The organism is Geobacillus sp. Y412MC52 (assembly GCF_000174795.2).
In the GTDB taxonomy this organism is placed as follows: domain Bacteria; phylum Bacillota; class Bacilli; order Bacillales; family Anoxybacillaceae; genus Geobacillus; species Geobacillus thermoleovorans.
Map to the genome: position 1 here is coordinate 157,501 of NC_014915.1, position 57,671 is coordinate 215,171.

At 52.7% G+C, this 57,671-nt stretch carries 46 protein-coding genes, 7 tRNA genes, 2 rRNA genes and 1 riboswitch (1 of these 56 running past the window's edge); of the genes, 45 read left to right on the top strand and 10 right to left on the bottom strand.

Translation table 11 applies throughout. The features are described 5' to 3' along the window. The 20 genes from GYMC52_RS00905 to GYMC52_RS01005 form a co-directional block, all read left to right on the top strand. A 23S ribosomal RNA gene (locus GYMC52_RS00905) occupies window positions 1–2,326 on the top strand (it extends 603 nt beyond the left edge of the window). A 238-nt stretch (window positions 2,327–2,564) separates the two neighbouring features. Then, window positions 2,565–2,681, top strand: a 5S ribosomal RNA gene (gene rrf, locus GYMC52_RS00915). Window positions 2,682–2,837: 156 nt separating this feature from the next. Next, window positions 2,838–2,912: transfer RNA gene (locus GYMC52_RS00920), tRNA-Asn, on the top strand. Window positions 2,913–2,919: 7 nt separating this feature from the next. Next, window positions 2,920–2,995 (top strand) — tRNA-Thr (locus tag GYMC52_RS00925). Window positions 2,996–3,005: 10 nt separating this feature from the next. Then, window positions 3,006–3,077, top strand: a tRNA-Glu gene (locus tag GYMC52_RS00930). 114 nt (window positions 3,078–3,191) lie between these two features. Continuing rightward, a tRNA-Gln gene (locus GYMC52_RS00935) sits at window positions 3,192–3,266 on the top strand. A gap of 563 nt (window positions 3,267–3,829) precedes the next feature. After that, window positions 3,830–3,905, top strand: a tRNA-Lys gene (locus tag GYMC52_RS00940). Between the two features lie 4 nt (window positions 3,906–3,909). Further along, a tRNA-Gly gene (locus GYMC52_RS00945) sits at window positions 3,910–3,981 on the top strand. Between the two features lie 6 nt (window positions 3,982–3,987). Continuing rightward, window positions 3,988–4,060 (top strand) — tRNA-Ala (locus GYMC52_RS00950). A 148-nt stretch (window positions 4,061–4,208) separates the two neighbouring features. After that, window positions 4,209–5,108: an arginase gene (gene rocF, locus GYMC52_RS00955; RefSeq protein ID WP_012820505.1), complete on the top strand. Its 900-nt coding sequence runs from the start codon at window positions 4,209–4,211 to the stop codon at window positions 5,106–5,108. A 200-nt stretch (window positions 5,109–5,308) separates the two neighbouring features. Next, window positions 5,309–5,872: an RNA polymerase sigma factor SigW gene (gene sigW / locus GYMC52_RS00960; RefSeq protein WP_011229662.1), complete on the top strand. Its 564-nt coding sequence runs from the start codon at window positions 5,309–5,311 to the stop codon at window positions 5,870–5,872. Window positions 5,873–5,886: 14 nt separating this feature from the next. Beyond that, entirely contained in the window at window positions 5,887–6,498 is a 612-nt protein-coding gene (gene rsiW, locus GYMC52_RS00965) for an anti-sigma-W factor RsiW (RefSeq protein ID WP_012820507.1), read from the top strand. 72 nt (window positions 6,499–6,570) lie between these two features. Continuing rightward, complete coding sequence (cdaA, locus tag GYMC52_RS00970) at window positions 6,571–7,392, top strand: diadenylate cyclase CdaA (RefSeq protein WP_011229664.1); 822 nt, start codon at window positions 6,571–6,573, stop codon at window positions 7,390–7,392. After that, window positions 7,385–8,623 carry a CdaR family protein gene (locus GYMC52_RS00975; protein ID WP_012820508.1) on the top strand — a complete coding sequence of 413 codons (1,239 nt, stop codon included), beginning with the start codon at window positions 7,385–7,387 and terminating at the stop codon, window positions 8,621–8,623. The genes cdaA and GYMC52_RS00975 overlap by 8 nt, the downstream gene beginning before the upstream one ends. Before the next feature lie 27 nt (window positions 8,624–8,650). Continuing rightward, a complete protein-coding gene (gene glmM / locus GYMC52_RS00980) occupies window positions 8,651–10,000 on the top strand; it encodes a phosphoglucosamine mutase (RefSeq protein WP_011229666.1) in 1,350 nt (449 codons plus the stop codon). Between the two features lie 546 nt (window positions 10,001–10,546). Then, the gene (gene glmS, locus GYMC52_RS00985) at window positions 10,547–12,349 is read left to right on the top strand and encodes a glutamine--fructose-6-phosphate transaminase (isomerizing) (protein WP_012820509.1); all 1,803 of its coding nucleotides are present in this window, start codon (window positions 10,547–10,549) and stop codon (window positions 12,347–12,349) included. Between the two features lie 838 nt (window positions 12,350–13,187). Next, window positions 13,188–14,468, top strand: coding sequence for an IS110 family transposase (locus tag GYMC52_RS00990; protein ID WP_013522756.1), 1,281 nt, complete (start codon window positions 13,188–13,190; stop codon window positions 14,466–14,468). Window positions 14,469–15,184: 716 nt separating this feature from the next. Then, a complete protein-coding gene (locus tag GYMC52_RS00995) occupies window positions 15,185–15,664 on the top strand; it encodes a DUF2975 domain-containing protein (protein ID WP_011229691.1) in 480 nt (159 codons plus the stop codon). Between the two features lie 10 nt (window positions 15,665–15,674). Next, complete coding sequence (locus GYMC52_RS01000; protein WP_013144000.1) at window positions 15,675–15,899, top strand: helix-turn-helix domain-containing protein; 225 nt, start codon at window positions 15,675–15,677, stop codon at window positions 15,897–15,899. 16 nt (window positions 15,900–15,915) lie between these two features. Next, entirely contained in the window at window positions 15,916–16,818 is a 903-nt protein-coding gene (locus GYMC52_RS01005) for a DUF817 domain-containing protein (protein ID WP_013522758.1), read from the top strand. A gap of 63 nt (window positions 16,819–16,881) precedes the next feature. Here the strand turns inward: GYMC52_RS01005 and GYMC52_RS01010 are convergent, their stop codons facing one another. From GYMC52_RS01010 to GYMC52_RS01020, 3 genes are read right to left on the bottom strand one after another with little or no spacing between them, the layout of a single operon-like run. Then, window positions 16,882–17,370 (bottom strand): DinB family protein, encoded by a 489-nt coding sequence (locus tag GYMC52_RS01010; protein WP_015731631.1) that lies wholly within the window; start codon window positions 17,368–17,370, stop codon window positions 16,882–16,884. Between the two features lie 49 nt (window positions 17,371–17,419). Then, a complete protein-coding gene (locus GYMC52_RS01015; RefSeq protein ID WP_013522760.1) occupies window positions 17,420–18,172 on the bottom strand; it encodes a TatD family hydrolase in 753 nt (250 codons plus the stop codon). A 57-nt stretch (window positions 18,173–18,229) separates the two neighbouring features. Then, window positions 18,230–19,603: a sigma-54 interaction domain-containing protein gene (locus GYMC52_RS01020; RefSeq protein ID WP_013522761.1), complete on the bottom strand. Its 1,374-nt coding sequence runs from the start codon at window positions 19,601–19,603 to the stop codon at window positions 18,230–18,232. A 235-nt stretch (window positions 19,604–19,838) separates the two neighbouring features. Here GYMC52_RS01020 and GYMC52_RS01025 point away from each other — a divergent pair, with 235 nt between their 5' ends. From GYMC52_RS01025 to GYMC52_RS01045, 5 genes are all read left to right on the top strand, one after another. Further along, window positions 19,839–21,251, top strand: coding sequence for an amino acid permease (locus GYMC52_RS01025; protein WP_013522762.1), 1,413 nt, complete (start codon window positions 19,839–19,841; stop codon window positions 21,249–21,251). A gap of 95 nt (window positions 21,252–21,346) precedes the next feature. Continuing rightward, window positions 21,347–22,894: an L-glutamate gamma-semialdehyde dehydrogenase gene (gene pruA, locus GYMC52_RS01030; protein WP_013144006.1), complete on the top strand. Its 1,548-nt coding sequence runs from the start codon at window positions 21,347–21,349 to the stop codon at window positions 22,892–22,894. Between the two features lie 115 nt (window positions 22,895–23,009). Then, on the top strand, window positions 23,010–24,209 hold the full coding sequence (locus GYMC52_RS01035; RefSeq protein WP_013522763.1) for an ornithine--oxo-acid transaminase: 1,200 nt from the start codon (window positions 23,010–23,012) through the stop codon (window positions 24,207–24,209). Window positions 24,210–24,235: 26 nt separating this feature from the next. Further along, window positions 24,236–25,474 carry a Glu/Leu/Phe/Val family dehydrogenase gene (locus tag GYMC52_RS01040; RefSeq protein WP_013144008.1) on the top strand — a complete coding sequence of 413 codons (1,239 nt, stop codon included), beginning with the start codon at window positions 24,236–24,238 and terminating at the stop codon, window positions 25,472–25,474. A 237-nt stretch (window positions 25,475–25,711) separates the two neighbouring features. Beyond that, window positions 25,712–26,320 (top strand): DedA family protein, encoded by a 609-nt coding sequence (locus GYMC52_RS01045; RefSeq protein ID WP_013522764.1) that lies wholly within the window; start codon window positions 25,712–25,714, stop codon window positions 26,318–26,320. A 69-nt stretch (window positions 26,321–26,389) separates the two neighbouring features. On the opposite strand, the gene GYMC52_RS01050 is transcribed toward GYMC52_RS01045, so the two are convergent. From GYMC52_RS01050 to GYMC52_RS01065, 4 genes are all read right to left on the bottom strand, one after another. Then, the gene (locus GYMC52_RS01050; RefSeq protein WP_013522765.1) at window positions 26,390–27,379 is read right to left on the bottom strand and encodes a FecCD family ABC transporter permease; all 990 of its coding nucleotides are present in this window, start codon (window positions 27,377–27,379) and stop codon (window positions 26,390–26,392) included. Further along, window positions 27,376–28,383 carry a FecCD family ABC transporter permease gene (locus GYMC52_RS01055; RefSeq protein WP_013522766.1) on the bottom strand — a complete coding sequence of 336 codons (1,008 nt, stop codon included), beginning with the start codon at window positions 28,381–28,383 and terminating at the stop codon, window positions 27,376–27,378. The genes GYMC52_RS01050 and GYMC52_RS01055 overlap by 4 nt, the downstream gene beginning before the upstream one ends. 67 nt (window positions 28,384–28,450) lie before the next feature. Continuing rightward, complete coding sequence (locus GYMC52_RS01060; protein ID WP_013522767.1) at window positions 28,451–29,377, bottom strand: iron-hydroxamate ABC transporter substrate-binding protein; 927 nt, start codon at window positions 29,375–29,377, stop codon at window positions 28,451–28,453. A 6-nt stretch (window positions 29,378–29,383) separates the two neighbouring features. After that, window positions 29,384–30,175 carry an ABC transporter ATP-binding protein gene (locus GYMC52_RS01065; RefSeq protein ID WP_013522768.1) on the bottom strand — a complete coding sequence of 264 codons (792 nt, stop codon included), beginning with the start codon at window positions 30,173–30,175 and terminating at the stop codon, window positions 29,384–29,386. Between the two features lie 479 nt (window positions 30,176–30,654). On the opposite strand from GYMC52_RS01065, the gene GYMC52_RS01070 reads away from it, so the two are divergent. The 5 genes from GYMC52_RS01070 (at window position 30,655) to GYMC52_RS01090 (ending at window position 37,316) form a co-directional block, all read left to right on the top strand. Beyond that, window positions 30,655–32,727 (top strand): sigma-54-dependent Fis family transcriptional regulator, encoded by a 2,073-nt coding sequence (locus GYMC52_RS01070; RefSeq protein WP_013522769.1) that lies wholly within the window; start codon window positions 30,655–30,657, stop codon window positions 32,725–32,727. Continuing rightward, on the top strand, window positions 32,699–33,859 hold the full coding sequence (locus GYMC52_RS01075; protein WP_013522770.1) for an acyl-CoA dehydrogenase family protein: 1,161 nt from the start codon (window positions 32,699–32,701) through the stop codon (window positions 33,857–33,859). The genes GYMC52_RS01070 and GYMC52_RS01075 overlap by 29 nt, the downstream gene beginning before the upstream one ends. A 289-nt stretch (window positions 33,860–34,148) precedes the next feature. Continuing rightward, window positions 34,149–34,403, top strand: coding sequence for a hypothetical protein (locus GYMC52_RS01080; protein ID WP_013522771.1), 255 nt, complete (start codon window positions 34,149–34,151; stop codon window positions 34,401–34,403). A 144-nt stretch (window positions 34,404–34,547) separates the two neighbouring features. Then, window positions 34,548–36,089: an aldehyde dehydrogenase family protein gene (locus GYMC52_RS01085; RefSeq protein ID WP_013522772.1), complete on the top strand. Its 1,542-nt coding sequence runs from the start codon at window positions 34,548–34,550 to the stop codon at window positions 36,087–36,089. A gap of 15 nt (window positions 36,090–36,104) precedes the next feature. Further along, window positions 36,105–37,316 (top strand): iron-containing alcohol dehydrogenase, encoded by a 1,212-nt coding sequence (locus tag GYMC52_RS01090; RefSeq protein WP_013522773.1) that lies wholly within the window; start codon window positions 36,105–36,107, stop codon window positions 37,314–37,316. Window positions 37,317–37,410: 94 nt separating this feature from the next. Here the strand turns inward: GYMC52_RS01090 and GYMC52_RS01095 are convergent, their stop codons facing one another. Continuing rightward, window positions 37,411–37,812 (bottom strand): DoxX family protein, encoded by a 402-nt coding sequence (locus GYMC52_RS01095; protein WP_013522774.1) that lies wholly within the window; start codon window positions 37,810–37,812, stop codon window positions 37,411–37,413. A gap of 141 nt (window positions 37,813–37,953) precedes the next feature. Between GYMC52_RS01095 and GYMC52_RS01100 the strand changes: the two genes are divergently transcribed. After that, entirely contained in the window at window positions 37,954–38,661 is a 708-nt protein-coding gene (locus GYMC52_RS01100) for a DsbA family oxidoreductase (protein WP_013522775.1), read from the top strand. A gap of 110 nt (window positions 38,662–38,771) precedes the next feature. Here GYMC52_RS01100 and GYMC52_RS01105 read toward each other — a convergent pair whose 3' ends face one another. Next, on the bottom strand, window positions 38,772–39,236 hold the full coding sequence (locus GYMC52_RS01105; protein ID WP_013522776.1) for a DinB family protein: 465 nt from the start codon (window positions 39,234–39,236) through the stop codon (window positions 38,772–38,774). A gap of 190 nt (window positions 39,237–39,426) precedes the next feature. On the opposite strand from GYMC52_RS01105, the gene GYMC52_RS01110 reads away from it, so the two are divergent. From GYMC52_RS01110 to GYMC52_RS01140, 7 genes are all read left to right on the top strand, one after another. Further along, window positions 39,427–40,092, top strand: coding sequence for a response regulator (locus tag GYMC52_RS01110; protein WP_013522777.1), 666 nt, complete (start codon window positions 39,427–39,429; stop codon window positions 40,090–40,092). Window positions 40,093–40,101: 9 nt separating this feature from the next. Further along, entirely contained in the window at window positions 40,102–41,208 is a 1,107-nt protein-coding gene (locus tag GYMC52_RS01115) for a sensor histidine kinase (RefSeq protein WP_013522778.1), read from the top strand. Window positions 41,209–41,310: 102 nt separating this feature from the next. Continuing rightward, window positions 41,311–42,246 (top strand): ABC transporter ATP-binding protein, encoded by a 936-nt coding sequence (locus GYMC52_RS01120; protein ID WP_013522779.1) that lies wholly within the window; start codon window positions 41,311–41,313, stop codon window positions 42,244–42,246. A gap of 37 nt (window positions 42,247–42,283) precedes the next feature. After that, a complete protein-coding gene (locus tag GYMC52_RS01125) occupies window positions 42,284–43,387 on the top strand; it encodes an ABC transporter permease (protein ID WP_013522780.1) in 1,104 nt (367 codons plus the stop codon). Window position 43,388: 1 nt separating this feature from the next. After that, complete coding sequence (locus GYMC52_RS01130) at window positions 43,389–44,534, top strand: ABC transporter permease (protein ID WP_013522781.1); 1,146 nt, start codon at window positions 43,389–43,391, stop codon at window positions 44,532–44,534. 211 nt (window positions 44,535–44,745) lie between these two features. Next, complete coding sequence (locus GYMC52_RS01135) at window positions 44,746–45,429, top strand: N-acetylmuramoyl-L-alanine amidase family protein (RefSeq protein WP_013522782.1); 684 nt, start codon at window positions 44,746–44,748, stop codon at window positions 45,427–45,429. A 133-nt stretch (window positions 45,430–45,562) separates the two neighbouring features. Further along, entirely contained in the window at window positions 45,563–46,891 is a 1,329-nt protein-coding gene (locus GYMC52_RS01140) for a S8 family serine peptidase (protein ID WP_013522783.1), read from the top strand. A 17-nt stretch (window positions 46,892–46,908) separates the two neighbouring features. Here the strand turns inward: GYMC52_RS01140 and GYMC52_RS01145 are convergent, their stop codons facing one another. Next, window positions 46,909–48,864 carry an LTA synthase family protein gene (locus GYMC52_RS01145; RefSeq protein ID WP_013522784.1) on the bottom strand — a complete coding sequence of 652 codons (1,956 nt, stop codon included), beginning with the start codon at window positions 48,862–48,864 and terminating at the stop codon, window positions 46,909–46,911. Window positions 48,865–49,314: 450 nt separating this feature from the next. On the opposite strand from GYMC52_RS01145, the gene GYMC52_RS01150 reads away from it, so the two are divergent. The 7 genes from GYMC52_RS01150 (at window position 49,315) to GYMC52_RS01180 (ending at window position 57,512) form a co-directional block, all read left to right on the top strand. Beyond that, the gene (locus tag GYMC52_RS01150) at window positions 49,315–50,652 is read left to right on the top strand and encodes a TrkH family potassium uptake protein (RefSeq protein ID WP_013522785.1); all 1,338 of its coding nucleotides are present in this window, start codon (window positions 49,315–49,317) and stop codon (window positions 50,650–50,652) included. Window positions 50,653–50,802: 150 nt separating this feature from the next. Further along, window positions 50,803–50,943, top strand: a riboswitch (cyclic di-AMP (ydaO/yuaA leader). A gap of 104 nt (window positions 50,944–51,047) precedes the next feature. Next, the gene (locus tag GYMC52_RS01155) at window positions 51,048–52,883 is read left to right on the top strand and encodes an APC family permease (RefSeq protein ID WP_013522786.1); all 1,836 of its coding nucleotides are present in this window, start codon (window positions 51,048–51,050) and stop codon (window positions 52,881–52,883) included. Between the two features lie 105 nt (window positions 52,884–52,988). Next, complete coding sequence (gene ytaF / locus GYMC52_RS01160) at window positions 52,989–53,627, top strand: sporulation membrane protein YtaF (protein ID WP_013522787.1); 639 nt, start codon at window positions 52,989–52,991, stop codon at window positions 53,625–53,627. Between the two features lie 54 nt (window positions 53,628–53,681). Continuing rightward, window positions 53,682–54,665: a sporulation protein gene (locus GYMC52_RS01165; protein ID WP_013522788.1), complete on the top strand. Its 984-nt coding sequence runs from the start codon at window positions 53,682–53,684 to the stop codon at window positions 54,663–54,665. Between the two features lie 148 nt (window positions 54,666–54,813). Continuing rightward, window positions 54,814–55,320, top strand: a complete 507-nt coding sequence (locus tag GYMC52_RS01170) for a spore coat protein (RefSeq protein WP_013522789.1) — start codon at window positions 54,814–54,816, stop codon at window positions 55,318–55,320. Between the two features lie 248 nt (window positions 55,321–55,568). Then, window positions 55,569–56,507: an ROK family protein gene (locus GYMC52_RS01175; RefSeq protein WP_013522790.1), complete on the top strand. Its 939-nt coding sequence runs from the start codon at window positions 55,569–55,571 to the stop codon at window positions 56,505–56,507. A 183-nt stretch (window positions 56,508–56,690) separates the two neighbouring features. Further along, window positions 56,691–57,512, top strand: a complete 822-nt coding sequence (locus GYMC52_RS01180) for an undecaprenyl-diphosphate phosphatase (RefSeq protein WP_013144033.1) — start codon at window positions 56,691–56,693, stop codon at window positions 57,510–57,512. The last annotated feature ends 159 nt before the right edge of the window (window positions 57,513–57,671 follow it).

Sequence of the window (57,671 nt, forward strand, 5' to 3'; positions counted from 1 at the left end):
GGCGTGCCTTTTGTAGAATGAACCGGCGAGTGACGATGGCGTGCGAGGTTAAGCCGAAGAGGCGGAGCCGCAGCGAAAGCGAGTCTGAACAGGGCGTCAAGTACGTCGTCGTCGACCCGAAACCAGGTGATCTACCCATGTCCAGGGTGAAGGCCGGGTAACACCGGCTGGAGGCCCGAACCCACGCACGTTGAAAAGTGCGGGGATGAGGTGTGGGTAGGGGTGAAATGCCAATCGAACTTGGAGATAGCTGGTTCTCCCCGAAATAGCTTTAGGGCTAGCCTCGGGTTTAGGAGTCTTGGAGGTAGAGCACTGATTGGGCTAGGGGCCCAAAACGGGTTACCGAACCCAGTCAAACTCCGAATGCCAATGACTTATGCCCGGGAGTCAGACCGCGAGTGATAAGATCCGTGGTCGAGAGGGGAACAGCCCAGACCGCCAGCTAAGGCCCCGAAGTGCACGTTCAGTGGAAAAGGATGTGGAGTTGCCGAGACAACCAGGATGTTGGCTTAGAAGCAGCCACCATTTAAAGAGTGCGTAATAGCTCACTGGTCGAGTGACTCTGCGCCGAAAATGTACCGGGGCTAAACGTGCCGCCGAAGCTGCGGGATGACCGTTGGTCATCGGTAGGGGAGCGTTCTAAGGGCAGAGAAGCCAGACCGGAAGGACTGGTGGAGCGCTTAGAAGTGAGAATGCCGGTATGAGTAGCGAAAACAGAGGTGAGAATCCTCTGCGCCGAAAGCCTAAGGGTTCCTGAGGAAGGTTCGTCCGCTCAGGGTTAGTCGGGACCTAAGCCGAGGCCGAAAGGCGTAGGTGATGGACAACAGGTTGAGATTCCTGTACCACCTTCTTCCCGTTTGAGCGATGGGGGGACGCAGGAGGATAGGGCGAGCAGGCGGCTGGAAGAGCCTGTCCAAGCCGTGAGGCTGATCCGCAGGCAAATCCGCGGATCATAAGGCTAAGCGGTGACGGCGACGGATGGATCCGGAAGTCCCCGATTTCACACTGCCAAGAAAAGCCTCTAGCGAGGGAAGAGGTGCCCGTACCGCAAACCGACACAGGTAGGCGAGGAGAGAATCCTAAGGCGCGCGGGAGAACTCTCGTTAAGGAACTCGGCAAAATGACCCCGTAACTTCGGGAGAAGGGGTGCTCTTTGGGGTGAAGAGCCCTGAAGAGCCGCAGTGAAAAGGCCCAAGCGACTGTTTATCAAAAACACAGGTCTCTGCGAAGCCGAAAGGCGACGTATAGGGGCTGACACCTGCCCGGTGCTGGAAGGTTAAGGGGAGCGCTTAGCGGAAGCGAAGGTGCGAACCGAAGCCCCAGTAAACGGCGGCCGTAACTATAACGGTCCTAAGGTAGCGAAATTCCTTGTCGGGTAAGTTCCGACCCGCACGAAAGGTGTAACGACTTGGGCGCTGTCTCAACGAGAGACCCGGTGAAATTATACTACCTGTGAAGATGCAGGTTACCCGCGACAGGACGGAAAGACCCCGTGGAGCTTTACTGCAGCCTGATATGGAATTTTGGTATCGCTTGTACAGGATAGGTGGGAGCCTGGGAAGCCGGAGCGCCAGCTTCGGTGGAGGCGACGGTGGGATACCACCCTGGCGGTATTGAAATTCTAACCCGCACCCCTTAACGGGGTGGGAGACAGTGTCAGGTGGGCAGTTTGACTGGGGCGGTCGCCTCCCAAAAGGTAACGGAGGCGCCCAAAGGTTCCCTCAGAATGGTTGGAAATCATTCGGAGAGTGCAAAGGCACAAGGGAGCTTGACTGCGAGACGGACAGGTCGAGCAGGGACGAAAGTCGGGCTTAGTGATCCGGTGGTTCCGCATGGAAGGGCCATCGCTCAACGGATAAAAGCTACCCCGGGGATAACAGGCTGATCTCCCCCAAGAGTCCACATCGACGGGGAGGTTTGGCACCTCGATGTCGGCTCATCGCATCCTGGGGCTGTAGTCGGTCCCAAGGGTTGGGCTGTTCGCCCATTAAAGCGGTACGCGAGCTGGGTTCAGAACGTCGTGAGACAGTTCGGTCCCTATCCGTCGCGGGCGGAGGAAATTTGAGAGGAGCTGTCCTTAGTACGAGAGGACCGGGATGGACGCACCGCTGGTGTACCAGTTGTCCCGCCAGGGGCACCGCTGGGTAGCTATGTGCGGACGGGATAAGCGCTGAAAGCATCTAAGCGTGAAGCCCCCCTCAAGATGAGATTTCCCACCGCGTGAAGCGGGTAAGATCCCTCGAAGATGACGAGGTCGATAGGTCCGAGGTGGAAGCGTGGCGACACGTGGAGCTGACGGATACTAATCGATCGAGGGCTTAACCAAGAAAAGCGCAGGCGAGCGGGTCGCCGCGACGGGCAAATGTTCTTCGCCTGCAGGGATGTTCACATCCCGAAGGCGAAGGTTATTTGACCCCGAGCGGCGGCGAGCCGGAGCTGGACAATGCGAAAAGCGCAGGCGAGCGGCTTCTTCCGACGGTTATCTAGTTTTGAAGGAATGAACATCCTGTTGACAAATCCAACAGGATGGATATAATAATTACTGTCCAAGATGATAACCATTGCCTAGTGGCTATGGCGGAGGGGAAACACCCGTTCCCATCCCGAACACGGAAGTTAAGCCCTCCAGCGCCGATGGTAGTTGGGGCCAGCGCCCCTGCAAGAGTAGGTCGCTGCTAGGCAATGTTTCATTATTCCGCAATAGTTCAGCGACGAGCTTCACATCTTCGAATTCGCTACGAGTTGCCTCGGCGCATCTCGCTTCCTTGAATTAGCTGGCAGAGGAAGAGGCAACGAGCACATTGGGAAGATGTGCATGACATATAGTTATTCATCATTCCGCAATAGCTCAGCGGTAGAGCAACCGGCTGTTAACCGGTAGGTCGTAGGTTCGAATCCTACTTGCGGAGCCATTTTTACGCTTCCATAGCTCAGTAGGTAGAGCACTTCCATGGTAAGGAAGAGGTCACCGGTTCGAGCCCGGTTGGAAGCTCCATTTATTTTCCGGCCCGTTGGTCAAGTGGTTAAGACACCGCCCTTTCACGGCGGTAACACGGGTTCGAATCCCGTACGGGTCACTTCATTTCGGCCAGTCGTCCTTTCAAGGATGATTGGCCGAAATGAAAAGTGTATACTTCCCTGATTGCTGAGATATAATAGCAATTGAATACAGCGTTTCTTTCTCATCGCGTTGGGCTATAGCCAAGCGGTAAGGCAACGGACTTTGACTCCGTGATGCGCTGGTTCGAATCCAGCTAGCCCAGCCATTATTTTTTTGTACATAAAAATGGTCATGAGCCATTAGCTTAGTGACGAGCGTTACATCGTCGAATAGGCATCGAGTTGCCCCGACGCATCTGCTTCCTTGAACAGGCTGGCAGAGGAAGGGGCAGCATACTTAGAGTGTTATCCTAACTATGAGCCATTAGCTCAGTAACGAGCGCTACATCTTCGAGTTTGCATCGAGTTGCCTCGACGCACTAGGCTTCCTTGAATTAGCTGGCAGAGGAAGAGGCAGGTAGAGCTAGGTAGTACCTAGAGTGTTATCCTAACTATGAGCCATTAGCTCAGTAACGAGCGCTACATCTTCGAGTTTGCTTCGAGTTGCCTCGACGCACTTGGCATCTTTGAATCGGCTGGGAGAGGAAGAGGCAGGTAGAGCTAGGTAGTACCTAGAGTGTATACCCAACCATGAGCCATTAGCTCAGTAACGAGCGCTACATCTTTGAGTTTGCTTCGAGTTGCCTCGACGCACTTGGCATCTTTGAATCGGCTGGGAGAGGAAGAGGCAGGTAGAGCTAGGTAGTACCTAGAGTGTATACCCAACCATGAGCCATTAGCTCAGTAGGTAGAGCATCTGACTTTTAATCAGAGGGTCGGAGGTTCGAGTCCTCCATGGCTCACCATAGCGCGGAAGTAGTTCAGTGGTAGAACACCACCTTGCCAAGGTGGGGGTCGCGGGTTCGAGTCCCGTCTTCCGCTTGGGGCGGGGCCTTAGCTCAGCTGGGAGAGCGCCTGCTTTGCACGCAGGAGGTCATCGGTTCGATCCCGATAGGCTCCATCAAGAGCAGACTGCTTGACAACCAAAAGCAGCCTGTTCTTTTTTGTTATATCGGTATAAATATTCAAAATTTTGTCAAGTTGAGTCATCCCCTTTCTTTCCTCTACAATAAAGACGTAACAGGAACCGGAAAGGAGTGGGAGACAGCATGAAGCCAATTTCAATTATCGGGGTTCCGATGGATTTAGGGCAGACACGCCGCGGCGTTGATATGGGGCCGAGCGCAATGCGTTATGCAGGCGTCATCGAACGTCTGGAACATCTTCATTACGATATTGAAGATTTGGGAGATATTCCGATTGGGAAAGCAGAGCGGTTGCACGAGCAAGGAGATTCACGGTTGCGCAATTTGAAAGCGGTTGCGGAGGCGAATGAGAAACTCGCGGCGGCGGTTGACCAAGTCGTTCAGCGGGGGCGCTTCCCACTTGTGCTGGGCGGCGACCATAGCATCGCCATTGGCACGCTCGCCGGGGTGGCGAAACATTATGAGCGGCTTGGAGTGATCTGGTATGACGCGCACGGCGACGTCAACACCGAGGAAACGTCGCCGTCTGGAAACATTCATGGCATGCCGCTGGCGGCGAGCCTCGGGTTTGGCCATCCGGCGCTGACGCAAATCGGCGGATACAGCCCCAAAATCAAGCCGGAACATGTCGTGTTGATCGGCGTCCGTTCCCTTGATGAAGGGGAGAAGAAGTTTATTCGCGAAAAAGGAATCAAAATTTACACGATGCATGAGGTTGATCGGCTCGGAATGACAAGGGTGATGGAAGAAACGATCACCTATTTAAAAGAACGAACGGATGGCGTTCATTTGTCGCTTGACTTGGATGGCCTTGACCCAAGCGACGCACCGGGAGTCGGAACGCCTGTCATTGGAGGATTGACATACCGCGAAAGCCATTTGGCGATGGAGATGCTGGCCGAAGCACAAATCATCACTTCAGCGGAATTTGTCGAAGTGAACCCGATCTTGGATGAGCGGAACAAAACAGCATCAGTTGCTGTAGCGCTGATGGGGTCGTTGTTTGGTGAAAAGCTCATTTAATGCATGTGGGCAAAGAGGGTTGGTTGCGGGATTCACGGATATGATGATGATTTGTTCCCGCTGTTTGTGAAAGAGGGGCTGCCATTTGTTTGGCGTCCCCTCTTTTTCAGTTGTATGATACAATAAATATGTTGCATGAAACTTTTCTTGATCGAGCGCCGTAATATACAGTAAGCCGTGAGGCGGGGGTATTGTATTTTATGGATCTATTTATTAAAAAGAGAATTAAGGCGATCCAAAAAGGGGATCAAAACGCATACGCGGATCTTGTCGATTTGTATAAGGACAAGATTTACCGTCTTTGCTATCGAATGTTGGGCAATCGGCATGAGGCGGAAGATGCGGCGCAGGAGGCGTTCATCCGCGCCTACATCCATATTGATACGTACAATCCTGAAATGAAGTTTTCCACTTGGCTGTACCGAATCGCGACGAACTTGACGATCGATAAATTGCGGAAACGGAAGCCGGACGTGTATTTAGATGAAGAGGTCGGAGGCACGGACGGGTTGACGATGCAGGCTCAGCTTCCTTCCCGCGAAGCATCCCCGGAGGAGGCAGTGGAAAGCCTGGAGCTGCAAGAGACGGTGCAGCGAGCGATTGAGCAGTTGCCAGAAAAGTATCGAAGCGTGATCGTGTTGAAATATATGGAAGATTTGTCGTTGCAAGAAATCAGCGAGATTTTAGGGTTGCCGGTCGGCACGGTGAAAACGCGGCTGCATCGCGGCCGCGAAGCGTTGCGCAGGCAATTGGGTCATTTATAAGAGGGTGGGAGACTATGGAATGTCCGAAAGAAATCGTGTTGCTCATGCACAGCTATTTTGATGGAGATCTCCAGCCAGAAGGAGAGCAGCAGCTGAAAGAACATTTGCGTTCGTGCGCTGCGTGCGCTGCCCATTTTCACGAGCTGAAAAAGACGGTTGCTTTCCTCCAATATGCCGCCCACGTTGCGGCGCCGCCGTCGTTTGCAGCCAAGGTTATGGAGGCGATGCCGAAAGAGAGAAAGACCGCGCGGCTGCGCCGTTTTATGCATCGTCATCCGCTGCTTACGGCTGCCTCGTTGTTTTTAGCGCTTACTTTAGGCAGCTTAGCTTCTTCATGGGGGGAAAGAGGCGCGTTTTCCGTCTCAGCTGATGAACATGTCATCATCCGCGATCATACTGTCATCGTGCCGAAAGGAGAAACGGTCAAAGGAGATATTGTCGTCCGCAATGGCTCGATTCGGATTGAAGGAACGGTTGATGGGGACGTGACTGTGATCCATGGAAAGAAATATATGGCGTCCGCCGGGCAAGTGACAGGGGAAGTGGAGGAAATTAATCAAGTGTTTGAATGGATTTGGTATAATATTAAAGAAAGGTTCAATCGTGCGCTCCAATCGATTGAATGATGGCAGCCATCGTTCGATGGCTTTTTCCGTGGCCATCAACAGATTGGAATTAGAGATAAAGGAAGTGTGAAGATGTCCTTCGGAGAGCTCCCCATCGTGTCATATTTGTTAAAAGTGGTTGATATCCTTGTCGTTTGGTATGTGATTTACAAGTTGATCATGATGATTCGCGGGACGAAGGCCATTCAGCTGTTAAAAGGCATTTTTTTAATTATTTTGGTTCGTTTCGTGAGCAATTACCTCGGATTGACGACGTTGCAATGGCTGATGGATCAGGCGATCATTTGGGGATTTCTCGCGATCATCATCATTTTTCAACCAGAATTGCGGCGCGCCCTTGAGCAGCTCGGCCGCGGACGGCTGTTCACCCGCAATACGGTCAATGAAGATGAAGAGCGGATGCGAATGGTGGAAGCCATTGTAAAAGCGACCGAGTATATGGCGAAGCGACGCATCGGCGCGCTGATTTCCATTGAGCGGGAAACCGGAATGAACGATTATGTCGAAACCGGCATTATGTTAAACGCTCATGTATCGCCGGAACTGCTCATTAATATTTTCATTCCGAACACGCCGCTTCATGATGGGGCGGTCATTATTCAAAAAAACCAAATCGCTGCGGCGGCCTGTTATTTACCATTATCGGAAAGTCCGTTTATTTCGAAAGAGCTCGGAACACGCCATCGGGCGGCGCTCGGCATCAGCGAAGTGACTGACAGCGTCACCGTCGTCGTGTCGGAAGAGACGGGAGCAGTATCGTTGACGAAAAACGGCGAGCTGTACCGCGATTTAACGATCGATGAGTTTCGGGAGCTGTTGACCGGCGAACTTGCTCCAGCGACGAAGGCGCCTGCTTCTTCCCGTTGGCAGTGGAGGGGGAAGAAACATGGATAAGTTGATGGACCATCCTTGGTTTATTCGCGTTGTCTCCTTATTGCTGGCGATTATGCTGTATATGTCGGCCAATGTCGGGGCGAAAACCGGTGAGACGCGCAACACGTTTGGCCAGGAAGATACGGAAACGTTGATCGATATTCCGGTGGTCGCTTACTATGATGAAGACAACTTGGTCGTATCTGGCGTCCCGAAATACGTGAACGTTACGCTCCAAGGACCCGCCAGCATTGTCAAGCCGACGGCTCTGCAACGAAATTTCGAGGTGTATGTCGATTTAACGGAATTGCCGTTAGGGACATACACGGTGCCGATCAAATACAGGGACATCTCCGACAAGTTGAAAGTGACGATTCAGCCTTCCTCGGCCAAAGTGACGATTCGTGAAAAAGTGTCGAAACGGTTTCCGGTCGGTGTTGAATTTTTCAATCGAAACAAAATGCCGGATGGCTATTCCGTTGGAGAACCGACTGTGAAACCAGATGCCGTGACGATTACCGGGGCGAAGGAACTAATCGACGAGATTGCGTTTGTCAAAGCCATCGTCGACTTAGATGGGGCGACGGAAACGCTGACGAGAGAAGCGCGCGTTCGGGTGTACGATCGACGGGGAAATGAGTTGGATATTGAGCCAGAGCCATCGTCGGTGGAAGTAACCGTGCCGGTGAAAAGCCCGAGCAAGACGGTGCCGGTTCAAGTGCAGACAACCGGAGAGCTGCCGGATGGTGTGCATCTTGTCAGCATCACGCCGGAGCCGGATCGAGTGACGATTTATGGACCGAAGGAAGTGTTGAACCATATTGACAAGCTGGAAGGATTGACAGTTGATTTGGACGACATTACTGATGATGCGACGGTAGAACTTGACGCTCCGCTCCCTGATGGGGCAAAAAACGTCGATCCAGACAAAATCAAGGTGCATATTGATGTGGAAAAAGACGTCACGCAAACGTGGAAAGACGTGCCGATCGCTGTCGTTGGTTTGCCGGATTCATACAAAGCCGAATTTGTCAAACCGCTTGAAGGCAAAATTACGGTCCGCCTTGTCGGTCCGCCCGATGTCGTCCGCGGGTTGACAAAAGACGATATTCGTTTGTATGTCGATGTCCGTGGGCTTGACACCGGCGAACATCAAGTTCCCATTCAATGGAACCACCCTGAACAAGTCCAATGGCAGCCGTCGGCGGAAACGGCGATGGTCCATATTAGCGACAAAGCAACTGCACAATAAACTGCATAGTAAGGAGAGAGTGAACGAATGGGCAAATATTTTGGCACTGATGGTGTACGAGGAGTCGCAAATCGTGAATTGACGCCAGAGTTGGCGTTTCAAATCGGCCGCTGCGGCGGATACGTGCTGACCAAAAGCGCTGAGCGCCCGAAAGTATTGATCGGGCGCGACACCCGCATTTCCGGCCATATGTTGGAAGGCGCCCTTGTCGCCGGGCTTTTGTCGATCGGGGCTGAAGTGATGCGCCTTGGCGTCATTTCCACGCCAGGTGTCGCCTATTTGACGAAGGCACTCGGAGCGCAGGCCGGCATCATGATTTCTGCTTCTCACAACCCGGTGCAAGATAACGGCATTAAATTTTTCGGCCCGGACGGGTTCAAGCTGTCGGATGAGCAGGAAGCGGAAATTGAGGCGCTGATCGACAGCGCGGAGGATATGCTGCCGCGGCCGATCGGGGCTGGGCTTGGGCAAGTAAACGACTATTTTGAAGGCGGACAAAAGTACTTGCAGTATTTAAAACAAACGATCGATGAAGAAGATTTTTCCGGGATGAAAATCGCCCTCGACTGCGCGCACGGGGCGACGTCATCGCTTGCGACGTACTTATTTGCCGATTTGGATGCGGATGTCGTGACGATGGGGGCGTCGCCCAATGGGCTCAACATTAACGAAGGAGTCGGTTCCACCCATCCGGAAGCGTTGGCGGCGTTTGTCAAAGAAAAAGGAGCCGATGTCGGGCTCGCCTTTGACGGCGACGGCGACCGCCTCATCGCCGTGGATGAACGCGGCAACATTGTTGACGGCGATCAAATTATGTACATTTGCGCCAAATATTTAAAAGAAACCGGCCGCTTGAAACAGCAAACCGTCGTCTCGACGGTCATGAGCAACCTTGGGTTTTACAAGGCGCTTGAGGCGCAGGGAATCAAAAGTGTACAAACGGCCGTTGGCGACCGCTATGTCGTCGAGGAAATGAAGAAGAACGGCTATAATCTCGGCGGCGAGCAGTCCGGACATATCATCTTCCTCGACTACAACACGACGGGGGACGGCATGTTGACGGCGCTCCAGCTTGTCAACATCATGAAAATCAAAGGCAAGCCGCTGTCCGAATTGGCGGGGGAAATGAAAAAATACCCGCAGCTGCTTGTGAACGTCCGGGTGGCCGATAAGGAAAAAGCAATGGAAAACGAACAAGTGAAAAAAGTGATCCAGGAAGTGGAGGCAGAGATGAACGGCAATGGCCGCGTCCTCGTTCGTCCGTCAGGGACGGAACCCCTCGTGCGCATTATGGCGGAGGCCCAAACCGAGGAAGCGTGCCGCGCCTACGTTGAGCGGATCGCGGATGTCGTCCGCCGTGAAATGGGAGTGGAATAACCGACCGCTTGGACAACCACCCTATGCATAGACGGAACGTTCGCTTCCGTTTATGCATAGGTTATTTTATATAGATGTATAAATGATAGTTGACGCCGCTGGGAATGTCCTGTAATATTAACGTTGTTGCTTTTTTCTTGAAAGGAGGCGATGGAAGGGCGAAGAGCGGAACATGGTGAAGTGATGGCTTGCCGCAACCGTGGGCATGGCCAACAAAGCAAAAAGGTGGTTGGCTGTTGCATCGGTTTTAACGATCACAAAGCGCCTGGACTAAGCGTTGGACGGAAGAACGCTTAGTTGACGAGGAGGAGGTTTATCGAGGTTTTCGGCGGATGCCTCCCGGCTGGAGCGATGACAGCCGCAAGTCCTCTCTTAAAACAAAGGGGTGACCCTTTGCACAAAGGGGAGGATGTCATCGCGCAAAACGAAGAAGGGAGTCTGCCGCCCGTGGATCGGCGAGACCCCGAACATGTTCTTTGACAACTGAACGGGAAAGACGGTTCTCGTTAGCGGCAGCCTCCAAGATGAAAAGGAGGAACATTTGCCATGTGCGGCATTGTTGGTTATATCGGTTACCAAGATGTGAAGGAAATTTTATTGCGCGGATTGGAAAAACTCGAGTATCGCGGCTACGATTCGGCGGGGATCGCCGTGTTGAACGAAAGCGGCGTGCATGTGTTTAAGGAAAAAGGACGGATCGCTGATTTGCGCCGCATCGTCGACCCGAACGTCAACGCGACGGTCGGCATTGGCCATACACGCTGGGCGACACACGGGGCGCCAAGCCGAGTGAACGCCCACCCGCATCAAAGCGCCTCAGGCCGTTTTACGCTCGTGCATAACGGTGTCATTGAAAACTATGAAATGGTCAAGCGCGATTATTTAGCCGATGTCACATTCCAAAGCGACACGGACACGGAAGTCATCGTCCAGCTCGTGGAGAAGTTCGTCAATGATGGACTGGCAACGGAAGAAGCGTTTCGAAAAACGCTCTCGCTGTTAAAAGGATCGTACGCCATCGCCATGATCGATGCACAAGACGAAAACACCATCTATGCGGCCAAAAACAAAAGCCCGCTTCTTGTCGGATTGGGCGATGGGTTTAACGTCGTGGCGAGCGATGCAATGGCGATGCTCCAAGTGACGAATCAATTCGTCGAACTGATGGATGGGGAACTCGTCATCGTCACGAGCGAGAACGTCACGATTCAAACGCTAAACGGTGAAACAGTCGAACGGAAGCCATTTACGGCTGAGCTCGATGCGAGCGACATTGAAAAAGGGACGTATCCGCATTACATGCTGAAAGAAATTGATGAGCAGCCGTTCGTCATCCGCCGCATCATTCAAAAATACCAAGACGAAAACGGCGGATTGACGATCGACCAAGCGATCATCAACGAAGTGCTGAATGCCGACCGCCTGTACATTGTCGCGTGCGGAACGAGCTACCATGCAGGTCTCGTCGGCAAGCAGTTGATCGAGTCGTGGGCGAAAATTCCAGTCGAAGTGCATATTGCCAGCGAATTTTCGTACAACATGCCGCTGTTGTCGGAAAAACCGCTCTTCATCTTTATCTCGCAAAGCGGCGAAACGGCCGACAGCCGCGCCGTGCTCGTGCAAACGAACAAACTCGGCCATAAAGCGATTACGATCACGAACGTCCCAGGTTCGACGCTGTCGCGGGAAGCTGATTATACGCTCCTGTTGCACGCCGGCCCGGAAATCGCCGTTGCCTCGACAAAGGCATATACGGCGCAAATTGCTGTGCTTGCGATTTTGGCCGCCGCGGCGGCGAAAGCGAAAGGCTTTGAGCTGGACTTTGACTTGACGAAAGAGCTCGCCATCGTCGCCAATGTGATGGAAATGCTGTGTGATGCGAAAGAAGAAATGGAGAAAATCGCAAGCGACTACTTGACGCTGACGCGCAACTGCTTCTTCATCGGCCGCGCCGTTGACTACTATGTCTGCCTAGAAGGCGCGCTGAAACTGAAGGAGATCTCTTACATCCAAGCGGAAGGGTTCGCCGGCGGCGAGCTGAAACACGGCACGATCGCCTTGATTGAGGACGGCACGCCGGTCATCGCCCTCGCTACCCAAGAGCACGTAAATTTGAGCATTCGCGGCAACGTAAAAGAAGTCGTCGCCCGCGGCGCGAACCCGTGCGTCATCTCGATGCGCGGCCTGGAAGGCGACGGCGACCGCTTCATCATCCCGGCTGTCCATCCGGATCTTACGCCGCTTGTGTCCGTCGTGCCGTTGCAGCTGATCGCATACTATGCCGCCTTGCACCGCGGCTGCGACGTCGACAAACCGCGCAACTTGGCGAAGAGCGTGACGGTGGAGTGAGCGGTTCGTTGGTCGGAAAGGCTGTTGTTAAGTGACAAAAAAAGCCTTATACTCGCGATCGTATCGAAGCGAAACAAATTCAATTCAGTTTGATTGGCAACGAGGATGGGATTCCAATTAGGGAGAAGGAAATAGGATTGAAGGGAATCGAGAAAGGCACCTAAAGGTGCTTTTCTCGATTTTTTATTTGGAACTAAAAGAGGAGACCTTCATGTCGCCAAACTAGTCATAGAAGAAGGAATCTGCTAAAGCCGGATAAAATCCAAATATAGCCGGAATAAAATTCCCCCTTCAAGATAAGCCCTACTGCAGCTAATTGAGTTTCTAAACTTATTTAGTCATATAAAAACTGCGCCTCCATTGGTTAGTGGTGTCTAACAATTGGAGTGCAGTTCATGATAGGTCATCATTTACCAGAAAAAAGTAGGAACCCTATACAGTTGATAAAGCAAGGCTTCGCAAAGGGATAAATTGGAATAGTAACAAAAATTTCATAATATAAGGAGTTTATCAAGATAAAAATATGGTATGATTTATAGAAAATGGATCTCCACCACAAAATGTACTTGACAAAAAAGTTTTTCATGATGAAGATGTAAAAAAAGATATATTTCCATTTTTGGTTATTTTTGTTAAGTTGGAAGGGACACTACCATGCTTCTTCCTAAAAGTCAAGTACATCTTTCGGTGATGAACCTCTTTATTGAAAGATGCTTATACATACATATAAGGAGCATTCCCGTTAGGAGCTTTTCCGGGGGACTTGATCAAAAAAAGCCCTCTTGGTATGATGCAGGGGTGTCAAACACATCACTCACCATACCAAGGAGGACTTCAGATGAATTGTACACAAAACTATAAAATTGATCAAGTCACCGAACAAACGCTTGTCGTGGGCATCGATATCGCGAAACGAACCCACTACGCCTGCTTCGTGGATGACCGGGGGCGTGTGCTTCGCAAATCGTTCCCGATCTTCCAGTCGAAAGAGGGCTTTCGCCAGCTGTATGAAGCGATTCAGGAGGCGATGCAAGCGTTCGGAAAGCCGCAGGTGATCGTCGCGGTGGAGCCGACCGGGCACTACTGGTTGAACCTGGCCTACTTCCTCGAGGAGCACGGGATCCCGTTGGTCATGGTCAACCCGGCGCATGTGTGCCGGTCGAAAGAACTCGATGACAACCTGCCGACGAAACATGACGCCAAAGACGCCCTAGTCATCGCCAGACTGGCGAAAGACGGACGATTCCTCGTCCCCCGGCTGCTGCACGAGATCGAAGCCGATTTGCGCGTCGGGAGCACGCTCAAAGAGAAGCTCCGCAAGGAACAGACGGCGGTGAAAAACGCGATCGTCCGCTGGACCGACCGATATTTTCCAGAGTTTTGGACGGTGTTTCGCGACCTGGGGAAAACGGCGCTTTCGGTGCTGGAGTGGACGCCGCTTCCAGCCGATATGGCCGGCCGGGCGGTGGAGGAGCTTCTTGAGGTGTACCGGCAAAGCGAAGGGCTGAAATGCCCGCAGAAGGCCAAAATTCAGGCGTTGATCGACGCCGCGAAGGACTCGATTGGGGTGACGGAAGGGACGACGATGGCCCGGTTTGAAATCGCCGCGCTCGTCCGCCGATACCGCCAATTGGAGGCTGAGATCGCCGCGTTGGACGCCGAGTTGAAGGCGTTGGTTCAAACGACGATGGAGTATCAATGGCTGAAAACGGTCGACGGGTTGGGAGACGCCACGATCATCGATCTGCTGGCGGAGATTGGCAGCTTCGCCCATTATCGGGACCCGCGTCAATTGGTGAAGTTGGCGGGCCTGACGCTCAAGGAGAATTCCTCCGGCCAGCGCAAAGGGCAAAAGCAGATCTCCAAACGGGGACGGAAACGGCTGCGATCGGTGCTGTTTCGGGCGATGATTCCGCTGATCCGGCACAACGAGGCGTTTCGCGAGCTGCATGACTATTACACGACCCGCCCCGTCAATCCGCTGACCGGAAAGCAGTCCATCGTCGCGTTATGCCGGAAGCTGTTGAATGTGCTGTTTGCGATTTGTACGAAGAAACAAGCCTTTGACGCGGAGCGAATGAAACAGGACGTCTTGTCCCAGGTGCAACGGGCGGCCTAAGGCCTCCCCCTGCGAACGGAAGAATCGTTGGACAACAGGATGACACCGGAGAAGCTGGCGTGATCTGATCCATTCGACCTTGAGTCCCCAAAGGAGCTTGGCCGGCCTCCGCCTGATGACGAGACCGAACGAGGGAATGTTGGCCCCAAGACGCCCGGAGACATGGGAGGGTTCGTCCTCATCAGCGACGCGGAGATCCAAAGGGTGCATCGAATACGCTTCTCCCCACGGAAGGAAAATATCCCCAGCCGTGGCCGCGAAGCGCACCCTAGGTCTGTAAGATATCCACAAAACTGAAAAAGGATGTAAGGGATTTTGTCGAAAAATATTTTTTGGACACCCCTGAGGGGCCGAAAAGCCTTGATAAATCAACATTTCTAGAGGGAGGGTATCCTATTATGATTTCCGCGAAAGCACGCGCTGTCGATGAAAAACGAGTAATTGGGGGGAGTGCGGTTAAATAGCAGAATCGGGCCTGACGGGCCGAACGGCGGCTTTTTCCGGGATGGAAAGCGAATCGATTGGTAATGGGCGGCGTGGAAGTGAATACGGTGTACCTGTTGTCTCAATAGGTATGGTCGGGCGTTCCCGTGTGGGGACGTCTTTTCTTTTTGTTGTTTTGCAGAAAAAATTTGATTTAAATCAACAATTATTTATTGATAAACGATAATACATTCATTACAATAAAGTCGAAAACGAGTCAGTGAGGTGTTTCGATGAAACGGGAAACGTTGTTTTTGAAGGCGTCTTTAGTGTTGATCGGCCTTCCGGTTTTGGCATTGTGCCTATTTTTGGTTCCTGCGCTTGCGAAGGTGGCTGTCAAGCTGGTGCCAACGTTCCCTTGGATCAAGTATTTTGTTTATCTTGTGTTTGAGGCGTCCGCGCTGCCGTTCTACTTCGCTTTGTATCAGGCGTTCCGGTTGTTAGTGTATATTGACCGAAACGACGCGTTTTCCGAGGCGTCGGTGAAAGCGTTAAAGACGATCAAACATTGCGCCGTCGCCATCAGTGGGCTGCATTTGCTTGTCTTGCCGCTGTTTTACTTGTTCGCCGAGAAAGACGACGCTCCGGGTGTCATTTTCGTCGGTCTGATTGTGCCGTTTGCGTCGCTTGTCATCGCTGTGTTCGCCGCGGTTTTGCAAAAGCTGCTGCAGCAGGCGATTGAAATCAAACAAGAAAATGAGTTGACCATTTGAGGTGGATGACATGCCGATTATCGTGAATCTTGATGTCATGTTGGCGAAGCGGAAGATGAGCGTCACCGAGCTGTCGGAGAGAGTCGGGATCACGATGGCGAATTTGTCGATCTTGAAAAACGGGAAGGCGAAGGCGATCCGTTTCTCGACGCTCGAAGCCATTTGCAAGGCGCTCGATTGCCAGCCCGGGGACATTTTGGAGTATCGAAGTGATGAAGGGGAGTCAAATCCGTGAGTAGGGAGGAGATGGCTTGAAAGGGGAGAAACACGAGGCAGCGGTGAACGAATACCCACCGCTTTGCCTCATGATCGTCCGGGTGCGCCAGTTTGGCAGAAAGTCCCGGCTCATCAAAGCGTTTGTGCAGCTTGTTCGCTTCGGTTGGGCGCAGGCGCGATCGTGCGTGTTTCCGGTTGTCATTTTTGCCTCATTGGCGCTGACGAAGATCGCGCCGCTTCCGCTATTGCCGCGGTATGATTGGCTGCTTGTCATTTGCCTGCTCATGCAATGGTGGATGGTGCGGTCAGGGATGGAAACGCGGGATGAACTCAAAGTGATCACCTTGTTCCACGTCATTGGACTTGCGCTCGAGCTGTTTAAAGTGCGCATGGGTTCGTGGTCGTATCCGGAAGAGGGGTATACGAAAATCTTTGGCGTGCCCTTGTACAGCGGGTTTATGTATGCGAGCGTCGCCAGCTATCTTTGCCAGGCGTGGAGACGGCTGAAGGTGGAGTTGGTGCAATGGCCGCCGTTTTGGATGGTTGTTCCGTTGGCAGCGGCGATCTACTTGAATTTTTTCACCCACCATTATTGGGTGGACGTTCGTTGGTGGCTCTCAAGCCTCGTCATGGTTGTCTTTTGGCGGTCATGGGTGACGTATGAGGTCGGGGGAATCCGCTACCGGATGCCGCTTGTTTTGTCGTTTTTGCTGATTGGGTTTTTCATCTGGATCGCGGAAAACATCGCCACCTTTTTTGGCGCTTGGCAATATCCGAACCAGGCGAAGGCGTGGAGCCTTGTTCATCTTGGGAAGGTGAGTTCGTGGTGTTTGCTCGTTATTGTCAGTTTTCTCATCGTGGCGACGTTAAAGCAAGTGAAAACAATTGCTGTGACAGGAGCAGTGGAGCGTTCACATGCAGATGGAAAATCGTTGTAAGCCGAGCAGGGCTACGATTCGTTGGCCGTTGCTCGGCTTTTTCCTTGATGAGCCGCCCGCTCCTCACGGAAGCTGTGCCTTGATTTCTTCCATTTGCGCGAGGTGGCGCTGTTCATGATAGCCGACAAATTCCACCCATTGCTTCAAATTCAACGGCCCAAAAACCGGATGCGGGAACGATTTGGCTTCCAAGTCAGCCGGATTGGCTTGCTCCGTGATTTGGCGCAACCGCTGCCGCGATTGATGCAATTTTTCTTCCAGTTCGTGTCGAGTGAAAAAGCGGTTGTCCGGGCGGGCGAAATCAGGCGCCTCCACTTTTTTGGAACGGTCAACGGTCAAGTGGATCGTTTTCTCCTCAACCGGCTGGCTCTCGCCATGCTTTAATGTATGGGCGATCATGGCTGCGATCGATGTTTCGATTAAGTACAGGTGTTCGAGCACTTGGGCGATGGTCCAACTCCCTTTCGCCGCCCGGGTGTTCAGCTGTTCGTCCGACAGCCCGGAAACGCTTTTGATCAGCTGTTGGCGCACTCGCTCATTATGATCCATCATGTTTCCCTCATTTCGATGTAGATTTGGTTTCATCGTACGATAAGGAAGATCAACCGTAAAGCCGTTTTGTGTTCGCCGTGATCATGGTTTTGACTGGTTCGATATCTCGGCCATAGTGTGCCGCCACGGCTCGCGCGGAGTCCAATAGCCATAACGGCGTCGTCAGTTTTCCGGCAAACGGGCCTGCAAACGGCCATGGGCCATCGGTTTCAAGGAGCAGCTGCTCGATGGGAACGAGGGATAACAGCTGCTTGTCGCGCTCGCGGTAGCACACTTCCGGCGTGACGGAGATGTAGTAGCCGCATTGGACGATTTGTTTGACCACGGCAGGCTCGGCCTTCAGCCAGTGGAAATGGGCTTGTCGGACGCCAGCTTGCTGCAAGATGGCCAAGGCGGTTTCAGCGCGGTCGTAGACGGCGTGAAGAACGAGCGGCAAGGAGGCATCCGCGGCGATGGCCGCGATTTCGGTTAATCGTTCTTGATACGCGGGCAGCTTGGCGCATGCTTCCGCTGAATAGTATGGCAGCCCGACTTCGCCGATGGCGGCGAGCAGCGGCCGCTCTTGCTTGACAAGCTCTGTCCATTCGTTCCAATCGGCTGCGCTTGGCAGCGGTTGCTCGGGATGAAAACCGATGGCGGCGTAGACGAAGGAAGGGAATCGCTGTTTCAACTCGAGCGTTCGGCAGCTGGAGCGCAAATCGGTGGATACGGCGACGACGCCGGTGATGCCCGCTTCTTGCCAACGGTTGATTTGTTCATCGATGTCCGTGTACTGGTCGAGATGAATATGAGCGTCGATCATCCACAGCGACCTCCCCTGTCCTTTTTGCCGTCCCGCTGGCTGAGGCTTTTCGCCTTTTCATCCCCATTCCTTATCAATCTGGTACTTGCGGATGCGGTATTGCAAGTTTTGTCGGCTCAAACCAAGCGCTTTGGCCGTTTTTGTGATGTTGAAGCCGTGATGCTGCAGCGCCTTGCGGATGTAGTAAATTTCGACTTCTTCCATGTATTTGTCAAGAGGCAAAATGTCTTCCGTATCAAATAAAAAGTCCGTTTTCGTTTCGTCGGGCGCCAGCTTGGCTCGAAAAGGGGCAGGCAGATGGGCGAGGGTGATGGTTTGTTCTTGTTCCATCGTCGCCATCGTTTCCAAAATGACGGCCTCAAGCTCGCGCACGTTGCCGGGCCAGCTGTAAGCAAGAAACGCCTCTTGCACGTCGTCGCCGAGTCCTTCGACATGTAGGCCATAGCGCTCGTTGCCTTGACGGATGAAATGGATAGCGAGCGGCAAAATGTCCTCTTTCCGTTCGCGCAACGGCGGCAGGACGATGCAGTGGACGGCAATTTGGTAGTAAAGCGATTTGAGCAATTCCCCGTTTTGGACCGCGTCAATCGGGTCGCCGCTTGTCGAGGCGATAAGGCGAACGTCCGCACGAACCGGTTTTTGGCCATGGGCGCGGACAAACTGTTTTTCTTGCAGGAAACGGGCAAGTTTTTGTTGAAGCGGCAGGCTTAACGAGTCAATATCGTCAAGCAGGACGGTGCCGCCGTCCGCTTGTTCAAACAAGCCGGGCTGGATCTCGCCGTCTTCTTCGCTGCCAAACAGCATCGTTTCCATCCAATCGTCCGGAAGCGACAAACACGTTTGCGCAAAAAACGGCTTAGCTCGCCGTTCGCTTTCATGGTGAATGCAGGAAGCGAGCAAGTCTTTTCCTGTCCCTTTCTCCCCAATGAGCAGCACGGACGCTTCGGAGCGGGCGGCATGACGAGCAAGGCGGATGGCCTTTTGCATGGCTTCGCTTTGGCCGATGATGTCCGCAAACGTGCGACCGGCTTCACCGCGTTGGTGGTGCTCTTGGATCAGCTTGCGGAATTTGGTGATGTCTTTGGCGATTTCCACGGCGCCGATGATGCGCCCGTCTTTTTGCAGCGGGTGTGTTTGATTGACCGTTGTCACGGCTTGTCCTTTGTTATTGAAATACGTTTGCTGCTTGTTCAGAATGCTTTCACCGGTGCGCAGCGCTTCAAGCAATGTGCTCGGCTGCTCCGGGTTGAAGCGGAAGACGTCCAAAATGTTTTTATCGAGTACGTCCTCGATGTTCATACCCTCTATGTCCCGCATTTTCCGGTTGTAAATGACGGTTTTCCCATGTTGATCGACCGCATGGACGCCAAGGTCGATCATTTCGAGAATTTGCTCATACATCGATAAAAGCGTTTCCATATCCCGGTTCACGATCAGCACCTCTCTTTTTTGTATTATAGCATAAGGTGGATGGGAGACAGGAAGGGAAAGAAAGATGTGAAAAAATTTTTTGCTAAATATATTGAAAACAGAAAAAAATCATTTCATAATAAAGTTGTAATACATTAGAAATTGAAAAATAATTTTGCATAAAAGGAGGTTGCTGTTCGTTTGATAAAAATGTAAGCGGTTGCGGAATCTATCATAGAGAGGGGAGAGTTTTCGGATGCAACCAGTGCAAGAACTGAAACGAGAGCTAAAAAGCAGGCATTTATTTATGATCGCGCTAGGTGGAGTGATCGGCACCGGTTTGTTTTTAGGATCGGGTTATACGATTCATGAGGCGGGGCCAGGAGGGGCCGTCGTTGCTTATCTTTTTGGCGGATTGGTCATGTATTTGACAATGCTTTCGTTAGGAGAATTGGCCGTGAGGATTCCTGATGCCGGGTCGTATCAGACGTATGCGACGAAGTTCATCTCGCCGGCAGTGGGGTATTGCATCGGTTGGCTGTCATGGCTGAACTGGTCGGTGACGGTCGGCATCGAGCTTCTCACTGTCAGCATCCTCATGAAACGATGGTTTCCCGATGTGCCGACATGGGTGTTTTGCGCCGTCTTCGCTTTGCTCTTGTTTTTGATCAATGCGTTGTCTGTCAAAGGATTTGGCGAGGTGGAGTTTTGGTTTTCAAGCGTGAAAGTGTTGACGGTCATCGCCTTTATTGTTCTTGGTCTGGCGGCGATGTTCGGAGTCATCCATATGAAAAATGGACAACCCGCTCCGTTTTTCTCGAATTTTACTGATCATGGCGGATTGTTTCCAAACGGGTTTTGGGCCATCTTTACGACCATGATCCTTGTGAACTTTTCGTTCCAAGGGACGGAATTGGTCGGCGTGGCCGCGGGGGAAAGCCGCGAGCCGGAAAAAACGGTGCCGGTTGCGTTGCGCAACACCGTATGGCGCATTTTGATCTTCTTTATTTTGGCCATTTTTGTGCTGGCTGGTTTGTTTCCGTGGGAGAAAGCCGGCGTCGTTGAGAGTCCGTTTGTGGTGGTGTTTGACAATATCGGCATTCCGTATGCGTCCGATATTATGAACTTTGTGATTATTACCGCGGTGTTGTCGGTGGCCAACTCGGGCTTATATGCGACATCGCGCGTCCTCTGGTCGATGTCGCGCCAAGGCATGGTCAGTCCGTTTTTCAGCAAGCTATCGAAACGCGGCGTGCCCATCAATGCGCTTATTGCCAGCATTGCCATCGGCTGCTTGTCTCTGTTGTGCAGCGTGTATGCGGAAGATACGGTGTACGTCTGGCTGACGGCGATCGCCGGTTTTGGCGCCGTCACGGTGTGGGCTTCCATCGCGCTGTCAAGCTATTTCGGCCGGAAAGCGTTTTTGCGCGAAGGCGGCGATGTGCGCGATCTGAAATACCGGACGCCGTTGTATCCGTTCGTGCCGCTGGCCGCGTTTGCGTTGAATATGGCGACGATCATCGGACTGGCCTTTATCCCAGATCAACGGATCGCTCTTTACTGCGGCATTCCGTTTTTGCTCGCTTGCTACGGGTACTACCACCTTGTGGCGAAAAAACGGGTTCAGCCCCTAGCCGCAGAAAAAGGGGAGCTCAAGGCCGCCAAGTAAAAACAATTGAAAAAAGCCATAATCATTTGCATAATATAACTATGAAACCGTTTTATAACGAAAAATTTTTTTGCCTTTAAAAGGAGGATGACGAAATGGTGCAGCCGTACAGACACGAACCGCTCACCGACTTTACCGTAGAAGCAAACCGTGAAGCGTTTTTAGCGGCGCTCAAAAAAGTGGAATCGGAGCTTGGGCGCGATTATCCGCTTGTGATCGGCGGCGAGCGGGTGATGACGGAAGACAAAATCATTTCGATCAATCCGGCGAACAAAACGGAAGTGGTCGGCCGGGTGGCGAAAGCGAACAAAGAGCTGGCGGAGCGGGCGATGAAAACCGCTGATGAGGCGTTCCGTACATGGAGCCGGATGAGCCCGGAAGCGCGGGCCGATATTTTGTTCCGGGCGGCGGCGATCGTGCGCCGGCGCAAGCACGAGTTTTCCGCTTGGCTGGTGAAAGAAGCAGGCAAACCGTGGCGCGAAGCGGACGCCGATACCGCGGAAGCGATTGACTTTATGGAATATTACGGCCGGCAAATGTTGAAGTTGAAAGACGGCATTCCGGTCGAAAGCCGTCCGGGGGAAACGAACCGGTTTTTCTATATCCCGCTTGGCGTCGGGGTTGTCATTTCGCCGTGGAACTTCCCGTTTGCCATTATGGCGGGAACAACGGTCGCTTCGCTTGTCACGGGCAATACGGTGCTGTTGAAACCGGCGAGCGCAACGCCGGTCGTGGCGTATAAATTTGTGGAAGTGTTGGAAGAAGCGGGGCTTCCGGCTGGTGTATTGAACTATATCCCGGGCAGCGGCGCGGAAGTCGGCGACTATTTGGTTGACCATCCGCGCACAAGATTTATCAGCTTCACCGGATCGCGGGATGTCGGCATCCGCATTTATGAGCGGGCAGCGAAAGTGCACCCAGGGCAAATTTGGCTGAAACGCGTCATCGCGGAAATGGGCGGCAAAGACGCCATCGTCGTCGATAAAGAAGCCGATCTCGAACTGGCGGCGCAATCGATTGTCGCGTCGGCGTTTGGATTCTCGGGGCAAAAATGCTCGGCGTGCTCGCGCGCGATCGTTGTTCAAGATGTCTATGACCAAGTGTTGAACCGCGTCGTCGAGCTGACGAAGCAGCTCAACGTCGGCGATCCGGCGGAGCAAGCGACGTTTATGGGCCCGGTCATCGACCAAGGGGCGTACAACAAAATTATGGAGTATATCGAAATCGGCAAACAAGAAGGCCGTCTCATGACGGGCGGAGAAGGAGACGATTCGAAAGGGTTCTTCATCCAGCCGACCGTGTTTGCTGATGTCGACCCGAACGCGCGCATCATGCAGGAGGAAATTTTCGGACCGGTCGTGGCGTTTGCGAAAGCGCGCGACTTTGACCATGCGCTTGAGATTGCGAACAACACCGAATACGGTCTGACAGGAGCCGTCATTTCGCGCAACCGGGCAAATCTTGAAAAAGCGCGGCACGAGTTCCATGTTGGCAACTTGTACTTCAACCGCGGCTGCACAGGGGCCATTGTCGGCTATCAGCCGTTTGGCGGCTTTAACATGTCAGGCACCGACTCGAAAGCTGGCGGCCCGGACTATTTGATTCTCCATATGCAAGCGAAAACCGTATCGGAAATGTTTTAATGGCGGGGCGGCCGCAGCCGCCCTTTTCCTGTAATGGAACGTTGGTCCGTCAATCGTCGGATGAAGGCAAACGTTGTCCGTGAAGGTGGAGAGTGAGGAAAAAAGGGGGATTTTGATGACGACAAAATCGCAACAGCTCATCGAACAAACGGAACGATATGGAGCACGAAATTATCATCCATTGCCGATTGTCATTTCGGAAGCGGAAGGGGTATGGGTGAAAGACCCAGAGGGCAACCGCTATATGGACATGTTAAGCGCTTATTCCGCTGTCAACCAAGGCCATCGCCATCCGAAGATTATTGAAGCGTTGAAAAAGCAAGCCGATCGGGTGACGCTCACATCGCGCGCGTTCCATAACGACCAGCTCGGCCCGTGGTACGAAAAAGTGTGCCGGTTGACGAAAAAAGAGATGGTGCTGCCGATGAACACCGGCGCCGAGGCGGTGGAAACGGCGCTCAAGGCGGCGCGCCGCTGGGCGTATGATGTCAAAGGCGTTCCGGACAACGAAGCGGAAATCATCGTTTGTGAAGGCAATTTCCACGGCCGGACGCTCGCTGCGGTGTCCTTGTCGTCCGAACCGGCCTATAAACGGGGTTTTGGGCCGCTGCTATCCGGAGTGAAAATCATCCCGTACGGCGACATCGAAGCATTGAAAGCGGCGATTACACCGAATACGGCGGCGTTTCTTGTCGAACCGATCCAAGGAGAAGCCGGCATCCGCATCCCACCGCAAGGTTTTTTAAAAGCGGCCTATGACGTGTGCAAAGAAAACAACGTGTTGTTCATCGCCGATGAAATCCAAACCGGTCTCGGGCGGACAGGAAAATTGTTTGCCTGCGACTGGGAAGACGTTGTGCCTGACATGTATATTTTAGGGAAAGCCCTCGGCGGCGGGGTGTTCCCGATTTCTTGCGTCGTCGCCAACCGCGACATTTTGTCGGTGTTTGAACCCGGCTCGCACGGATCGACGTTTGGCGGCAATCCGCTTGCATGTGCGGTGTCGATCGCGGCGCTCGAAGTGATTGAAGAAGAGCGTCTAGCGGAGCGTTCGCTTGAGCTTGGCGAATACTTCCTTTCGAAACTAAAACAAATCCGAAACGCCGATATTAAAGAAATCCGCGGCCGCGGCTTATTTATCGGCGTCGAGCTGCATGTGCCGGCGCGTCCGTACTGTGAGGCGCTGAAAGAGCAAGGATTGCTTTGCAAGGAAACGCATGAGACGGTCATTCGTTTCGCACCGCCGCTCATCATTACGAAAGAGGAATTGGATTGGGCGTTTGAACGGATTGCGAATGTCTTGTCCCGTCCATAAATCGAGTCAAAGAGGCGAATGAGACGATGGAAGAAAATATGTTTCTCTCCACCCAGCGTGTGATCAAAGCGGCGCTGGCCAAACTCGGCTACGGTGAGGAGATGTATGAGCTGCTCAAAGAACCATTGCGCGTCCTTACCGTACGCATTCCCGTCCGTATGGATGACGGAACGGTGAAAGTGTTTACCGGCTACCGCGCCCAGCATAGCGATGCCGTAGGGCCGACCAAGGGAGGCATTCGTTTTCATCCGGATGTCACCGAGGAAGAAGTGAAGGCGCTGTCGATGTGGATGACGATCAAAGCCGGAATTGTCGGTTTGCCGTATGGCGGCGGCAAAGGTGGCATCGTCTGCGACCCGCGGAACATGTCGATGGGTGAGCTGGAGCGGCTCAGCCGCGGCTATGTGCGGGCGATCAGCCAGATCGTGGGGCCATCCAAAGATATCCCGGCGCCGGACGTGTTTACCAACTCGCAAATTATGGCGTGGATGATGGATGAATATAGCCGCATCCGCGAATTTGATTCGCCTGGCTTTATCACCGGCAAGCCGCTTGTGCTCGGCGGCTCCCAAGGTCGGGAAAAAGCGACGGCGCTCGGTGTCACGATTTGCATCGAAGAAGCAGCGAAAAAAGCGGGAATTGAGTTGCAGGGGGCGCGGGTCATTATTCAAGGATTCGGCAATGCAGGCAGCTTTTTGGCCAAGTTTTTGCATGAAGCTGGAGCTCGCGTCATTGGCATTTCCGATGCGTATGGCGCGTTGTATGACCCGAACGGACTGGATATTCCGTATTTGTTGGATCGCCGCGACAGTTTTGGCACGGTGACAACGCTGTTTGAGAATGTCATCACCAATCAAGAGCTGCTGGAAAAAGAGTGTGATATTTTAGTTCCGGCCGCGGTAGCGAATCAAATTACGCGTGACAATGCCGCGAATATTCGCGCTAAAATTGTGGTTGAGGCGGCCAACGGCCCGACGACGCTGGAAGCGACCAAAATCTTGACGGAGCGGGGCGTGCTATTGGTGCCTGATGTGCTGGCGAGCGCTGGCGGGGTGACGGTTTCCTATTTTGAATGGGTGCAAAACAACCAAGGCTATTATTGGACGGAAGAGGAAGTCGTCGAGAAGTTGAAAGAGAAATTGACGAGCGCGTTTCATCGCGTCTATGAATTGGCGGAATCGCGCCGTGTGGATATGCGCATGGCGGCGTACATGATCGGGCTGCGCCAAACAGCAGAAGCAGCTCGCTACCGTGGTTGGGTATAATCATGGAAAGGTTGTTGCTAGGGGGGTGCGCCGTCTATCCTCATCTGCTTGGGGGTGGGCGGCCTTTCATTTGCGGGACGCCGATGAAGCCGGTGATATCGAAGGGAGAGCGAAAGCAAGCTGCTTTTCTTTTTTGCAAAGGATCTTTTTTTGTACTACCATATCATATACATACATTAATGAGGAAAGAGACATGCATACATACAATGAGCCGGGCGGAAGGGAGAGAATGGCGCCATGCAGGCGTGGATCACGAATGTAATGGAACAATTCGGCTATATCGGCATTTTTCTGATCATCGCGCTGGAAAACATTTTTCCACCGATTCCGTCGGAAGTCATTTTGCCGTTTGGCGGGTTTATGACGACGTACACGTCTTTGACGGTGCCCGGCGTCATTGCGGCGGCGACCGCCGGTTCGGTTGCCGGGGCATTGGTGCTGTACGGAATCGGCCGGCTGTTGTCGGTTGAACGGCTCGAGCGGATCGTCGACCGTTGGGGGAGATGGCTGCGGGTGAAGCCGGAAGACATCGCCAAGGCGAACCGGACGTTTCACCGTTATGGGGTATGGGCCGTCTTTCTTGGCCGCATGATTCCGTTGGTGCGCAGCTTGATTTCCATCCCGGCGGGCATGGCGAAGATGAATATCGGACTGTTTGTCTGGCTGTCCGTGCTCGGCACATTGATTTGGAATACGGCGCTCGTTTCGATCGGCGCAGCGCTTGGCCAGTCGTGGGGGAAAGTGTCTGAGGTGATTGGGATGTATGCCCAGGTGGTGTATGTCATCATCGGCCTGATCATAACCGTTGCCGCTATCCGCTTATGGAAAAGACGCCGGATGTCCTGATGCCGGCGCCTTTTTTGCGGCCTTGATTGTGAAAATGGCCGCTGCCGCCGCTGGCCGGAAGCGGATCGGTCAGCGTTTTAGCAACAAGTAAATGAAATATGGGGCGCCGATCAAGGAGACGATGACGCCGGCCGGAAGCGGCTCGGCGAGAACGTTGCGCCCGATCGTGTCAGCCGCAAGCAGCAACCATCCGCCAATGAGCATGGAGGCCGGAATGACACGCTCATGCCGCGGGCCAACGATCAACTTGGCGATATGCGGCGCCATTAAGCCGATAAAGGAGATGCCCCCGGTTACGGAGACGGCGGTGGAAGCGACGGCGACGGCCGCTGCCATAAGCACGAGCCGCTCGCGGCGGACGTGGGCGCCGACCCCGATCGAAACAGGGTCGCCTAAGTGCAAAATATTGAGATGCTTCGCCCGATACAACGCCACCAGTGTGCCTGCAGCCAGCCACGGCAGCATAGCCGAAATAAACGGCCAGTCATCGCCCCAAATGTTGCCGGAAAGCCAGCGGGCGATAAAATCGACTTTCGTCCGGTCAGCCGCGGAAATGAGGACGATCATCAGCCCGGAGAGCGCCATCGAAAACCCTACGCCGGTTAAGATAAACGGCACCGGCTGCAGTCCGGTTGTTTTATTGTAGGAGACGGCATAGATGGCAGCCACCGTCAGCAGCGCCCCGGCGAAGGCAACGAGCGGCAAGGTGTAAAGAAATGTTCCGGCCTCAATCGGGAAAAACAAAAAGAACAAGGCGACGCCCGCGCCGGCGCCGGCGTTGATCCCAAGCAAGCCCGGGTCGGCGAGGTCGTTGCGTGTAATGCCTTGCAAAATGGCACCCGACAAGGCAAGCGCCATCCCGGCAAGCAACGTGATTACGATGCGCGGCAAGCGAAGAGAAAACAAGATGAACTTTTCTTGCATCGAGCCGTCCCCCAACAGCGTCGGAATGATGCGGTCATACGAGAGCGGTGCTTCGCCTGTGCCCAACGCCGCCGCTGTGGTGGCGAGAATGAGCAAAGCGAGCCATCCTAACACCGATGTCATGCGTTTTCTCATTCCAATCCCCTCCCTTTTCTCCGCACGACGAATAGGAAAAAGGGCAGGCCGATGACCGCGATGATGGCGGCTACCGGTGTTTCAAACGGCGCGTAAATCGTGCGCGCCGCCGTGTCGGCCATTACCATGGCGGCAGCGCCGATGGCCGCGGACAGAGGGATGATAAAGCGATAATCGGCGCCGGCGATCGCCCTTACGAGGTGGGGAATCATAAGGCCGATAAAGGTGATGTTGCCGGCAATGGCCACCGAGGCTCCCGTCAACAAAAACACGACGAAAAACAACCAAGCCTTGACGACAGATGTTTTCTGCCCAACCCCGACAGCCACATCTTCGCTTAGACTCAAAATGGTCAATTGGCGTGAAAACGCAACGGCGATGCCTAAACCAACGAGAACGAGCGGGATCATCACTGCCAGCTGCTTCCAGGAGGCACCAGCGACTCCGCCTGACGTCCACATCGAGACGTCTTTGGAAATGTGGAAATAAAGCCCGATTCCTTCGGCGATGGCGAACAAAAGCGCCGAGACCGCCGAGCCGGCTAAGACGATGCGCAATGGTGAAAAACCGCCTTTGCGGGCGGCGCCGATGCCAAAGACCACCCCTGCACCAGCAGCAGAGCCGGCCAAGCAAGCGAAGGTGATGGCGATATAGCCGGCTGAAGGGAAAAAGGCAAGGGTGGCGGCCAACGCCGCGTTCGCTCCAGCGGTGAGGCCGAGAAGCCCCGGATCGGCGAGCGGATTGCGCGTCATCCCCTGCATAATCGCCCCGGCGACGGCGAGGCCAGCGCCGACAAAGGCGGCCGCCGTTTCGCGCGGCAGGCGGAGCTCGCGAATGAGGTCAAGCTGTTTGCCTTGTTGGTCGGAAAACAACGCCTGCCATACGTCGCTCCATGTCGTATCGGCGACGCCGACTCGCATCGAGCCAAACCAAACGGCGGCAAGCAGGGAAAGCGACAGAAAAAACGTATAGCGAAACGGCCAACGCCGGCGGTCTGCGTCCATTGGTGACTCCCCCTTTGACACAAAGAAGGACGGGACATTCACTGCCCATGAACGCCCCGTCTCGTCGTTATTGGCCTAAAAAATGCTTTTTAAAGAAATCGAGCTGGTAGTCTAACGTAATCGGGTCGTTGAAATAAAACGCCTTGGCATCGGCGACAAACATATGGCCGTTTTTGACAGCAGGGATGTTTTTGAACGTGTTCGTTTCCATAAACGATGTGTCGCCGTCGCCGTTTTTGCTTAAGATGAGATAATCGCCGACAAACTGCGGGAGCGCCTCAAGGGAAACGGCATAGTAGCCCGGTTTGAGCGCCTGTTCTTCTACAGCTTTTGGCATTTTCAGCTTCATTTCTTGATACAAAATCTCAGTGCCGCGCGCCCAGTTGTTGCCGAACACATACAGCTGCTTATCAAAGTTTTCGGCTACAGTGACGGTCGCGTTTTCGCCAATTTTGGCCCGGATTTCTTCCCCGGCTTGTTGCGCCCGTTGTTTGAAATCGTCGATCCACGCTTTCGCTTCTTTTTCTTTATTCAACAGTTTCCCGATTTCCAAAAACTGTGTCAAATAATCGACTTTGCCGTATGTAAAGGTGACGGTCGGCGCGATTTTGCTTAATTTGTCGACGTTTTTCGTATTGGATAATCCGATGATTAAGTCCGGTTTTAACGCCATAATTTTTTCAATGTCTTCATCGGTCACGACTTCGGCATCTTTCAGTTTTTCTTGAAAAAGCGGGCTCATTTTCGACCACGAATCCACGCCGACAATGGGGACGTCCAAGGCCAGCACATGCCCAGCAAACGTCGATAAGACGACGACGCGCTTCGGATCAGCCGGCACTTCCACCGGTCCGTTTTCCGATTGGTATGTAATCGTTTCCGGCTTTTTTTCTTTTGGTGAAGCGCTGTTGTTCTTTTGATCGTCCGCCGCGTTGCCGCAGGCGCTTAGCACAAGCGCCAAAAGAAGCAGCAAGGAAAGCCATGTTTTCCTCATGACGAATCAAGCCTCCCTAAGCAGTTGATAAGTGAAGCAAATCGGTTTGTTCGTCCGCGGATCGCGGCCGATGTCGGCGTCGATGCCAAACACATCGCGGAGCACGCCGCGGCAGACGACCTCTTCGCTCGGCCCGGCCTTGACGATCGCCCCTGCTTTCATGGCGATCATATAATCGGCGAACCGCGCCGCTTGGTTGATATCGTGGAGTACCATGACGATCGTCCGCTTCTCTTCTTTGTTCAGGCGTTCAAGGAGCTCCAGCACCTCGAGCTGGTGGGCGATGTCCAAATACGTCGTCGGCTCGTCTAAAAAGATGATGTCGGTCTCCTGGGCGAGCGCCATGGCGATCCAGACGCGCTGCCGCTGCCCGCCGGAGAGCGCATCGACCGGCCGGTGTTTCAAATCGGCCGTTTTGGTGACGTCAAGCGCCCAGTCAATCGCTTCATAATCCCGCTTCGTCAGCCGCCCGAATCCTTTCTGATACGGAAAGCGGCCGTAGGAGACGAGTTCGCCGACGGTCAGGCCGCTTGTCGCTTCCGGCATTTGCGGCAAAATGGCCATTTTTTTCGCCAATTCTTTTGTCGGCTGCTGGGAAATCGCTTGGCCATCTAAAATAACCGCGCCGGACTGCGGGGAAATGATGCGCGTCAACGTCTTGAGCAGCGTCGATTTTCCGCATCCGTTCGGCCCGATAATGGCGGTGATTTGCCGGTCTGGAATGCGGACGGACAAACGTTCGAAAATCGTCCGGTCATCGTAGCGGACGGTCAATTCTTTAGCATATAGGCGGGCCATGCGACCACCTCCTTTTGGATAAAGAAAATGATAATCAATATCGATCACAATCTTATTATAGCGAATCCAATGAAAAACACAATGATTTTTTGAAAATGGGAATCAATTTTAGTTGCAAAGAAGTGATCAATGAGTGTTGCGAAATAACAACATTTTTTAGCTGAATAACGGCAGAACTGCAACAAATTCGTTCTGTTTGTTGCAAACTTGCAACAATATGTTGTTGTTTGGCAACAGGCGATCAAGTAGGATGAATTTTAGAAGGTTGGTAATTTAAGAGGAAATGCTGCTCTCCAACAGTGTTTCTCAAATTGAAAAACCTTGCAACACCATAACTTCCTTCCTTACGATTTCTCACAAACCGAGCGAATTCGTTGTTTTTCACCAGCCTTCTAGGGGCTTGTTTTTTCTGAATAGCGGGAACTTTTTGGCACAAAAATTGCTTGAGTAGAAAATAAGGCGGAACGGTGGGAGAGGAAATGGCAATGATGGTCGGAGACATCATGGTGAAGACAAAGGCAGTAATTTTTGAAAGCGATTCCCTTGATGAAGCGGCTCGGACATTCGTTGAATACGGACTTGATGGGATGGTCGTATGCCGTTGCAGTGAGGAAATCGTCGGCGTGGTGGCGGTCAAAGACGTGTTGTTCGGTCTTGCCCAAGGGAAAACAACTGTGCGTGAGGTGATGCGCCCGTCGCTGCCGCCGCTTTCCATTCACGACCGTGTGGAGGGGATCGAGTTTGGCGGCGGTCCGCTCCGGCCCGTTGTCGATGAGAGCGGACGCCTTGTCGGTGTGTTGACGAAAGAGCAGCATTTGACGGCATATGCGAAGGCGGCACAACTCCGCTTAAAACATTTGGATGCCATTTTCAACGCCGCCCATAACGGCATTTTATCGATCGACGCAAAAGGGCGGATTACATCGATCAATCCACCGGCTGAGAAAATGGCGCGGACGACGAAAGAAGAAGCCATCGGCAAGTTTTTGACCGATGTCGTGATCCCGTCTGGCTTGCTCGAGGTCGTGCGCACCGGCAAAGGGCATACGGAAAAATACCGCGTCGGCAAGCGTGTCTATATTACAAACCGCTCGCCAATTATCGATGAGGGGAAGGTCGTTGGGGCGGTCGGGGTGTTTCAAGACATTTCTGAGATTGAATTTATCTCCAACGAACTTGAGACCGTCAAGCGCATCGTCAATGAGCTGCAAACGGTGATGGAGGCATCCAGCGACGGCATCGCTATCACGGACCGCAGTGGAATGATCACGCGGCGAAACAAAAAATGGGATGCGCTGTTTCTAGGAACGGAGCAAGAGCGGGTGACCGCCCCGCTTGAACGGGTCGTTCGACAGGCGCTTGATGGACGTCAGCCCTGTTCGATGCTTCATCAGGGGACGGAAACGGGAAACATTTGGATCGTTTCCGCGGTGCCGATCATCGAGGAAGATGGGCGGGCGGAGCGGGTTGTTCTCTACGTCAAAGATATGACCGAGATGGAACAGCTGCGCTCGGAACTGGAGGAGACGAAACGGCTCCTTCATATGTTGGGCCGTCAGGAAGAAGATCATCTCATTTACCGAGCTCCAGCGATGGCGCATGTTGTCAATATCGCCCGCCAAGCGGCGGCTGTCGATGTGACGGTGTTGTTGACCGGAGAGTCGGGCACCGGGAAAGAGGAATTGGCGAACTACATTTGGAAACAAAGCGCCCGCCGCGCCCGACCGTTTGTGAAAGTGAATTGCGGGGCGATCCCCGAGACGTTGATGGAGTCAGAACTGTTCGGCTACGAGCCGGGGGCGTTCACCGGAGCGGCGAAGAAAGGGAAAAAAGGCTATTTCGAGCAGGCGGATGGCGGGACGATTTTTCTCGATGAAATCAGTGAAATTCCGCTTCACTTGCAAGTGAAGCTCCTTCGCGTGTTGCAGTCGATGGAAATCATGAGGTTGGGGGCGGAGGCGCCGAAGCGGATCGATGTGCGTGTCATCGCCGCGACGAACAAGCCGCTTGAGGAGCTTGTCGCCGCTGGGCGGTTCCGCGCCGATTTGTTTTACCGGCTGAACGTCATGCCGATTGCCATTCCGCCGCTGCGCGACCGGAAAGAAGACATCCCGCTCTTAGTCGACCATTATCGAAAGCGGTTTGCGGAAAAGTATCAAAAGCCGCTCATCTTTACTGACGGGGCGCTCGCGGCGATGATGGACTACCATTGGCCGGGGAACGTCCGCGAGCTCGTCAACGCCATCGAGCGCATGTTTGTGACCTCGGTTTCGCCAGTCGTTGACGAAGACCACGTGGCGAAATGGCTTCATCTTGAGCCGCTGCCGGCTGCCAATCCGGCGTCAATCGGCGAGGTTGTCCCGCTCAAACAAGCGGTGGCGGACGTCGAGCGCCAGTTGATCATCGAGGCGCTCCGTCGCGCGCGCACGTATCGGCGGGCGGCGAAGCTGCTGGGCGTCGATGCGTCGACACTCGTGCGCAAGGCGCAAAAATATGGAATTCAATCATGGGGAGGGGAAGAAGATGGATTTCACGCTGCCAGCCGAGATTGAATTTTTAAAAGAAAACGTCCGCAAATTTGTGAGAGAAGTTGTCGAACCGGTCGCGATGGATATTGAGGAAAATGACCAGATTCCGCAAGATATCATTGAAAAGTCGAAAGAAATGGGGCTGTTTGGATTAAGCATCCCGGAGGAGTACGGCGGCCTCGGTTTGTCAATGGTTGGAAAATGTGCCATTTACGAAGAGCTCGGGAAAACGCACAATGGCTATACAACATTAATTGGCGCCCATACCGGGATCGGAACCGTCGGCATTGTCGAGCTCGGCACGGAAGAACAAAAGCGGCGCTACTTGCCGAAAATGGCGACAGGCGAATGGATCGGCGCTTTCGCCTTAACCGAGCCGAGTGCTGGCTCGAACGCCGCCGCGATTAAAACGACCGCCGTCCGCAAAGGCGACCGCTACATCATTAACGGCTCGAAACATTACATTACGAACGCTGTCGACGCCCATGTGTTTACCGTCATGGCAGTCACCGATCCGTCGAAAGGTCCGAAAGGCATCACGTCCTTTATCGTGGAAAAAGATTTTCCCGGCTTTATCGTAGGAAACGTGGAGCGGAAAATGGGGCTGCGCGGATCACATTCCGCCGAGCTGTTTTTTGACAACTTGGAAGTGCCGGTCGAAAACGTGCTCGGAAAAGAGGGAGAAGGCTATGTCAACGCCTTGAAAATTTTAGCGAACGGCCGTGCTGGTCTTGCCGCCCGCAACCTCGGCTCGTGCATCCGCCTCTTAGAATACTGCATGGAATACGCCGAACAGCGCGAACAGTTCGGCAAGCCGATCATCGAGCAGCAAGCGATCCAGCATATGCTGGCGGAAATGAGCATGTTGATCGAAGTGCTGCGCTCAACCGTTTACCGCGTCGCCTGGATGGTCGACCAAAAGATGCGCGTCGTCAAAGAAGCGGCCATCGCCAAACTGTTCGGCTCGGAAGTGTACAACAAAATCGCTGACATGGCCGTGCAAATCCACGGCGGCCTCGGCTACATGAAAGATTACCCGATCGAACGTTACTTCCGCGATGCCCGCATTACGAAAATTTACGAAGGCACCTCGGAAATCCAGCGCAACATCATTGCGAGCGAACTGCGGAAAGAATACGGAAAAGTGCGGGTCTGACCGAAACGCCGTCTGCTGACAGCAGGCGGTGTTTTTCATCGTTATTGTCGGAAAATGTCATTCGCTTTTCGTTGACGAAAGGAAAAGAAGATTGCTAGAATGAGAGAAAATGAGTGATTATTCACAACACTTCGGTCATTCGTACAACTTGCCTCTTTGCCATCAACCTGCCGATTGTCGCAACAGCCTATTTGTAAGCCTTTACATCAATCGATTGTCCCTGCGTTCATCCATCTAGAAGTACAACACCAGCCGACATTTCAAGAAAAATGGAAAAGGAGTGGTGAGCGTGCGGCGGGTCGAGCCGTTGGTTACAACAGGCAGCCGCGGGCTGCAGGAGGATTCGTTTCCGTTTCGGCTTTATCAAAAGGCCAAGCGGTTGGAAGCGGCGGCCCACGATTCGATGTTCGGCCCCGATCACCATGCCGACATCATGAATTTCACCGCTCGCCAACTGGCAACGAGGATGGAAGTGTTGAAAAAAGCGCAGGAGAAACCGTTTGACGAGCTGTTTGGGCTTGAAGAAAGCGAAATTGTCGGGTGATAGGGAGAGATTAAGCCGAAGAACGGTCTTCTGTGCGTTGGACAGGCAGTCGCCAACCCGCACTGGTGCCTGGCTGTTCAGCGGCAGGGGAAATCGATGGGTGATGCCATATGGGCAACAAAAAAAGAGAAAGGAGATGCCATCATGACGATTGACGTGCAAATGCATCATTTTCCGCTCTTCATTGACGGCCAATGGCAGCCGGCAAGCAGCGGGGAAACGTTTCACGTATACAATCCGGCGACCGGAGAGGCGGTGGCGACCGTCGCGAAGGCGACAGCGGATGATGTTGACCGGGCGGTGAAGGCGGCGCGCAAGGCGTTTGACGAGACCGATTGGAAGGCGATGAAACCGAAAGAACGGGCGCGCGTGCTGAATGTGATCGCCCAAGCCATTGCCGCCAACGCTCAAGAGCTCGCCTATTTGGAGGCAATCTCAAGCGGAGGGACGATCCGGCGCATCAGCTCGATCGATATTTTGCAGACGGTCGATTTATTCCAAACGATGGCAAACATCGTCCAAGAGTACCCGTTTTCGGAAACACTGCCGATTCCGCCGTTTCCCGGACCGGCGCACAACTTTGTCTGGCGCGAGCCGATCGGGGTTTGCGCGGCGATCACACCATGGAACTTGCCGCTCATGATCGCGTCGTGGAAAATCGCCCCGGCGCTGGCAGCGGGCAATACGATCGTCGTGAAACCGGCGAGCTACACACCGCTGTCGACACTGAAGCTGGCAGAAATCATTTCGTCCTTTGTGCCGCCGGGGGTCATCAACGTGGTGGCTGGTCCGGGCGCCGACGTCGGTGAGGCGCTTGTCCGCCATCCGCAAGTGGACAAGGTGGCGTTCACCGGTTCGACGGAAGTCGGCCGCCGCATTATGGCGTTGGCGGCGGAAACGGTGAAAAACGTTACGCTTGAACTTGGCGGCAAGTCGCCGAACATTTTGCTCGAAGATGCTGATTTGGACATTGCCGTTCCCGGCAGTTTGTTTGGCGTCTTTTTGCATTCTGGTCAGTTGTGCGAATCGGGAACAAGGCTGTTTGTGCCTGACCGGCTCCATGATGAAGTGGTCGAGCGGCTTGCCGCGCTGACGAAGACGCTGCAAATCGGCCATCCGCTTGATCCGGCGACCGACGTCGGGCCGGTTATCTCCAAGCGGCAAAAAGAGACAGTGCTCTCCTATATTGAAGCCGGCAAGCAAGAAGGTGCGACCATTGTATGCGGCGGTCATGAAGTCGAAGTGCCCGGCTGTGAAGGCGGCCATTTTGTCGCGCCGACGATTTTTTCGAATGTCACGAATGACATGAAAATCGCCCAAGAAGAGATTTTCGGTCCAGTGTTGTCGATCATCCGCTATCATGACGTGGAAGAAGCGGTGGCGATGGCCAACGACACGATCTACGGGCTTGCGGCCGGCGTCTGGACGCGCGACGTCAACAAGGCGTACGCCATCGCCGGGCGCCTGCAGGCTGGCGTCGTCTGGATCAATGACTGGCATATGCTTCGCAATGACGCGCCGTTTGGCGGCTACAAACAAAGCGGCATCGGGCGCGAGATGGGCAAATATTCACTTGATGCTTACACGCAGCTGAAGCATGTGCACACATCAATGGTGCCGGAGCTTGAAAAGCGGAAATGGTATCAAGTGCTGTTTTCCCGCCTGCACACCATGATGAAAAAGTAAAGGGGGATGAGGAACATGACGACGTTAGCGAACTTTTGGCTGCGCACGGCAATTTACACCGGGTCGAACACCCGAGCGCTCGTGCCGGATTTGTTTCGCGGGTTGGGCGCTAAACGGGTGCTATTGCTTTCCGACCGTGGGCTCGAGCAAGCTGGGGTTGTCGAAAAAGTAGCGAGCCTCTTTGACTTGACGATGCATGGAGTCGGACCAGAGCTTGTCGGCATCTTTTTGGATATCCGCCAGGATGCGGAAAGTGAATGTGTCAATGAAGCGGCGCGCTATGCGCGCGAGATCGGGGCGGATGCCCTGCTGGCGGTCGGCGGCGGCAGTGTGCTGGATACGGCCAAAGGGGTGAAATACGCCCTGTTTAAAGGGTTGCGTGACATTAAAGAGGCGATTCCAGGCGGGCTGCGGTACGAGTCGTTCCCGCAAGCGCAATTCATGCCGATCCCGCACATCGCCATCCCGACCACGGCCGGCACGGGGTCGGAAGTGTCGCCAATTGCGGTCATCTATAACGAAGAGCTGCGCTTGAAAACGAACATCATCAATCCGTTTATCAATGCTGATGTGGCCGTTTTGGATCCTGATTTAACGGTAGGGCTTCCCCCGAAGGTGACGGCGTTTACCGGCATGGACGCGCTCACCCATGCCATTGAAGCGCTCGCCTCGCCGATGGCGACCGCGCTCACCGATGCATGCGCCTTGCAGGCGATCCGTTTGATTCGTGACTACTTGCCGGTGGCGGTTCGTGACGGCGGGAACATCCGCGCCCGCTTGGAGATGCTGCAGGCGAGCTTGCTTGGCATCACCGCGTTCAGCTTTGCGTTAAATGCCATTCCGGTGCACAATTTCGCCCATGCGTACGGAGCGATGTTTCGCATTCCACATGGCTTGGCGAACGCCGTCTTTTTGCCAGTCGTGATGGAAGCGATTCCGGAGTTGTATTTGCCGAAAGCGAAGCTGTTGGCTCAAGCGCTTGGCATTCATGATCACGGTCAAGGCAATGAAGCGCTGTTGGTAAAGTCCATTGAGCGAATTCGTCAATTGCGCGATGACATCGGGCTGCCGGCTGATTTTGCCGACTATCCGATGACGGAAGAACAATTCGCGGCGACGATTCAAGCGGTGGCATCTGACCCGGCTGCGATCAGTTTCCCGATGCCGCCGGAATTGATTCGGGCCATCGGCGAGCGCGTCGTCAAGCTGACAGTGGAAAAAGGATGAAGCAGCGTACCGACAAGCAAGGACAAGATTTGTCCAGCCTTATTAAGCAAGAAAAAGGTGTCCCGCTGTGAGGGACACCCGTTTTTGTGCCGACTTAGCCTCGTGGCCGCCCGATGACAGTGTCTAACGACCAAAGCCGGCTGCCATTCAGCCATAAATAAATCGACATGGCAAGCAAGGCGAGATTGAATTCATAGCCCGTTTCCCGGCCGTTGCCGAGCAAACCGGCGTCGACTTTCGCCGTGGCGATGGCCCCGACCATGATGACGGCAAACGCCGCGGCGATCGGGCGTGTGCCAAGGCCAAGCATCATCGCCCAGCCTCCAGCAAGCTCTATGATCGTCACGATGTAGGCGAGCCAGCCGGGAAGGCCCATAGCAACAAACGAATCCGTTGCCGCCTCAAGCCCCCGCTGCCATTTCACCCACCCATGGGCGAAAAAGATGAATCCGGTGACAATCCGCAATAGAAAGGCGCCTAGTTCGTGAGAATGCATCGGTTTTTGTCCTCCTTGTCCCAACAGCATGGTAGTACAATGTATGCGGGCGGGTCCGCCCCCATGCCTTTCGTTAGCCATTCGACCGGCAATGGGCTACAATGGAGGGGAAGCGCGTCAAAAGTAGAGGAGGATATGGCCGTGAAAATTGAAGTATGGTCCGATTTTGTCTGCCCGTTTTGCTATATCGGCAAACGTCGCTTGGAACAGGCGCTTGAACAGTTTTCGCACCGAGAAGATGTTGAGGTTGTATTTCGCAGCTTTGAATTGGATCCGAATGCGAAAAAAGAGACGCCATTGACGATTCACGAAATCATTGCTAACAAATACGGCATTTCAATCGAGGAAGCGAAGCGGGCCAATGCCGATATCGGCAGGCAGGCGGAAGCGGTCGGATTGACATTCCGCTTTGAGACGATGAAGCCGACGAATACGTTTGACGCCCACCGTTTGGCTCATTATGCCAAGGAAAAAGGGAAGCTGAATGAAATGGTGGAACGGCTGTTTTATGCATATTTCACGGAGTCAAAGCGAATCAGCGACCGCGATGTGCTGCTTGCGCTCGCCGAAGCGGCCGGGCTTGACCGGGCGGAAGCCAAAGAGGTGTTGAACAGTGGTCGTTATACGGAAGAGGTGCGCCGCGATGAGGAAGAAGCAGCGGCGTTGGGCGTCCGCGGCGTGCCGTTTTTCGTGCTGAATGGGAAGTATGCGATTTCGGGGGCCCAGCCGGTTGACGTGTTCCGGCGGGCGCTAGAGAAAGTATGGGAGGAAGAACAACAAGCTTCCCCGTTGCGGTCGTTGGCGGGTGAAGGCGGAATGTGCGCAGACGGAAGCTGCTCGATTGACTAAATCGCCTCAACCAAAAAGGAAAAGCCGGCTAGGGGTTTCTTAGCCGGCTTTTTTTGTTATTTTCACGGAGAAGCTTCTCGTTTAGTTAGATGAAACAAAAATGGGGAAGATTAACCGCGTTTCACAAACAGCGGCAAGTCCGTATGCCCCATGCCGCGGACGTAGACGAACAGCTGGCCTTTATGGTGGATTTCATGGTCCATTGCCAATTGCAGGAACTGAGCTGTGGACATTTGCGTGCCAAAGATGGCAGTTAAATCAAGCGTCCGGTCGAAGTCGTCATCGCTCATCGATTCGATGAGCTGCCTCGTTTTTTCCGTATATGTTTCCGCCAGCTTGGCCAAATTCGTCTCCGGTTCCTCGATTTTTTGCCGGAACAGCGATGGATCGCCGTGTTTTGCCGTATTAGCGAAATTGTAGAAGCTGAACAGCATATGCGTCGCCAGCTGCTTCGCTGTCATCGAGGTCGGCGTCGGTTTGTAATCATAATGCGCTTCGTCGATTTTGTGGATCAGTTCCATCGTGACATGGCGGTGGGAAAGGAAATGTTGCACCCATTTTTTTGCGCGGGACATGGCTCTTCCTCCTTCTAGTTATGGAATTCTGTTTTCCATTTTACCATAAACATCTTCTCTATCGTCATTTGGCTCATTTCCCTTATGGCAATGGAAGAAATCCCCCTTATTCATTACAATGAAAGTAAATCATAAAAATCATGCACGCGAGGTAGTGGACAGGCGTCATGATGAAAAGGGGTGGGTAAAGATGGAACATCACTCTTCGTCCCATGTTCCGCGCATAAAAGTGCTCATCGCCGATGACAATCCCTTTGTCCGCGAAGGGCTGCGGATCATCTTAAGCACATATGACGAGTTTGACGTCGCCGCGACTGTAGGCGATGGGAAAGAGGCAGTGGAATATTGTCGACATCATGAAGTTGATGTCGCGTTATTGGATGTGCGCATGCCGAACATGAATGGAGTGGAAGCGACAAAGCTTCTATGCGAGCAGACGAAGACAAAGCCGCTCATCTTGACGACGTTTGATGATGATGAATACATTCTAGACGCCATTCAATACGGCGCAAAAGGATATTTTTTGAAAAATACCGATCCGGAACGAATCCGCGAAGCGATCAAAGCGGTGTATCACGGCCAAGTGGTGATGCAGGAGATTGTGATGGACAAAATTAAGTCCAACTTAAAAGAAGAAGCGGAAGCAGCGCCGAAAATCGATAAAAGCCTGTTTACGGAACGAGAGTTGGACATTATGGCGCTCATTGCGAAGGGGCTTTCGAATAAAGAGATTGCCAAACAGCTATTTCTCTCCGAGGGAACGGTGGCCAATTACATCACATCGATTTTGGACAAAACCGGACTGCAACATCGAACGCAAATTGCCGTTTATTATCTGACGGGAAAAGTCGGCTGAGGAGACGTTATGGAATCGCTGCTGATCATTTACAAGCTGATTGTATGGGGCTATGCGGCATTCGATTACATTTCATCGAAACAGAGAACGGGAGCGGGCTTTGTTCTAGTCTCTCTGATCTATTTTTGTCTTCAGCTGTTTGCCCTGATCGTTCGGCATATGAGTTGGAAAAGGGGAGCGGCGTTTGGTTCCGTTGTTCTTCTCGTTCTAGCCGCCGCCTTTGTGGAGCCGCTATGGGCGTTGTTGCTGCCTCTCAATGGGTATGAGCTGGCCTCCGTGTATATCCACCGAGTTTGGGGGATCGGGGCGGTGTTGTTGACGCCGATGATTTGGCTTGATCCATCGGCGGGGAAATTATACGGCTTTGTGGCATTGTTCAGTTTTGTCAGCGTGACGGCAGTCAAGCGGCACATCGAGCGGATGGAACAACAAGAAGATCGTTTGGATCAAATGCGCAACGATTTGCATCGGCTGACAAGAAGGATCAGCGAATATCATCAATACATCAAGCAGTCGGAATATACGTTGCAGTTGGAAGAACGGAACCGTCTGTCGCAGCGCATCCATGACCAAATCGGCCACTCGCTCGCTGGAGCGCTCATTCAGATGGAGGCGGCCAAACGGTTGATGGATGCGGACCGCGACAAGGCGAAACAATTGTTGGAAAACGCCATCCACATTTCCAAAGAAGGCATGGAACAAATTCGGATGACATTAAAACAGATTAAACCGCCGCTTGAGCAAATGGGAATCAATCGGGTGAAATTATTCATTGAGGAATTTTCCGCCCAACATCATCTCCCTGTTCCACTCGTATGCAAAGGGGATTTGGATGTGATTACACCAATCCAATGGAAAGTGATTTATGAGAACATTGCCGAAGCGTTGACGAATGCGAGCAAATACGCTGAGGCCACAGCCATTGCCGTTGAAATTCACGTGTTGAATCGAGTCATCAAGGTGGAAGTGAAAGATAACGGGAAAGGTGCGGCCAAGATCAAGAAAGGACTTGGGATCATCGGCATGGAGGAACGGGCGGCCTCTGTTCATGGCACGGTCATTGTCGATGGAACGAACGGTTTCTCTGTCACGACGTTGCTTCCGATTCATGAGTAAATCGTGAATTTTCTCATGTCAACGAGATGAATTCCTGCACTTACAGGAGTTCATCTTTTTTTCTATAATCAATAACACCAAGCATGGAAAGAAGGTGGAACGATGAACATTTTAGAGATCAAACAAGTGACCAAAAAATTTGGTGACTTCATCGCTGTCGATCATATGTCTCTTACGGTTGCCGAAGGAGAAATTTTTGGCTTCCTCGGAGCCAATGGCGCGGGAAAAAGCACAACCATCAATATGATTGCTGGGTTGCTGCGCCCGAATGCAGGAGAAATCAAGATTCTCGGCAAGGACATCGCCAAGCATCGCCAGTTTGCCACACGACATATCGGCGTTGTTCCCCAAGAGATCGCCATCTATGAAAATTTGACGGCGTATGAGAATGTTGAATTTTTTGCCGGGTTGTATGGACTGCGCGGCGCGGAGCTGCGCCAGCGGGTTGAAGAGGCGCTCGAGTTTGTCGGTTTAAGCGATAAGCGCAAAAGTTATCCGAAACATTTCTCAGGAGGGATGAAGCGGAGGCTCAATATCGCCTGCGCTCTTGCCCATCGGCCGAAGCTCATCATTATGGATGAACCAACTGTTGGCATCGATCCGCAGTCGCGAAATTATATTTTGGCTTCGGTGAAAAAGCTTAATGAGATGGGATGCACGATCATTTATACAAGCCACTATATGGAGGAAGTGGAGGAGATTTGCACACGGATCGCCATCATTGATCATGGAAAGATCATCGCAGAGGGGACAAAGGAGCAGCTGGAAGCGATGATCACCGATACAAAAGATATTTGGCTGGAAATCAGGGGGATGGATCGGCTCAACAAACAGCATCTTCAAGACATTCCCGGGGTCAAGGCGGTGCAATGTGAAGAAAATATGATCAAAATCAGTTCGGATATCAGTGTCAATAATTTAAACGAAATTGTGCAATGCCTGATCAATGACGGTGTCGAAATCCGTTCGCTTGAAGACAAATCACCGAACTTGGAAACGGTCTTTCTGGCGCTGACGGGGAGAAATTTGCGGGATTAGCGGTTTGGAGTGCCATCATGCGAAGGAGGTGCTTCTTTTGAATATTTTTCGCATTGCAGCCAAGGAAATCAAAAGCGATTTTCGTGATGTCCGGACGCTGTTTTTTATGCTGCTGTTTCCGATCGTACTGATGTTCATCTTAGGAACAGCCCTTTCCAACGCGTTTCACTGGACGATTTCTGTCGGTGATGTACACGTCTTGTACAACGATCAAAAAGCAGGGCCGTTGTCGCCGTATATTCAAACGATGATCCAAGCAGCGAAGAAAGCCCACATCGATTTTCAAAAGGCATCCGACCATATAAAAGGAACGAAAGCGGTGCAGGAAGGAAAAGCGGATGGATACATCGAGATCGGCCCGCGTGGAGTGGAGTTGTACACCAATGAACGCAACAAGATCAAAGGAAGCATTGTAGAGGGGGTGATGGCCGCGTTTGTCGGCCGATGCCAGCTGGCGATGGCCGTTTCAGAGGTGAAGCCTGGTTTTGTTCCATCCAATAAACGTGTGCATGATGAGTATATTCAAGAACGGTCGCTGCATGCCAAGCGCAAACCGGGAGCGATGGATTATTATGCGGTGGCGATGACGACGATGATCGCTTTGTACAGCGCATTGCCGGGCAGTTCGTTGCTGCGGGGGGAGCGAACGCGGAAGACGGCTGATCGCCTTTTGGCTGCTCCTGTTCGCAAAAGCGAGATTTTTATTGGAAAGCTGGCCGGGAACGTCGCGGCGAATTTTCTTTGTGTTGCGGTCGTCATGTTGTTCAGCCAATGGGTGCTTCATGCCGATTGGGGGCATCACGTAAGCCTCGTATGGTTGCTTATGTTGACCGAGGTGGTCTTAGCCATCAGCTTTGGTCTAGGGATGGGCTATATGGCAAGGACGGAAGGAGCGGCGCGAACGATTGCGATGGTCATCATTCAGCTGTCTTCCTTTTTCGGCGGCGCTTATTTTCCGATCGATGAAACAGCATGGTATGCCCATTTGTCTCCGCTTTCTTGGATGAATGAAACGATTTTCAAAATCGTGTATGCGAACGATTTGTCAAGCGTCGTTCCAACTATGCTGCTGAATATCGGTATAGCGGCGTTGTTTTTGGTGATCGCTGTCGTGTCGATGGCGAGACGGGAGGGATTATAAGGTGAATGACGTCATCTGGTTGGTGAGATATACGTTAAAGCGAACGTTTCGTCGGAAAATCAATTTTTTGCTCTATTTCGGCACCCCTTTGGCCGCGATTCTGTTGTCCTTGTTTGCTTACGGAAGCTCCCCGGCCAAGGATGTGCGCATCGGGGTGGTCAATGAGGATCATGGGCGGGTTGCCGATGATGCGATCCGTTTTCTGAAAAATATTGATCATCTATCCGTGAAAAGCGTAAAGTTGTCAGCGGTGGACGACCAAATCACCTCGCAAAAGGTGGATGGCGTGCTGATTTTTCGCCAAGGGTTTTCCGAAAGCGTTCAGCACGGCCAGCCCCGGCCGATCGAACTTGTCTCGCTCAAGGGAGCGGAAATCACGATGTTCATCAAGTCGTACTTGCATGAATACATCGATCATCTGGCGACATTGGGGCGATTGGCCAATGGGGATCGCGATCTCTTTTGGAAGATGTATGAACGGTATCAACAAGCGCCGTTCCGCCTGTCCGTTCACTCGCTGTCCGACACAGCCAAACAAAAAGGGGTCACGTATCAAACGATCGGTTATTTGGTCATGATTATGTTGATGTCAGCGGGAAATTTGACGGAGATCATCATCAAAGAAAAAGAAGAGCGCACCTATTCTCGTTTATTGACGACGCCGATTCAGGCGAGAACGTATGTGTTATCGAATATCGTGGTGAATTTGTTGATTATGACGGCACAAATCATCGTGACAATCGTGGCAATGAAGAACATCTTTCATATTGATCCTAATATTCCGATGTGGCAAATGGCCCTGGTGCTCCTGCTTTTCTCTTTATCCGCGATCGGCTTGTCTTTGATTACAGTGATGTTTGCGAACAGCTCTGCTTCCGCCGGGGCGCTGCAGCCATTGATTACTGTGCCGACATGTATGCTGGCTGGCTGTTTTTGGCCGGTCGAGCTGATGCCGAAATTTTTGCAAAAAGCGGCGTATTTTATGCCGCAGCGGTGGGCGCTCGATTTTTTGGTAAAGCTGCAGGAGGGGCGCTCTTTCGGAAGTTTGTATTGGCATCTGTTGATTCTTCTCGCCTTTGCGCTGACCTTTTTCCTTCTGGCTGTTTACAAGTTTAGCCGAAGCCAACAGAGTGGACAGTTTGTATAATGCCCAGCGGTCTATGTTTTCTTGTATGGCTGTGTGGGGGGCTTTCATCATATCGAACAATTCGATCAGCGGGAATGTCAGGTGCAGTCGTTCTTTTTGACTGCGCCTTATTTGTTGGCCCTGGGGAAGTATCCATGGCATTTTGGAGTGCCACGCTTATGCTAATAGTGTCATATTCCTAAACGACGAAGGATGTGAAAGGAGAAGAAAGATGGTCAAAATTTTTCTCGATCCAGGGCACGGTGGGAACGATGCCGGGGCGGTCGGCAACGGGTTGTTGGAAAAAGACATTACGTTGTTTATCGCTCTCGAAATCAACCGTCTGCTGCAAAATGAGTATGAAGGAGTTTCCGTGCAGTTGAGCCGGACAAAAGATGAAACGGTGCCGCTTGATGAACGGACGGACCGGGCCAATCAATGGGAGGCGGATTTATACGTCGCGATTCACGTGAATGCCGGTGGCGGCACTGGATATGAAGATTATATTTATGATCGGCTCGATGACGATTCGGCAACAGCCCGCATTCGTGATGCCATTCATGAAGAAGTCGTCAAAGCTACAGGATTTCGCGATCGCGGGAAAAAGAAAGCGAATTTTCATGTGCTGCGGGAGACCGCGATGCCAGCCGTGCTCACGGAGAACGGATTTATTGACCGGGAAGAGGATGCGAGAAAACTGAATGATACCCGTTTTTTGCGCATGGTCGCCCGCGGGCATGTGAATGGGTTGGAGCGGGCGCTTGGGCTGCGGAAAAAACAAAAACCAGCATTGACCCGCGTCATTGTTGATGGGACGCAAGTCGGCGCATTTGCCAAACGGGAAAACGTGCTTCGTCAAGTCGAGCAGCATTTAGGGAGAGCCAGACAGATTGTGCTTGAACAGGTGGAAGAATGATAGAAAAAGCTTGCTTCGTTTCGTTTCGACGGGGCAGGCTTTTTTTCGTCCGTTCGTCCTAGTGGAACTGCCGCCTCCTTCTTTGTCCGCGCGTCATATGAGTATAGCGACAAACGAAAAGAGGAGGAAGAGCATGTTTGGCTATTCCATCGTGCAGCTCGTCCGCCGCCATGCAGGGCGGCTTGACCGTCCGCTTCGTCATGCGCTCGTCAACATGTACCAGCCGATGATGCGCATGCCGTGCATTTTTCACCGCTGGATGGAGCGGTGGTTGCGAAAATGGAGGACCGTTTCTGTTTTGATTGAGGTTGAAGGCACAGAGGGCGTTGAGGCGCTGGCCAAGGCGGAGCGGGATCATTTCCGTATGAAACTGCATCACCATTTCCGCCATGTCCCGATTTATAGCGCACGGGTGACGCCGGCGGCGCTTGAGCAGCTGCTCGAGCATCCGAAAGTGAAAAAAGTGTACCTCAATCGGCAGGTCAAGGCACTGTTAAACAATGCAGTGCCATCGGCCAATGCGAAACATGTGGCTGTCAACGGGACGGAGTTAAGCGGAAAAGGAGTGACAATCGCCATTGTCGACACAGGCATTTACCCGCACCCGGACTTGGAGGGGAGGATTGCCGCCTTTGTCGATTTTGTCAATGGGCGCACGGCGCCGTATGATGACAACGGCCACGGTACGCATTGCGCCGGCGATGCGGCGGGAAATGGGCGAATGTCAGACGGGCTGTACGCCGGGCCGGCGTACGAGGCGAACGTCGTGGGCGTGAAAGTGCTCGACCGTTCAGGGAGCGGGACGTTGGAAACGATTATGCGCGGCATTGAATGGTGCATTGATTACAATGAACAAAACCCGGCGGGGCGGATCAACATTATTTCATTATCGCTCGGCGGAGAACCGCAGCCGTTTCCGACCGAAAATGACGACCCGCTCGTGCAGGCGGCGGAGCGGGCGTGGGAGCGCGGCATTGTCGTCTGTGCGGCGGCCGGGAATGAAGGGCCGAGTTACGGCACGATTGCCAGCCCCGGCATCAGCGATCGCATCATTACAGTGGGAGCCCTTGATGACCGCGATACGGCGGCGACACGCACGGATGATGAGGTGGCCCCGTTTTCGAGCCGGGGGCCGACCGAGTACGGAGTGACGAAGCCGGATCTCGTTGTCCCGGGGGTGAATATCGTTTCGCTCCGCGCTCCGCGTTCCATGCTCGATAAAATGAATAAACAAAGCCGGGTTGGCGACCATTACATGGCCATGTCCGGCACGTCGATGGCGACGCCGATTTGCGCCGGCATTGTCGCCTTGATGCTCGAGGCGAGACCGGGGGCAACGCCGGATGAAGTTAAGCAGGCGTTAAAAGACGGCGCCGATTTATGGAAAGGGCGCGATCCGAACGTCTACGGAGCCGGCTATGTCAACGCCAAACGCGCTGTGGAGCTTCTGCTGCAGCGCTAGAAAAAAGAGGGAGGCGATCATTGATCGCTTCCCTCTTCACGGTTATTGTAATCATATTTTGACGGATCGACCGGCTTGAAGCCTTTCGGGGTGTAGAACCGGAGCAAATCGCCGTAGACGACTTTATCCGATAGGTCAAGCTTCGTACGGACGATTTGTTCGAGCCGCTGAATTTCCGGCGTGCTTTCAAGAGGTTCGCCTGTTTTCGTGTCATAGTACTTGCCGTTGACCGCTGTCACCTTCGGCGTGACAAAGTCGCCGTTGCGGAACGGAACGATTTCTTGATGTTCAGGTGACAGCAAATCCGTTCCAAAATGGACGTAATTTTTTGTATCAATGCCCAGCAGGTGCAAGACCGTCGGCAACAAATCGATTTGGCCGCCAAACTCGTGAATGACGCCGCCTTTTATGCCCGGCACGTGGATGAACAGCGGCACCCGCTGCAATTGCGCATGTTCATACGGCGTAATTTCTTTTCCTAAAATTTGCGCCATGGCTTTGTTATGATTTTCCGAAATGCCGTAATGGTCGCCGTACAAAATGATGACCGAGCGGTCGTACAGGCCCGATTTTTTCAAGTAGTCAAAGAACTCCTTCACCGCCTCGTCCAAATAGCGGGCCGTTTGGAAATATCGGTCGACTGTCCCATCCCCGGTCGCCGCCGGCGGGATCGTCGCATCTTCCTCGCTGATCGGGTATGGGAAGTGATTCGACAGCGTAATAAATTTCACATAGAACGGTTCTTTCAATGTTTCTAATAGCGGGATCGACTCCCGGAAGAACGGTTTGTCTTTCAGGCCGTAGTTCAAGACGTCCTCGTCGTTCATATCGTAGTAGCTGGCGTCAAAGAAATGGTCAAAGCCGAACGACTTGTAAATTTCATCGCGGTTCCAGAACGTTTTGTAGTTGCCGTGGAAGACGGCGCTTGTATAGCCGTATTGGTGCAAAATGGCCGGAGCCGCCTGATACGTGTTTTGTCCTTTCGTTGTAAAGACAGCGCCTTGCGGCAAGCCAAACAGCGAGTTTTCGAGCATAAACTCCGCATCCGACGTTTTCCCTTGTCCTGTTTGATGGAAGAAGTTATCGAAATAGAACGTGTTCGGATCGCGGGTGAGCGAGTTTAAGAACGGGGTGACTTCTTCACCGTTCAACTTATAGTTAATCACAAAGTTTTGCAGCGACTCTAAATGAATGTAAATGACGTTTTTCCCTTTCGCCACGCCGAAATATTTCGGGTTCGGTTTGGCATACGTCGCCTGCACATAGTTCAGCACGGTCGTGATGTCGCTTTTGTTTGCGAACGCCCGCTGCGTCGATGATTTCATGCTTTGGAACGCATCGTAAATCAAATAGTTGTACACGCCTAAATATTTGACGATATAGTTGCGGTCGAACGTTCTTGTCAAGAGCTGCGGGCGGTCGGTCTCAGCGAGCGCCAAGTTGATGCTGAACATAAGAATGGCCGAAGCGAAAATGGCGCCTTTTTTGAATCGGCCGGCCTGCACTTCCGGGAGCGAGAATCGCTTCGAGAAAACGATCACCGCCAAAATGATCGTATCCAAGAAATAGAACACGTCATACCAGCGGAGCAACTCCCAAATGCTTCTGCCGAGATCGCCGAAGTTTTTCGTTTGCGTCAACGTCGGGAATGTAATAAAATCGCTGAAAAAACGATAATAAACGATATTGGCGTATAGAATGAACGATAAGATGAAATTAATAATAATGATCCATTTGTACACACGCGTTTCCTTGGCCAACAGCGCCAACCCAAGGAAGAATACCGCCGAGCTGATCGGGTTGATGAACAATAAAAACTCCTGCATGGAGTTGCTGATGCCAAGGTTAAATTCCGCTAAATAGGCGGCGTACGTCTTCAACCAAAATAAGAGCACGGCAAAAATAAAAAAGCCAATGTATTGGTTAGGGAGAGAACGACATTTTTTCAACCATTTTTCCCAAATTGCCTTCACGTCCTCTTCTCCTCCTTTGCCTCGTATTCTTAACGATGCTTCTATGTTTATATCAACAGCCGTTGCCCACAGCAACAAACATTTTATTCTTACATGATTTTACATCGGAACGTCTCCATGTCAAGTAGCATAATACGTCTGTTGCCAAAAGTCAATGGAATGTTTTTATGGGACTGGTGCAAGCCCCCTTCCGCGCTTCAATGCCTGTGTGGTCCCAGTCGGACTGTCATTCGCCATTCATATAGACGAGCGGAGACGGAAAAGGTTTCAATGCATCCACATTCTTGAAGCCGGCGGCCATGCCCTTTATCCATTTTATTATGCAGAAAGAATGTTATGATGAAAATGGTTTAGAGTACCCGAACAAGCTTGTTTTTGGTATATTTTTTCTATGCATCATCCACAACTATAAAGAGGCGATTATGTGAGCGAGGGGGAAGGGATGGGGCTTTGAATGCGAACCGTAAATTTTTCGATCCGCCGAAAGTATTAGTGTCCGGCTTTGCCTTGATTATTTTGGTTGGAGCTTTCTTGTTGATGCTGCCGACGGCGACCGTTGACGGAAAAGGACTTCCGTTTTTAGACGCTTTGTTTACGGCGACGTCTGCTACGTGCGTGACCGGACTTGTTGTGGTTGATACGGGGACGACGTTCACGTTGTTCGGCCAGCTGGTCATTTTAGCGCTGATCCAAGTGGGCGGGCTTGGATTTATGACATTTGCTACGTTGTTTGCCTTTTTGCTCGGCAAGCGGATTTCCTTGAAAGAGCGGTTGTTGCTGCAAGAGGCGCTCAATCAGCTGAGCATCGAAGGGATTGTTCGGCTCGTGAAACGCATTCTCGTTTTTACCGTCGTCATTGAGGGCATCGGCGGATTGCTGTTGGCGATTCGTTTCTCGTTCGATATGCCGTTTTGGAAAGCCGTGTACTTTGGGTTCTTTCATGCGATTTCCAACTTTAACAACGCCGGCTTTGACTTGATGGGCGAGTTTCGCAGTTTGACCGGCTATGTGGAAGATCCGGTCGTGAGCCTTGTCGTGCCGATTTTAATTATACTGGGCGGCATCGGATTTATTGTCATGAATGAAGTGTATGAGTACCGGCAAACACGGCGGCTGTCTCTTCATACGAAGGTGGTGGTCATCACGACCGCATGGCTGGTGTTTGCCAGCATGGCGCTGATATTGCTGCTGGAGTGGAACAATCCGAAGACGATGGGGCCGCTGTCGCTCTCAGGCAAGTTTTTGTCCGCGTTTTACCAAGCGGTCACTCCGAGAACGGCGGGCTCGAATACGCTTAACATCCCGGATTTGACGCAACCGACGCTGTTTTTGATCGTTTTTCTCATGTTTGTCGGCGCTTCCCCGGGTTCGACGGGCGGAGGAATCAAAACAACGACATTTACGACCTTGCTCGGCGCGGTTTGGTCGCAAATCCGCGGGAAGGAAGACGTCATTTTGTTCCGAAAACGAATCGTCTACGATACGGTATACAAGTCGCTGACCGTGACGATGAGCGGATTGTTTGTCGTCATGCTTGTGACGATGGTGTTGACGATTACCGAAAAGGGAAAAGACTTTTTCATGATTTTATTCGAAGCGACATCGGCGTTTGGGACTGTTGGACTATCGATGGGATTAACCCCTGAATTGTCTCCGCTTGGAAAAGCGATCATTATTTTCACGATGTTTGCCGGCCGCGTAGGCCCGTTGACGATCGCTTATGCGGTCACGCTGCGCCGTCAGCCCGATCCGTTCCGCTATCCGAAAGGGAAAATGATGATTGGATGAGTGAAAAACAGAAAAATGTCGGGAGCGTGAGCGAAGGGAAAATAATAAAGAAAAAATAAGCCCAAAAGCCCAGAAACTCGCTGTTTTCCTCCTTTTTCAAGGTTGGCGGAGGGACAAGCAAAGGGGTAAGATATGGAAGCAAGAATAACTTGATACGATGCGCTGAATCCGGCATGGAGCGGGGGACCCGATTTGGCAGCGTCTGCTGTCTTGGGGTGAATCCGATCAGGAAGGGCATCTCTCCAAGCCCGAACCCGACAGCTAACCTCGCAAGCGCTTTGGGGAGGGACGAGTATGGCCTTAGAACATTTGTAGCCGTTGAGTGCGTCCTCAGCGGTTTTTTCTTTTGAATCGATGAGTCAACTCTATATGCTGCTTTAGGGAGGAATGGAAGCATGGCTTCCTTAAAACGTTTGTTGATTGGGAAACCGATGGAAACGAAACAGTTGAAACATGAAAAATTGCCTAAGTGGAAGGCATTGGCCGTTTTTTCTTCCGATGCCCTGTCATCGGTGGCTTACGCGACGGAAGAAATTTTGCTTGTGCTTGCTTTATTAGGGACAAGCGTCTTTTTCTATTCGCTGCCGATCGCGGTGGCGATTTTAGTATTGCTCTTGTTAGTGACGTTGTCGTATCGGCAAATTATTTACGCGTTTCCGTCTGGAGGCGGGGCGTATGTTGTCGCCCGAGACCATTTGGGGACGAAAATCAGTTTGGTGGCTGGGGCGGCGCTTATGATCGATTATATCTTGACCGTCGCTGTCAGCATCAGCTCCGGCGTCGCCGCGTTGACATCGGCGTTTCCGGGGTTGCTGTCATGGAAAGTGGAGCTCTCTGTCGCTCTTGTCTTGCTTTTGATGGTGCTCAATTTGCGGGGCATTACCGAATCCGCGACGGTTTTCGCCTATCCGACGCATGTGTTCATTGGCTTCGTTCTTGTGATGATCGTGGTTGGAGGGTGGCAGTTGTGGCATGAAGGATGGCATGGGTTTACGATGCATGAGCATGCGTCAACCGCTCACATGTTTGCGTCCGGTTACAGCTTGTTTATTTTGCTGCGCGCCTTTTCGTCGGGATGTTCGGCGATGACCGGGGTCGAAGCCATCAGCAACGGCGTGCCGGCGTTCCGGCCGGACAGCTCGAAAAATGCCGCGATTACAATGGGGTGGATGTCCGTGCTGCTTGGCACGATGTTTTTAGGCATCACCGTGTTGGCGGCAGGGTTTGGTGTTACCCCGACTGAGCATCAGACGGTCATTTCGCAAATTGGGCGCCATGTGTTTGGGAATGGTCTTTTGTTTTACTTGTTTCAGCTGGCGACGATGCTCATTTTAGTGCTCGCAGCCAATACGAGTTTTGCCGGGTTTCCACAGCTGACATCGATTATGGCAAAGGACGGTTTTTTGCCGAGAAGCTTGGCGGCCCGAGGCGATCGCCTCGTGTTTTCCAATGGCATCATTTTATTGAGCGTGTTGGCGATCTTGTTGATCATTGTTTTTCATGCGGAGACTCATTCGCTCATCCCGCTTTACGCGGTCGGCGTATTTCTTTCCTTTACCATCGGTCAGAGCGGGTTGATTAAAAAATTATGGAAACGGGAAGAAGGACGGAAGATCGGCGTGCTGCTTACCGTTGGAACGGGAGCGGCTGTCACCGGGATGGTCACGCTCGTCACGATGGTCGCCAAATTTACGCAAGGAGCCTGGATCGTTATCGTGGCGATTCCGTTGTTTGTCTGGATGTTCAGCCGAATTCATGAACATTACAAAAAACTTGGCGAGCAGCTGCGGCTTGACGAACGGGAGTGGCAACAGCGCGAGAAAATGTTGAAACCAAAAGTCATTATTCCCATTTCCGGCGTCAGCAAAGTGGTCGCCCAATCCGTTCAGTACGCTCGCAGCATTTCCGACGACATTACGGCACTGTCGATTATTTTCGACGAAAAAGACGAACAAAAGCTGCGGCAAAAGTGGGAGAAGTTTTATCCGGACATTCCGTTGAAAGTCATCTATTCACCGTACCGAACCATTTTGTCGCCATTGTTAGAATACATCACGAAAGCGGAAAAAGAAGCAGACCGCGCGCCGGTGACGGTGCTCTTGCCTCAATTTATCGTGAAAAAATGGTGGCATACATTTTTGCATAACCAAACAGCCATCATCTTGCGCTTTTTCTTGATCATGAAAAAAGATGTTGTCATTGCGACATTGCCGTATCATTTGCGGGAATAATGTCGAGAAAAGGGGAAACATTTCCCCGGAAATCGATGCGTGTCGAATGGCAAGAAAGTCCCCTCTCCGTACGGAATTGCATATCGTACGGCAGGGGGGATTCATATGTGGTTATGGGTGTCCATGATTTTGCTCGCTTTCAGCGTGAGCATGGACAGCTTGAGCGTAGGCATTACGTATGGAATGGGTGGTGTCCGTTTCTCCTGCTTTTCGTTGGCGCTTATCGCATCCATGTCTGGGGCGGTGGTGTTTGCATCCATGAACATCGGCCGTCTGTTGGCGCTTTTTTTGCCGTTGCAAGTCGAGCGAGGGCTTGCTTCAGTCATTCTCATTGCGCTTGGCGGTTGGGCGATTTATAACGTCTATAAGCCAAAGGGAGATGGAAGCGATTCATCTATGGAATCTGATGGAGCAGGGGAGGCTAACCGATTCAGCGGCGCTGTTCAAGTATTGAAACGGCCTGAACTTGGGGATCTTGATCGTTCAGGCACGATCAGCCAAAAAGAAGCGGTGTTGATCGGGCTTGCCCTGTCGATGGATGCGTTTGGCGCCGGGATTAGTTCGTCGCTTTTGCATTTTCCTCCGCTTTCGTTTGCCCTGTTAGTTGGCGTGTTTAATCTCGTGTTCATCCGCGTTGGCTTATCGTTGGGGTACATGGTGTCGAAAACGGGAATCATGAAAAAGGCGACAATGCTGCCTGGGGTTGTGTTGATCGTCCTAGGGTTGATCAAATTATTTCGGTGACACCATTTTGGCGGCTTGTTCGTAATTCAAGTGTGATGAAAGGAGAGAGGTTCGATGTGGAAAAAGTTTTTATCGAAATTCGGCATTGGCGCTGCCAAAGTGGATCTCGTGCTGCATCGCCCTCATGTGCGCCTTGGTGAAACGTTGGAAGGGGAATTTTTGCTGGAAGGTGGTTCGGTCGCCCAACACATTCGGAACCTAGATGTCGTATTGCAATTGGAAGTGCACGCGGAAGGAAAGGCACATCGCCGAACCGCAGCGGTGATCCCGGTCGCTTCTTCGTTTACGATTCAGCCTGGTGAGCGGAAAGTGCTCCCGTTTTCGTACGCACTGCCGCTCCATTTGCCGATCAGCCGCCCAACGGTCCGTTATACGTTCGTCACCCGGCTGGATATTGCCGATGGGGCGGATGCATATGACCAAGACGCCATTCACATTTTGCCGCCGACGGCCTTGGAGCAAGTGTTTTCCGCTTTGGCCGCCCTGGGATTCCGGGAGAAAGCGACATCCGGAAGCATTACGCCGCATGGCCAGGAATTTTCGTTCTTCCCGACGAGCGAATTTCAAGGGATCGTCCAAGAAGTCGAGTTTTTTGCCCTTGTCGAGGGAGAAGGGGTGCGTTTGTATATGGAGATCGACGTCCGCCACGGCTTTGGCGGGGAACGCGAAATGAAACGGGAGCTGTTGATCACTCACGAACAGCTTCGCGATTCGGCGACGGCAGCCCGTCTGCTTCGAGAAGCCATCGAAGAGGCGGTGCGGGCGGCCGGGGCGTTCGGCCAGCTGAGCGGGCATCCGTTGGCAACACCACATTCGCCTATTTATAGCCATCCAGTTGGCCATTATCCACCCGTCCATCATTCGCATCATGGCGGACATGGGTGGGCTGGCGCCATTGGAGGATTTGCGGCCGGGATGTTGGCGGGAATGGTGGCGGAAGAGTTGCTTGACGATGTGATCGATGATGTCGCTGACGGGTTGGACGTGGATGATTGGTTTGATGGCGGCGATGGATTTGACGGCGGGGATCTGTTGTGACAGTGACTGAGGAAGGCGTTTCGCTTTTCGCGGGACGCCTTTTTTTGCTGGTGCGGGAAGCTTGGACAATAGTGACCATTTCCTTTTGGCGGGCATATACAGTAAATGGAAATCAACCAATGAAAAACAAGGGGAGAACGTGATCCATATGCATGGACAGATGCACGGCCATCGCCATTTGGCTTGGCATGAAACGTTGGAGCTGCATGAACTGATCGCTTTTCAAGCAAACGGGCTCATAAAAATGAAAAAGGCGGTCGGCAAAATCGACTGTCCTGAATTAAAAGGATTGTACCTTGAGACGATTCAAGGGCTGGAAACGAATTTGCGCGAGCTGCTTGCCTTCATTCCGGCGGCACCTATGATGGAAGAAAGCCGCGACCATGATGATGGCGACCGCGCCTTGCACGCTGGCGCCTTGCTTGGCTTTTCAAAAACGGCAGTGCGCAATTATGCTGTTGCCATTACCGAGGCGGCGACGCCGGTGCTGCGTAAAACGTTTGTCAAACATCTGCTCAAAGCCATTGACACGCACGAAAAAGCGTTCAACTATATGTATGAACGCGGCTATTACCCGGCATATGACCTTGCCCAGCTGCTGCATAACGATGTTCGCAATGCGCAAAAGGCGTTGTCAATGGGATATGAACGATGATGAAGGCGAGGGGCTGACCCAAAAGGCTGTCTGCCTTCAGGATAGACACAAAATATAGTGCGAAAGAAGCGGTCAGTGCGTATATATAGAGACGAAAGAGGGTGTCCCGATCCTTTTGGGACACCCCCTTCTTCCCTTTCAGCGGGGAGGAGCGGATGGACCGACGGCGAATACATAAAAGCGGAGAAACAGCTAAGCCTAATGGAGCTAGAAGAGAGGAAAGATCATAAACGAAGGAGGCGTCATCGGTGCGTTACTATATCGTTTTTGATATTGGCGGCACATATGTCAAACATGCCGTCATGAACAAGCATGGCGACTTTTTCGAAAAGGGGCGTTACCGTTCGGAGCGGCATGACTTTCATCAATTTCGCGATGACTTGCTTAACGTCGTCCGCCAGGCGCAGGCCAACTATCCACTTTCCGGCATTGCGATCAGTTCCGCAGGAAGCGTTGACAGCGATCTTGGCATCATCGGCGGAAGCAGCGCATTGCCGTGCATTCACGGCCCAAACTTTAAAGAAGTATTCGGCGGGGCGACGGGCCTGCCGGTGGAGATGGAAAATGACGCGAATTGCGCGGCGCTTGGCGAGTTATGGAAGGGGGCGGGACGGGGCTGCCGCGACATCGCCTTTGTCATTGTCGGCACCGGCATTGGCGGGGCGATCGTGAAAGACGGACGCATCCATAAAGGGGCGCATTTGCACGGCGGGGAATTTGGCTATATGTTGATGGATGTCCGCTATGAGAACGGAAGGATCGAATGCAAAACATGGAGCGAACTGGCGGCGACAAGCGCGTTGATCCGGATGGCGGCTGAGGAAAAGGGGATGCCGGAGAGGGAGCTGGACGGAGAAAAAGTATTTGCGTTGGCCGAGAGCGGCGATGAAGCCGCGCAAAAGGCCATTGACCGGTTTTATTTTTCATTGGCCCAAGGGATTTTTAACTTGCAGTACGCATACGACCCGAAAAAAATCATTTTGGGCGGGGCCATTAGCAGCCGCCCCGATTTCGTCGACGAAATCAACAAGCGGCTTTCGGTGTTATTGTCGCTCGTTCCCATTGCCAAAGTCCAGCCGGTGGTGGAGACGTGCCAATTCAAAAACGATGCGAACTTGCTCGGCGCTTTGTATCATTACTTAGAGCGGCGCGGGGAGTTAGGGGAAGCGTCCGGCCCGTCCCATTAGGCAGCAACAGGAAGTCGATGATTCTGTCTCGAAAACAAGGTCGCTGACTAGAAAAAGCGCGGGTAGTACAAGACAAAGATTTGTAGTACAATAGAGCAGGCGCGGCCAAAAGCGGAGTGTTATTCCACCCGCTTGGCCCATATGTATAGAAAGGACGACCCCGCGCAGAAAGGATGGAAGGACATGCACTGGATGGAATTATGGAAGGCGATCATTTTAGGGATGGTCGAAGGGCTGACCGAGTTTGCCCCTGTTTCCTCGACCGGCCATATGATTATTGTCGACGATCTTTGGCTGAAATCCACAGAGTTTTTAGGCAAGTACGCGGCGAATACATTTAAAGTCGTCATTCAGCTCGGCTCGATTTTAGCCGCTGTGGTCGTGTTTAAAGACCGATTTCTCGACTTGCTTGGCGTTCGCGGCCGCCATCCGGGCGGACATCCGCGCCTTAACCTCATTCACGTCATCATTGGCCTGCTGCCGGCTGGGGTGCTCGGCGTCTTGTTTGAAGATTACATCGATGAACATTTGTTTTCGACAAAAACGGTGCTGATCGGCCTTGTGCTCGGCGCGTTGCTCATGATCGCCGCCGACAAATTCGCCAAAAAAGCCGCGCGGACGCAGACGGTCGACCAAATTACGTACAAGCAGGCGTTTTTTGTTGGTTTAATGCAATGTTTATCCTTGTGGCCCGGCTTTTCCCGCTCCGGCTCGACGATTTCTGGCGGGGTGCTTGTCGGCATGAGCCATCGCGCCGCCGCCGATTTCACGTTCATTATGGCTGTTCCGATCATGGCTGGGGCGAGCGGGCTGTCGCTGTTGAAAAACTGGCAATACGTCACCGCCGCCGATATCCCGTTTTTCATCGCCGGTTTTTTTAGCGCCTTTGTCTTCGCCTTGCTCGCGATCCGCTTTTTCCTTGAGCTCATCAACCGCATCCGCCTCGTGCCGTTTGCGGTGTATCGGATCGTGCTGGCCGTTGTCATTTATTTCTTATACTTCTAGTCGTGCCGCCTGGCGGGGTTGTTCCGCCGGGCGGTTTTCGTTTGACGGGAAGTGAACACGGGAAGGCAGCAACAAACAAACATGAACGCATGTTACACTTCAGCCTTGAAAATGACTGCTTGTATATACATCCATTTTATAAGGGAGATCATTTAACTG

Excerpts from the sequence above, each read along its gene's own strand:
- rocF (WP_012820505.1), top strand. The coding sequence starts at position 4,209 with ATGAAGCCAATTTCAATTATCGGGGTTCCGATGGATTTAGGGCAGACA.
- sigW (WP_011229662.1), top strand. The coding sequence starts at position 5,309 with ATGGATCTATTTATTAAAAAGAGAATTAAGGCGATCCAAAAAGGGGAT.
- GYMC52_RS01135 (WP_013522782.1), top strand. The coding sequence starts at position 44,746 with ATGGTCAAAATTTTTCTCGATCCAGGGCACGGTGGGAACGATGCCGGG.
- GYMC52_RS01045 (WP_013522764.1), top strand. The coding sequence starts at position 25,712 with ATGCAGGCGTGGATCACGAATGTAATGGAACAATTCGGCTATATCGGC.
- GYMC52_RS01015 (WP_013522760.1), bottom strand. The coding sequence starts at position 18,172 with ATGATCGACGCTCATATTCATCTCGACCAGTACACGGACATCGATGAA.
- GYMC52_RS01075 (WP_013522770.1), top strand. The coding sequence starts at position 32,699 with ATGGATTTCACGCTGCCAGCCGAGATTGAATTTTTAAAAGAAAACGTC.
- rsiW (WP_012820507.1), top strand. The coding sequence starts at position 5,887 with ATGGAATGTCCGAAAGAAATCGTGTTGCTCATGCACAGCTATTTTGAT.
- GYMC52_RS01095 (WP_013522774.1), bottom strand. The coding sequence starts at position 37,812 with ATGCATTCTCACGAACTAGGCGCCTTTCTATTGCGGATTGTCACCGGA.
- GYMC52_RS01050 (WP_013522765.1), bottom strand. The coding sequence starts at position 27,379 with ATGAGAAAACGCATGACATCGGTGTTAGGATGGCTCGCTTTGCTCATT.
- GYMC52_RS01085 (WP_013522772.1), top strand. The coding sequence starts at position 34,548 with ATGACGATTGACGTGCAAATGCATCATTTTCCGCTCTTCATTGACGGC.
- GYMC52_RS00990 (WP_013522756.1), top strand. The coding sequence starts at position 13,188 with ATGAATTGTACACAAAACTATAAAATTGATCAAGTCACCGAACAAACG.
- glmS (WP_012820509.1), top strand. The coding sequence starts at position 10,547 with ATGTGCGGCATTGTTGGTTATATCGGTTACCAAGATGTGAAGGAAATT.
- GYMC52_RS01040 (WP_013144008.1), top strand. The coding sequence starts at position 24,236 with ATGGAAGAAAATATGTTTCTCTCCACCCAGCGTGTGATCAAAGCGGCG.
- GYMC52_RS01065 (WP_013522768.1), bottom strand. The coding sequence starts at position 30,175 with ATGGCCCGCCTATATGCTAAAGAATTGACCGTCCGCTACGATGACCGG.
- GYMC52_RS00975 (WP_012820508.1), top strand. The coding sequence starts at position 7,385 with ATGGATAAGTTGATGGACCATCCTTGGTTTATTCGCGTTGTCTCCTTA.
- GYMC52_RS01025 (WP_013522762.1), top strand. The coding sequence starts at position 19,839 with ATGCAACCAGTGCAAGAACTGAAACGAGAGCTAAAAAGCAGGCATTTA.
- GYMC52_RS01165 (WP_013522788.1), top strand. The coding sequence starts at position 53,682 with ATGTGGAAAAAGTTTTTATCGAAATTCGGCATTGGCGCTGCCAAAGTG.
- GYMC52_RS01115 (WP_013522778.1), top strand. The coding sequence starts at position 40,102 with ATGGAATCGCTGCTGATCATTTACAAGCTGATTGTATGGGGCTATGCG.
- pruA (WP_013144006.1), top strand. The coding sequence starts at position 21,347 with ATGGTGCAGCCGTACAGACACGAACCGCTCACCGACTTTACCGTAGAA.
- GYMC52_RS01060 (WP_013522767.1), bottom strand. The coding sequence starts at position 29,377 with ATGAGGAAAACATGGCTTTCCTTGCTGCTTCTTTTGGCGCTTGTGCTA.
- GYMC52_RS01155 (WP_013522786.1), top strand. The coding sequence starts at position 51,048 with ATGGCTTCCTTAAAACGTTTGTTGATTGGGAAACCGATGGAAACGAAA.
- GYMC52_RS01070 (WP_013522769.1), top strand. The coding sequence starts at position 30,655 with ATGGCAATGATGGTCGGAGACATCATGGTGAAGACAAAGGCAGTAATT.
- GYMC52_RS01140 (WP_013522783.1), top strand. The coding sequence starts at position 45,563 with ATGTTTGGCTATTCCATCGTGCAGCTCGTCCGCCGCCATGCAGGGCGG.
- ytaF (WP_013522787.1), top strand. The coding sequence starts at position 52,989 with ATGTGGTTATGGGTGTCCATGATTTTGCTCGCTTTCAGCGTGAGCATG.
- cdaA (WP_011229664.1), top strand. The coding sequence starts at position 6,571 with ATGTCCTTCGGAGAGCTCCCCATCGTGTCATATTTGTTAAAAGTGGTT.
- GYMC52_RS01170 (WP_013522789.1), top strand. The coding sequence starts at position 54,814 with ATGCATGGACAGATGCACGGCCATCGCCATTTGGCTTGGCATGAAACG.
- GYMC52_RS01000 (WP_013144000.1), top strand. The coding sequence starts at position 15,675 with ATGCCGATTATCGTGAATCTTGATGTCATGTTGGCGAAGCGGAAGATG.
- GYMC52_RS01010 (WP_015731631.1), bottom strand. The coding sequence starts at position 17,370 with ATGATGGATCATAATGAGCGAGTGCGCCAACAGCTGATCAAAAGCGTT.
- GYMC52_RS00995 (WP_011229691.1), top strand. The coding sequence starts at position 15,185 with ATGAAACGGGAAACGTTGTTTTTGAAGGCGTCTTTAGTGTTGATCGGC.
- GYMC52_RS01105 (WP_013522776.1), bottom strand. The coding sequence starts at position 39,236 with ATGTCCCGCGCAAAAAAATGGGTGCAACATTTCCTTTCCCACCGCCAT.
- GYMC52_RS01120 (WP_013522779.1), top strand. The coding sequence starts at position 41,311 with ATGAACATTTTAGAGATCAAACAAGTGACCAAAAAATTTGGTGACTTC.
- GYMC52_RS01035 (WP_013522763.1), top strand. The coding sequence starts at position 23,010 with ATGACGACAAAATCGCAACAGCTCATCGAACAAACGGAACGATATGGA.
- GYMC52_RS01055 (WP_013522766.1), bottom strand. The coding sequence starts at position 28,383 with ATGGACGCAGACCGCCGGCGTTGGCCGTTTCGCTATACGTTTTTTCTG.
- GYMC52_RS01110 (WP_013522777.1), top strand. The coding sequence starts at position 39,427 with ATGGAACATCACTCTTCGTCCCATGTTCCGCGCATAAAAGTGCTCATC.
- GYMC52_RS01180 (WP_013144033.1), top strand. The coding sequence starts at position 56,691 with ATGCACTGGATGGAATTATGGAAGGCGATCATTTTAGGGATGGTCGAA.
- glmM (WP_011229666.1), top strand. The coding sequence starts at position 8,651 with ATGGGCAAATATTTTGGCACTGATGGTGTACGAGGAGTCGCAAATCGT.
- GYMC52_RS01090 (WP_013522773.1), top strand. The coding sequence starts at position 36,105 with ATGACGACGTTAGCGAACTTTTGGCTGCGCACGGCAATTTACACCGGG.